The organism is Pseudoalteromonas sp. T1lg23B, from assembly GCF_002964665.1.
Classification (GTDB): domain Bacteria; phylum Pseudomonadota; class Gammaproteobacteria; order Enterobacterales; family Alteromonadaceae; genus Pseudoalteromonas.
Map to the genome: position 1 here is coordinate 173,015 of NZ_PQBZ01000042.1, position 57,671 is coordinate 230,685.

General features: G+C 42.5%; 51 protein-coding genes and 4 pseudogenes (1 of these 55 cut by a window edge). 16 read left to right on the top strand and 39 right to left on the bottom strand.

Going from position 1 to position 57,671, the window contains the following annotated elements:
• Both C2M32_RS17325 and ilvN read left to right on the top strand, forming a co-directional pair.
• Positions 1 to 1,419, top strand: partial view of an acetolactate synthase 3 large subunit gene (locus C2M32_RS17325; protein ID WP_105169575.1) — the 3' portion only. The gene continues 306 nt to the left of window position 1, outside the view; the window shows 1,419 of its 1,725 coding nt (coding positions 307-1,725); its start codon lies off the left edge, out of view; its stop codon occupies positions 1,417 to 1,419.
• Positions 1,419 to 1,916, top strand: coding sequence for an acetolactate synthase small subunit (gene ilvN / locus C2M32_RS17330; protein ID WP_105169576.1), 498 nt, complete (start codon positions 1,419 to 1,421; stop codon positions 1,914 to 1,916). The genes C2M32_RS17325 and ilvN overlap by 1 nt, the downstream gene beginning before the upstream one ends.
• A 57-nt stretch (positions 1,917 to 1,973) precedes the next feature.
• Here ilvN and C2M32_RS17335 read toward each other — a convergent pair whose 3' ends face one another.
• From C2M32_RS17335 to C2M32_RS17400, 14 genes are all read right to left on the bottom strand, one after another.
• Positions 1,974 to 2,249, bottom strand: a complete 276-nt coding sequence (locus tag C2M32_RS17335; protein ID WP_070982961.1) for an HU family DNA-binding protein — start codon at positions 2,247 to 2,249, stop codon at positions 1,974 to 1,976.
• A gap of 211 nt (positions 2,250 to 2,460) precedes the next feature.
• Positions 2,461 to 2,970, bottom strand: a complete 510-nt coding sequence (locus C2M32_RS17340) for a DUF2878 family protein (RefSeq protein WP_105169577.1) — start codon at positions 2,968 to 2,970, stop codon at positions 2,461 to 2,463.
• A complete protein-coding gene (locus C2M32_RS17345; protein ID WP_105169578.1) occupies positions 2,933 to 4,195 on the bottom strand; it encodes an SAM-dependent methyltransferase in 1,263 nt (420 codons plus the stop codon). Before C2M32_RS17345 ends, C2M32_RS17340 begins: the two co-directional genes overlap by 38 nt.
• 1 nt (position 4,196) lies before the next feature.
• On the bottom strand, positions 4,197 to 4,931 hold the full coding sequence (locus C2M32_RS17350) for a DUF1365 domain-containing protein (protein ID WP_105169579.1): 735 nt from the start codon (positions 4,929 to 4,931) through the stop codon (positions 4,197 to 4,199).
• Positions 4,928 to 6,181, bottom strand: coding sequence for an NAD(P)/FAD-dependent oxidoreductase (locus C2M32_RS17355; protein ID WP_105169580.1), 1,254 nt, complete (start codon positions 6,179 to 6,181; stop codon positions 4,928 to 4,930). Before C2M32_RS17355 ends, C2M32_RS17350 begins: the two co-directional genes overlap by 4 nt.
• Positions 6,178 to 6,888: an SDR family NAD(P)-dependent oxidoreductase gene (locus tag C2M32_RS17360; RefSeq protein WP_105169581.1), complete on the bottom strand. Its 711-nt coding sequence runs from the start codon at positions 6,886 to 6,888 to the stop codon at positions 6,178 to 6,180. Before C2M32_RS17360 ends, C2M32_RS17355 begins: the two co-directional genes overlap by 4 nt.
• The gene (locus C2M32_RS17365) at positions 6,888 to 7,313 is read right to left on the bottom strand and encodes a nuclear transport factor 2 family protein (protein WP_105169582.1); all 426 of its coding nucleotides are present in this window, start codon (positions 7,311 to 7,313) and stop codon (positions 6,888 to 6,890) included. The genes C2M32_RS17360 and C2M32_RS17365 overlap by 1 nt, the downstream gene beginning before the upstream one ends.
• A 2-nt stretch (positions 7,314 to 7,315) precedes the next feature.
• Positions 7,316 to 8,698 carry a deoxyribodipyrimidine photo-lyase gene (phrB, locus tag C2M32_RS17370; RefSeq protein WP_105169583.1) on the bottom strand — a complete coding sequence of 461 codons (1,383 nt, stop codon included), beginning with the start codon at positions 8,696 to 8,698 and terminating at the stop codon, positions 7,316 to 7,318.
• Complete coding sequence (locus C2M32_RS17375) at positions 8,698 to 9,654, bottom strand: YbgA family protein (RefSeq protein WP_105169584.1); 957 nt, start codon at positions 9,652 to 9,654, stop codon at positions 8,698 to 8,700. The genes phrB and C2M32_RS17375 overlap by 1 nt, the downstream gene beginning before the upstream one ends.
• An 11-nt stretch (positions 9,655 to 9,665) precedes the next feature.
• The gene (locus tag C2M32_RS17380; protein ID WP_105169585.1) at positions 9,666 to 10,316 is read right to left on the bottom strand and encodes a ChrR family anti-sigma-E factor; all 651 of its coding nucleotides are present in this window, start codon (positions 10,314 to 10,316) and stop codon (positions 9,666 to 9,668) included.
• Positions 10,309 to 10,875, bottom strand: a complete 567-nt coding sequence (locus C2M32_RS17385; protein ID WP_442792728.1) for a sigma-70 family RNA polymerase sigma factor — start codon at positions 10,873 to 10,875, stop codon at positions 10,309 to 10,311. The genes C2M32_RS17380 and C2M32_RS17385 overlap by 8 nt, the downstream gene beginning before the upstream one ends.
• 117 nt (positions 10,876 to 10,992) lie before the next feature.
• Positions 10,993 to 11,568, bottom strand: coding sequence for an LON peptidase substrate-binding domain-containing protein (locus C2M32_RS17390; RefSeq protein ID WP_105169587.1), 576 nt, complete (start codon positions 11,566 to 11,568; stop codon positions 10,993 to 10,995).
• Positions 11,569 to 11,626: 58 nt separating this feature from the next.
• Positions 11,627 to 11,956, bottom strand: coding sequence for an MGMT family protein (locus tag C2M32_RS17395; RefSeq protein ID WP_105169588.1), 330 nt, complete (start codon positions 11,954 to 11,956; stop codon positions 11,627 to 11,629).
• On the bottom strand, positions 11,937 to 12,836 hold the full coding sequence (locus C2M32_RS17400) for a LysR family transcriptional regulator (RefSeq protein WP_105169589.1): 900 nt from the start codon (positions 12,834 to 12,836) through the stop codon (positions 11,937 to 11,939). The genes C2M32_RS17395 and C2M32_RS17400 overlap by 20 nt, the downstream gene beginning before the upstream one ends.
• Positions 12,837 to 12,943: 107 nt before the next feature.
• Here C2M32_RS17400 and C2M32_RS17405 point away from each other — a divergent pair, with 107 nt between their 5' ends.
• Both C2M32_RS17405 and C2M32_RS17410 read left to right on the top strand, forming a co-directional pair.
• Positions 12,944 to 14,023: an efflux RND transporter periplasmic adaptor subunit gene (locus C2M32_RS17405; RefSeq protein ID WP_105169590.1), complete on the top strand. Its 1,080-nt coding sequence runs from the start codon at positions 12,944 to 12,946 to the stop codon at positions 14,021 to 14,023.
• Positions 14,024 to 14,025: 2 nt separating this feature from the next.
• A pseudogene (locus C2M32_RS17410) lies at positions 14,026 to 17,085 on the top strand (efflux RND transporter permease subunit).
• A gap of 95 nt (positions 17,086 to 17,180) precedes the next feature.
• On the opposite strand, the gene C2M32_RS17415 reads toward C2M32_RS17410, so the two are convergent.
• The 13 genes and pseudogenes from C2M32_RS17415 to C2M32_RS17475 all read right to left on the bottom strand — a co-directional run bounded on the left by C2M32_RS17415 (position 17,181) and on the right by C2M32_RS17475 (position 34,659).
• Positions 17,181 to 18,170 carry a fatty acid desaturase gene (locus C2M32_RS17415; RefSeq protein WP_105170131.1) on the bottom strand — a complete coding sequence of 330 codons (990 nt, stop codon included), beginning with the start codon at positions 18,168 to 18,170 and terminating at the stop codon, positions 17,181 to 17,183.
• A gap of 67 nt (positions 18,171 to 18,237) precedes the next feature.
• The gene (locus C2M32_RS17420; RefSeq protein ID WP_105169591.1) at positions 18,238 to 18,711 is read right to left on the bottom strand and encodes a peroxiredoxin; all 474 of its coding nucleotides are present in this window, start codon (positions 18,709 to 18,711) and stop codon (positions 18,238 to 18,240) included.
• An 86-nt stretch (positions 18,712 to 18,797) separates the two neighbouring features.
• The gene (locus tag C2M32_RS17425; protein WP_105169592.1) at positions 18,798 to 19,223 is read right to left on the bottom strand and encodes a VOC family protein; all 426 of its coding nucleotides are present in this window, start codon (positions 19,221 to 19,223) and stop codon (positions 18,798 to 18,800) included.
• 8 nt (positions 19,224 to 19,231) lie between these two features.
• Positions 19,232 to 20,131, bottom strand: a complete 900-nt coding sequence (gene rluF, locus C2M32_RS17430) for a 23S rRNA pseudouridine(2604) synthase RluF (protein ID WP_105169593.1) — start codon at positions 20,129 to 20,131, stop codon at positions 19,232 to 19,234.
• A 77-nt stretch (positions 20,132 to 20,208) separates the two neighbouring features.
• Positions 20,209 to 21,312 (bottom strand): DUF418 domain-containing protein, encoded by a 1,104-nt coding sequence (locus tag C2M32_RS17435; protein WP_105169594.1) that lies wholly within the window; start codon positions 21,310 to 21,312, stop codon positions 20,209 to 20,211.
• Positions 21,313 to 21,314: 2 nt separating this feature from the next.
• Positions 21,315 to 22,532, bottom strand: a complete 1,218-nt coding sequence (locus C2M32_RS17440) for an EAL and HDOD domain-containing protein (RefSeq protein ID WP_105169595.1) — start codon at positions 22,530 to 22,532, stop codon at positions 21,315 to 21,317.
• Positions 22,533 to 22,737: 205 nt separating this feature from the next.
• Positions 22,738 to 24,272: pseudogene (locus C2M32_RS17445) on the bottom strand (glycogen synthase).
• An 11-nt stretch (positions 24,273 to 24,283) separates the two neighbouring features.
• Positions 24,284 to 25,582 carry a glucose-1-phosphate adenylyltransferase gene (glgC, locus tag C2M32_RS17450; protein WP_105169596.1) on the bottom strand — a complete coding sequence of 433 codons (1,299 nt, stop codon included), beginning with the start codon at positions 25,580 to 25,582 and terminating at the stop codon, positions 24,284 to 24,286.
• A gap of 30 nt (positions 25,583 to 25,612) precedes the next feature.
• Complete coding sequence (locus C2M32_RS17455) at positions 25,613 to 28,096, bottom strand: glycogen/starch/alpha-glucan phosphorylase (protein ID WP_105169597.1); 2,484 nt, start codon at positions 28,094 to 28,096, stop codon at positions 25,613 to 25,615.
• Positions 28,089 to 30,134, bottom strand: coding sequence for a glycogen debranching protein GlgX (gene glgX, locus C2M32_RS17460; RefSeq protein ID WP_105169598.1), 2,046 nt, complete (start codon positions 30,132 to 30,134; stop codon positions 28,089 to 28,091). Before glgX ends, C2M32_RS17455 begins: the two co-directional genes overlap by 8 nt.
• A 3-nt stretch (positions 30,135 to 30,137) precedes the next feature.
• Positions 30,138 to 32,366, bottom strand: coding sequence for a 1,4-alpha-glucan branching protein GlgB (gene glgB / locus C2M32_RS17465; protein WP_105169599.1), 2,229 nt, complete (start codon positions 32,364 to 32,366; stop codon positions 30,138 to 30,140).
• Positions 32,363 to 34,348 carry a 4-alpha-glucanotransferase gene (gene malQ / locus C2M32_RS17470; protein ID WP_105169600.1) on the bottom strand — a complete coding sequence of 662 codons (1,986 nt, stop codon included), beginning with the start codon at positions 34,346 to 34,348 and terminating at the stop codon, positions 32,363 to 32,365. The genes glgB and malQ overlap by 4 nt, the downstream gene beginning before the upstream one ends.
• A gap of 8 nt (positions 34,349 to 34,356) precedes the next feature.
• Entirely contained in the window at positions 34,357 to 34,659 is a 303-nt protein-coding gene (locus tag C2M32_RS17475; protein ID WP_105169601.1) for an isoamylase early set domain-containing protein, read from the bottom strand.
• Positions 34,660 to 35,107: 448 nt separating this feature from the next.
• Between C2M32_RS17475 and C2M32_RS17480 the strand changes: the two genes are divergently transcribed.
• Together C2M32_RS17480 and C2M32_RS17485 are read left to right on the top strand one after the other, a co-directional pair.
• Positions 35,108 to 37,042 (top strand): putative bifunctional diguanylate cyclase/phosphodiesterase, encoded by a 1,935-nt coding sequence (locus C2M32_RS17480; RefSeq protein ID WP_105169602.1) that lies wholly within the window; start codon positions 35,108 to 35,110, stop codon positions 37,040 to 37,042.
• A 350-nt stretch (positions 37,043 to 37,392) separates the two neighbouring features.
• Positions 37,393 to 37,965, top strand: a complete 573-nt coding sequence (locus C2M32_RS17485; RefSeq protein ID WP_105169603.1) for a hypothetical protein — start codon at positions 37,393 to 37,395, stop codon at positions 37,963 to 37,965.
• Positions 37,966 to 38,039: 74 nt separating this feature from the next.
• Here C2M32_RS17485 and C2M32_RS17490 read toward each other — a convergent pair whose 3' ends face one another.
• Together C2M32_RS17490 and C2M32_RS20895 are read right to left on the bottom strand one after the other, a co-directional pair.
• Entirely contained in the window at positions 38,040 to 38,582 is a 543-nt protein-coding gene (locus C2M32_RS17490) for a hypothetical protein (protein ID WP_105169604.1), read from the bottom strand.
• A gap of 852 nt (positions 38,583 to 39,434) precedes the next feature.
• Positions 39,435 to 39,524, bottom strand: a pseudogene (locus tag C2M32_RS20895) (AsnC family transcriptional regulator); the annotation flags it as partial.
• Between the two features lie 313 nt (positions 39,525 to 39,837).
• On the opposite strand from C2M32_RS20895, the gene C2M32_RS17500 reads away from it, so the two are divergent.
• Positions 39,838 to 40,077, top strand: a complete 240-nt coding sequence (locus C2M32_RS17500; protein WP_105169605.1) for an RNA recognition motif domain-containing protein — start codon at positions 39,838 to 39,840, stop codon at positions 40,075 to 40,077.
• Between the two features lie 549 nt (positions 40,078 to 40,626).
• Here the strand turns inward: C2M32_RS17500 and C2M32_RS17505 are convergent.
• The 6 genes and pseudogenes from C2M32_RS17505 to C2M32_RS17535 form a co-directional block, all read right to left on the bottom strand.
• Positions 40,627 to 41,574 (bottom strand): annotated as a pseudogene (locus tag C2M32_RS17505) (serine hydrolase domain-containing protein); the annotation flags it as partial.
• An 18-nt stretch (positions 41,575 to 41,592) separates the two neighbouring features.
• Entirely contained in the window at positions 41,593 to 41,835 is a 243-nt protein-coding gene (locus tag C2M32_RS17510) for a hypothetical protein (RefSeq protein ID WP_105169607.1), read from the bottom strand.
• Positions 41,836 to 41,941: 106 nt separating this feature from the next.
• Positions 41,942 to 42,982 (bottom strand): ribosome small subunit-dependent GTPase A, encoded by a 1,041-nt coding sequence (rsgA, locus tag C2M32_RS17515; protein WP_105169608.1) that lies wholly within the window; start codon positions 42,980 to 42,982, stop codon positions 41,942 to 41,944.
• 658 nt (positions 42,983 to 43,640) lie between these two features.
• On the bottom strand, positions 43,641 to 44,243 hold the full coding sequence (locus C2M32_RS17525) for an ankyrin repeat domain-containing protein (protein ID WP_105169609.1): 603 nt from the start codon (positions 44,241 to 44,243) through the stop codon (positions 43,641 to 43,643).
• Positions 44,240 to 44,614 (bottom strand): hypothetical protein, encoded by a 375-nt coding sequence (locus C2M32_RS17530; protein WP_105169610.1) that lies wholly within the window; start codon positions 44,612 to 44,614, stop codon positions 44,240 to 44,242. The genes C2M32_RS17525 and C2M32_RS17530 overlap by 4 nt, the downstream gene beginning before the upstream one ends.
• Before the next feature lie 166 nt (positions 44,615 to 44,780).
• Complete coding sequence (locus C2M32_RS17535; protein ID WP_105169611.1) at positions 44,781 to 45,209, bottom strand: Lrp/AsnC family transcriptional regulator; 429 nt, start codon at positions 45,207 to 45,209, stop codon at positions 44,781 to 44,783.
• A 165-nt stretch (positions 45,210 to 45,374) separates the two neighbouring features.
• Between C2M32_RS17535 and C2M32_RS17540 the strand changes: the two genes are divergently transcribed.
• From C2M32_RS17540 to C2M32_RS17555, 4 genes are all read left to right on the top strand, one after another.
• On the top strand, positions 45,375 to 46,583 hold the full coding sequence (locus C2M32_RS17540) for an aspartate aminotransferase family protein (protein ID WP_105169612.1): 1,209 nt from the start codon (positions 45,375 to 45,377) through the stop codon (positions 46,581 to 46,583).
• A gap of 39 nt (positions 46,584 to 46,622) precedes the next feature.
• Positions 46,623 to 47,642, top strand: a complete 1,020-nt coding sequence (astA, locus tag C2M32_RS17545) for an arginine N-succinyltransferase (protein WP_105169613.1) — start codon at positions 46,623 to 46,625, stop codon at positions 47,640 to 47,642.
• A 66-nt stretch (positions 47,643 to 47,708) separates the two neighbouring features.
• A complete protein-coding gene (locus C2M32_RS17550; protein ID WP_105169614.1) occupies positions 47,709 to 48,512 on the top strand; it encodes a DUF1338 domain-containing protein in 804 nt (267 codons plus the stop codon).
• Between the two features lie 339 nt (positions 48,513 to 48,851).
• Positions 48,852 to 50,177 (top strand): DUF2252 family protein, encoded by a 1,326-nt coding sequence (locus C2M32_RS17555; RefSeq protein WP_105169615.1) that lies wholly within the window; start codon positions 48,852 to 48,854, stop codon positions 50,175 to 50,177.
• Here the strand turns inward: C2M32_RS17555 and C2M32_RS17560 are convergent.
• Positions 50,142 to 51,077, bottom strand: a complete 936-nt coding sequence (locus C2M32_RS17560) for a ribonuclease Z (protein ID WP_199886184.1) — start codon at positions 51,075 to 51,077, stop codon at positions 50,142 to 50,144. The two genes, C2M32_RS17555 and C2M32_RS17560, sit on opposite strands and share 36 nt — an antisense overlap.
• An 80-nt stretch (positions 51,078 to 51,157) precedes the next feature.
• Between C2M32_RS17560 and C2M32_RS17565 the strand changes: the two genes are divergently transcribed.
• The 5 genes from C2M32_RS17565 to C2M32_RS17585 all read left to right on the top strand — a co-directional run bounded on the left by C2M32_RS17565 (position 51,158) and on the right by C2M32_RS17585 (position 55,834).
• Positions 51,158 to 51,424 carry a DUF3081 family protein gene (locus tag C2M32_RS17565; RefSeq protein WP_105169616.1) on the top strand — a complete coding sequence of 89 codons (267 nt, stop codon included), beginning with the start codon at positions 51,158 to 51,160 and terminating at the stop codon, positions 51,422 to 51,424.
• A gap of 15 nt (positions 51,425 to 51,439) precedes the next feature.
• Positions 51,440 to 51,748 carry a hypothetical protein gene (locus C2M32_RS17570; protein ID WP_199886185.1) on the top strand — a complete coding sequence of 103 codons (309 nt, stop codon included), beginning with the start codon at positions 51,440 to 51,442 and terminating at the stop codon, positions 51,746 to 51,748.
• Positions 51,741 to 53,210: an FAD-binding domain-containing protein gene (locus C2M32_RS17575; RefSeq protein WP_105169617.1), complete on the top strand. Its 1,470-nt coding sequence runs from the start codon at positions 51,741 to 51,743 to the stop codon at positions 53,208 to 53,210. The genes C2M32_RS17570 and C2M32_RS17575 overlap by 8 nt, the downstream gene beginning before the upstream one ends.
• A 187-nt stretch (positions 53,211 to 53,397) precedes the next feature.
• Positions 53,398 to 55,002: an AbgT family transporter gene (locus tag C2M32_RS17580; RefSeq protein ID WP_105169618.1), complete on the top strand. Its 1,605-nt coding sequence runs from the start codon at positions 53,398 to 53,400 to the stop codon at positions 55,000 to 55,002.
• Positions 55,003 to 55,198: 196 nt separating this feature from the next.
• The gene (locus C2M32_RS17585; RefSeq protein ID WP_105169619.1) at positions 55,199 to 55,834 is read left to right on the top strand and encodes a glutathione S-transferase family protein; all 636 of its coding nucleotides are present in this window, start codon (positions 55,199 to 55,201) and stop codon (positions 55,832 to 55,834) included.
• 50 nt (positions 55,835 to 55,884) lie between these two features.
• Here the strand turns inward: C2M32_RS17585 and C2M32_RS17590 are convergent, their stop codons facing one another.
• From C2M32_RS17590 to C2M32_RS17600, 3 genes are all read right to left on the bottom strand, one after another.
• Positions 55,885 to 56,334 (bottom strand): DMT family transporter, encoded by a 450-nt coding sequence (locus C2M32_RS17590; RefSeq protein WP_234401332.1) that lies wholly within the window; start codon positions 56,332 to 56,334, stop codon positions 55,885 to 55,887.
• Between the two features lie 4 nt (positions 56,335 to 56,338).
• Positions 56,339 to 56,983, bottom strand: a complete 645-nt coding sequence (locus C2M32_RS17595; protein WP_105169620.1) for an NAD(P)H-dependent oxidoreductase — start codon at positions 56,981 to 56,983, stop codon at positions 56,339 to 56,341.
• Positions 56,984 to 57,052: 69 nt separating this feature from the next.
• Positions 57,053 to 57,655, bottom strand: coding sequence for a Crp/Fnr family transcriptional regulator (locus C2M32_RS17600; protein WP_105169621.1), 603 nt, complete (start codon positions 57,653 to 57,655; stop codon positions 57,053 to 57,055).
• Positions 57,656 to 57,671: the final 16 nt, after the last annotated feature.

The window sequence follows — 57,671 nt, forward strand, 5'->3', positions numbered from 1 at the left end:
GGCCAAGTGCCTTCCAATCTGATCGGTGACGATGCGTTTCAAGAAACCGACATCGTAGGATGCTCAAGACCTATTGTTAAACATAGCTTTAATTGTCGTGATGCCGAGCAGATCCCAACGGTATTGGCCAAAGCGTTTTATCTTGCCAGTACTGGGCGTCCAGGCCCTGTTGTGGTAGAACTACCTAAAGACATCTTAAATCCATTACAAAAATTCAACTATACGATGCCCCAGAGCATTGAGATGAGAACTTATAACCCAAGCGTAAAGGGTCACTCCAAGCAAATCAAAAAAGCCGTAGAAGCCATTTTAAGCGCTAAACGACTCGTGATTTACTCTGGTGGTGGCATCGTATTATCAAATACCTCAGCGCAGCTAACGGAGTTGGTGGAAACGCTTAATGCACCTATCACTAATACTCTGATGGGATTAGGCGGTATTAGTGGTACTCACCCGAATTTCATAGGTATGCTTGGCATGCACGGCAACCTTGAAGCAAACAAAGCGATGGCCAATGCTGATGTCATACTAGCGCTAGGCGCTCGCTTTGACGACCGTGTGACAAATAACGTGAAGAAGTTTTGTCCAGAAGCAACTATAGTACACGTTGATGTTGACCCAACCTCCATTTCTAAGACGATAAAAGCTCATATCCCCGTTGTTGGTTGTCTGGCATCCGTACTAGAGCAGCTACAAGCTGCTATCGATAAGAGCCCAAGCCGTATCGATCGCAGTGCTCAAGAAGAGTGGTGGCAACAGATCACCCAATGGCGTGAACAAAAGTGCTTGTCCTATGACTTAGGTGTTGATGTAATCAAACCACAAACCGTTATAGAAAAAGTCTATGAAATCACTCAAGGCGACGCATATATCAGTTCAGATGTAGGCCAACATCAAATGTTTGCCGCTCAATATTATCCATTCAAAAAGCCTCGCCAATGGATCAATTCAGGTGGACTTGGCACCATGGGATTTGGTCTACCTGCAGCCATGGGGGTTAAGTTAGCTTTTCCAGATCAACACGTTGTTTGCGTAACGGGCGATGGCTCTATACAGATGAATATCCAAGAACTATCCACCTGTTTACAGTACGGCTTAGCAGTAAAAATCGTATCTCTGAACAACCGCTCTTTAGGTATGGTGAGACAATGGCAAGATATGATGTATGGCGGCCGACACTCTAGTTCTTATATGGAGTCATTACCAGACTTTGTGGCACTTGCTCAAAGCTATGGCCACATTGGGATCCGCGTTGACCATCCAAGCGAGTTGGACGAAGCACTAGAAAAAGCTTTTGCTATCACAGATCGATTAGTGTTTTTAGATATTCGTGTAGATGAAAAAGAGCACGTATACCCGATGCAAATTAAACTGGGTGCAGTTGATGAGATGTGGCTTAAAAAAGGAGTAAAAGCGTAATGCGTAGAATACTAAGTATCTTATTAGAAAATGAGCCAGGTTCTTTATCACGCATTGTAGGGCTATTTTCCCAACGTGCCTACAATATCGACAGCTTAACCGTTGGTACGACGGCCGACCATACTTTGTCACGTATCACCATTACAACGCACGGTGATGACAGAGTGGTCGAGCAAATCACTAAACAAGTTAACAAGCTTGTGGATGTACTGAAGATTATTGACCTGACGGAAGTGCCACACATTGAGAGAGAGTTATTGCTGGTCAAAGTATTCGCCAAAGACGAAGCTACCAGAGCGGCTGTTACACGTATTGCAGATGTTTTCCAAGGTTCTATCATAGACATGGGCAAACAGAGCTATACCCTACAACTGTTAAGTAATGCTGAGCGACTAGAGGCGTTTTTAGACATGCTCAGACATGAGAGCGATATTATAGAACTGGTTCGTTCTGGTGCTGTAGGTATTGGCCGTGGCGACAAAGCGCTGAAGGGCTAACTTTAGAGAAAACAAAGGGACCATGTGGTCCCTTTGTTACATTAACTTTTAACCTTATTAAGGGTTAACTTGGTCTTTAAGACCTTTACCCGCTTTAAAGCTTGGAATATTTGCCGCAGCGATTTGGATTTCAGCACCTGTTTGTGGGTTACGGCCAGTACGTGCCGCACGCTCTTTCACTGAGAATGTACCAAAACCAACCAGTGCAACTGAATCACCTTCTTTTAAAGAATTGGTTACGGCACCAGTAAATGCTTCTAACGCACGCGCCGCCGCTGCTTTAGAAATTTCAGCGTCTGCTGCCATCTTTTCAACTAGTTGAGCTTTATTCATTATTAGATTCCTATTCATTGAACATTTTGCCTAAGCAAAACCTATGTTTATGCATTTTAGTCAGATGTGCAACCATTTCCTGAAAAATTTAACTAAAAATTGTTAAAGGCCAGCAATGGCGCGCTTTCATAGCGCATTTAGCACAAATCTCACTAAACTTTTACAAACTAGCAAGCGCAATCAAATTACGCAATACCTTATGCGTGATAAATTAACTTTTCGCAAATAACCAATCATAAATGATGATTATAAATAAGGTACAAACGAGCCAAAGTGCGCCAAATGTCGGGTAGAATCGATATAAGGGCACACCAATCTCAAACACGCCAAAGTTACTTGCAAAAACGTAACTCAAAGGAGCCAAACCGCCCAGAATCACAGCACCAAGTTTCCATGGTAGTGTCAGCAGTGCTTTTAACGAGCTGTCAAACGTTAGAATTAGTGCGCCCCAAAGTACGACCAACCACAGTGGGAGCATCTGATGTGGATGTATTATCAAACCTGAATAAACAGCAACCAGCTCTAACGCAACCCCTAAAGGCAAGCACAGTAACAGCAAATAAATTTGCCTGACTTTATTTGTTAGTGTCAGGAGCAGCAAAAGGCAAACAACCAGCATCATCACCAATGCTTGTCCTTGATAAAAAAATGCCAAGAACCAACACGCCTGAAAAAGTATAAAGTTAGTAATCAAGCGCGCTAAGGCATTGTGACGAAACATAATTTGGCTTCCTCGCAACAAGATGTACCGTACTCGTTGCACGTTGTTTAAAAGCACCTTCACAGTAGCAAAGGTAGAACTCCCACAGCCGATAAAAACGCTGATCAAATTTGCTATGATCTAAAGTTGGCCAAGCATGCTTAAAGCGGCTGTACCAGTCATTTAATGTTCTTGCATAGTGCAAGCCAATATCACTGACACTATGAACCACCATATTAGTATTTGCGCATATTTGCTTGTTCAGTTCTGTTATAGAGACTAGACACCCTCCTGGGAAAATATACTGCTGGATAAAATCTGATTGCTTTAAGTAGTGCTCATATCTCTGGCAGGCAATGGTGATCGCTTGGATCAACATGGCCCCATCTTCCTTGAGCAACGCGTTACACTTCGCAAAGAAGCCTGATAGATAATCATGGCCCACTGCTTCTATCATTTCAATAGACACAAGCTTGTCAAAACAACCCTGCAAATCTCGGTAGTCTTGCTTGAGTAACGTAATATTGTTTTCTAACCCTAACTCACTAATTCTTTGTGAAACATATGCAAATTGTTCCTCAGAGATAGTCGTCGTCGTAACATGACAACCATATTTTTGTGCCGCAAAAATAGCGAAGGCGCCCCACCCTGTGCCTATTTCAATCACTCGTTCTCCTGGTTGCAGGTCAAGCTGCTTGCATATGGTTTCTAGTTTGTGTTGCTGAGCCTGACCAAGAGTGCTGGTCTTACTAGGATAGATAGCGCTCGAATAAAGCATTTCTTCACTTAAAAATGAGCGGTAAAGATCATTGCCAAGGTCATAGTGAGCAACGATATTTTTCTTTGCACCTTGCTTTGAATTTTTATTGCGTAGGTGGCGCAAGTTATTTACAAAGCCAGTGATAAACGCAAATTTTTTCTCAAACGCATCGAGCTGTGATTGGTTTTGCGCGAATATCTCTATCAAAGTCGTTAAATTTGAACAGCGCCAGTATCCTTCAATATAGGCTTCAGCAGCGCCAACGCTGCCCCCCAGCGCAAAAAGCTTAAACATCGCAGGGTCAACGATGGTAACAGTGCATTGAAGGTCGCTGCCTGCGGTTCCAAATTCGTAAGCCCGCTCTCCCATTATTACTGTTAAATGACCAGTTTGAATGCTTTCAAATGCTGAAAAAACCAGCCTACGATAGATTTTATCTATCCAGGAGAGGGAAATTTGTCTTTGAATTACAGTGGTATTTTCCATTTTAACGTCCCGGGTGTCCCACAAAGGGCACTTTTTTTAGAAACAACTTTAAAGCTTGCCAATAAATACTCTTGAAAATCGACAATGTCATCACAGGAAAACGCTTCAACAAAGCAGTTATATTTCTACGAACCAATGCTTGCTTCTTCAACCGCAAGGTTGCTTCGAAAAGTAACTGTTGCTCTCGCTTGTTTTCTATATGGATCAATGCCCTATCATTTTGAATTTTCACATTCCAATGATAGTCCATGTTTAAATCCATAAAAGGAGATACGTGAAAAGCTTTCTTAAAGTTCACTTTTTGGTTTAATTTAACCGCATAACAGTGTCGTTCATTCCAAGGCGTGTTACTCACTTCCGCTACCATGTGTGTGAACTCACCTTGGCTGTTTTGAAAAAAGAAAAAGTTCACTGGACTAAAATACACACCGAGACACCGTAACTGGCACAACAGCATTACCTTCTGGCAATCCCCCCCTTCGCCAAGCAATATGCTTGCTTCAAGCGCGCGTTCTTTAAGTGAGCCCGAGTATCCAGTTAAATAATCTCCTTGATTGAACTTCAACAATTTTCTGCCCGATGTCCCGAGCCACGGGTGGATGTCATTTAGCAGCTCAATTTCATCTAAGTCTATCCACGCCATATATAACGGATAATTAAACTTATGCTCAACAGGCGTGTGTCTGGTGTGCTTAATATCACCGATAAACAGGCCACTGTTTAAAACTTGTTTCAAAATTCAACACCGAGTTGCTTCGCTACATCCACAGCACTACGCACACCATCTTCATGAAAACCATTAAACCAATAGGCTCCGCAAAAATAGCTATGTCGCTTGCCATCAATTTGTGGCTTACGCTTTTGCGCCGCAATGCTCTTTCGATTAAATACCGGATGATGATAAGTAAAACGCCGAAGTACCTTAGACTCGTCGATTCCCTGATCATAATTGAGCGTAACGCAAAACGGTTTTGGGCTTTGTATTGATTGTAGAATATTCATTTGATACGTAACGACAGCGGCCTTGTCCGTCTGTTTATCTAATAAATAGTTCCAACTGGCCCACGCAGCTTTTCTCACAGGTAATAAGCTGTCATCAGTATGTAGCACCACAGAGTTTTCCGTGTAAGGAATTGCACCCAGTACTGCCAACTCATCTTCACTGGCATCTGCTAATAACGCTAATGCTTGGTCTGAATGGCATGCAAAAACAACTTTATCGAAATGGTGGATCTCACCATTTCGCATGTTTATCTCAACCCCTGCTTCGTTTCGTGTCACCGCACTAATGTCAGCTTTTAGATAAATTTTATCCTTAAACTCAGCCACTAATGGTGCAATATACTCACGAGAGCCGCCCGGAATAACGTACCACTGAGGGCGGTTAGCTATATCCAATAATCCATGGTTGTAAAAGAATTTCACAAAGAACTCGACTTCGAACTGAGCCATCTCTTTGATGCTAGTTGACCAAATCGCTGCGCCCATGGGAAGGATGTAATGGCGTTGAAAAAATTCATTAAACCCATGTAATTTCAACAACTCACCCAAAGTGCTAAAGGGAGCATAATCAGCGCTTTTGTGGATGCCTTTACACAGTTTATTGAATCTCACAATGTCATACAGCAAACGCCAAAACTTGGGTCGAAAAACATTGCGTTTTTGCGCGAACAAAGTAGCAAACGTATGACCATTATATTCAAAGCCAGTTTGCGTATTTTTCACACTAAAGCTCATCTGCGTTGGTTGGCGCTCGACGTTCAGTTGCGCAAGCAGCTTTTCGAAGTTGGGATAGGTTCTGTCGTTAAAAACAATGAACCCAGTATCGACTGCATAGTGCTTACCTTCAAGCTCTACATCCACCGTGGCGGTGTGGCCGCCAATATAGTCATTTTTCTCGAATACCGTTACATTGTACTGCTTATTCAGTAAATAAGCCGCTGTCATACCTGAAATGCCAGAACCGATCACTGCTATCTTTTTCAACGTTTTATTCCTTTCGATAAACACAGCCATACGTTACTAGGTAATAGCTGTAACAGTTTGAGAATTAGGGTAAACCTTTTTGGAAAATGGATATCTTTGCGGCGTTTACTAATACCATCGGTAATCGCTTTGGTTGCTTGTTCCACAGAAACGGCCATGGGCATTGGAAAATCGTTTTTAGCTGTCAGTGGCGTTTTGACAAACCCTGGATGCACAACACTGACGTCGACATCTGTTAAATCAACAGCGAGGGACTGTGCTAAATAGGTCGCTGCTGCTTTAGATGCACCGTAAGCTTGCGCCCTAGGCAACGGCAAAAACGCGGCACTAGAACTGACTATCACCAACTGACCACCAGCATTAACTTTGGGTAACAGCACTTCTAGGCAGTAGCCCAATGATAGTAAATTCACCTCTATCACTCGTTTGAACAACGCCCCATCGAAATGTCTGGCATCGTCTATATATTCACAATTACCTGCATTGAGAATAAGTATGTCGAGGCTTTCAACTACCTCACAAGCGGACCGAATAGACTCAGGTTGCGTCACATCGAGTTGAAGTGGATTGATATTGTCGCATTGTCCAAGCTCATCTAACACCTGTTCATTGCGACCACACGCGTATACCAAACCTTGCTTAGCATAATGCTCTGCCAACCCTCTGCCGATACCTGATGTGGCTCCAGTAATAAGCACCCGTTTCATTAGCTTGAGACCCTATTATCGATGATTCTAATCATATGCTTGAGAACGGGGATCTGCCTGTAAAGCATTGCTGCTGCGTCAAAGTAGTCGCGATGATAAATGACTTTATTGTCACAAAACCGCAAATGGCTATGACCTTTAACCCAAATATCTTTACCTTGATTCAGATGTTTATGGGCGAATCTCATGTTCCAATACACAAACCCGTTATCACTCACATCAAACGTCTCTAATATTTGAAACTCTATCGAGCTTACATTTGCGTACATTGCACAGAAATAGTCTTCAAGTTTGTCCAACCCTTGCAACTCATGCAGAGGGTCAACAAAGTGAACTTCGTCATGATATACCTGCTTCAGCTCCGACAAATTGTCTTTATTTAGCTGCTGGTACATGTCAATAAAACGCGCGGTTACCGTATGCATGTCTAAACCTTAAATGCTGCCAGTGCCCTCGCTCTGGCTTCCTTATGATCAACAATGGGTGCAACATAATCAGAGCATTGCTTGAGCGCCAAATAGTCGTGTGGAAAATGAATATACTTATCCGGCACATCGTGCAGCTCTGGTACATACTTACGAATGAAATCCCCTTGTGGATCAAACTTTTCACTCTGTGTTAGTGGGTTAAATATTCTAAAATAAGGTTGCGCATCACACCCTGTACTCGCCGCCCACTGCCAACCGCCATTGTTACTTGCTAGATCACCATCGATCAAATGTGTCATAAAGTACTTTTCACCACGGCGCCAATCAATTAGCAAATGCTTAGTGAGGAAGCTCGCCACTATCATACGTAATCGGTTATGCATCCAACCGGTTTGGTTAAGCTGGCGCATAGCCGCATCAACAATCGGATAACCTGTTTTTCCTTCACACCACGCCTTAAATTGTTGTTCATCCTGACGCCAATTGACCATGTCGTACTTTTCATTAAAGTTCCTATGACGACACAAGCGCGGAAAGCTAATGATCAAATGGCGATAGAACTCACGCCAAATCAGCTCATTCACCCAGCAAAATTCAGCTCGATTAGTTGTATGTAATATATCAGGGTAAAAGAGCTGCAACTGCGCCAACAGTTGTTTGACACTCACCATTCCCAATGCCAGATATGGGCTCAATCCCGATGTGCCTTTCACACTCGGAATATCTCTTTGTGCCTGATACTTCGCACACTTATGTTCAATAAAGTAGTTTGCTATGTGAGCAATACTATCGTCATCCACCGGCCACTTCTCTGAACTGCCATCACTTTGCAAACAGTCAGGCATGGACCATGATACGCTTTCGTTGTTTTTACTTTTCGGCCAACTAGGTATATAAAAGTGTGTCTGTTCATGTTGTTTTAACCACGCTTTTTTGAACGGAGTAAAAACTTTAAACATTTCGCCACCTTGTGTTTTTACACTGTGTGGTGGCGCAACCAAATCACCATCAAACAGCGTCAATTCTATATTTTGAGCCTGACACTGTTTGTCGCGTTCGCGTTCATTAACTTCATATTCAGCATTGGCATAGACCAAAGTAGTGTTTTGCTCATCACAAAACGCCTTCAATTCCTGTGGTATCTGGGCAAAGGTATCGACAGTTTTTACATGTAAGTGTATTCCATACTCACAGAGCCTTTCACCCAACCAAGCCACGCGGCGCTTGAGCAAATCAATCTGAATCGCTGCGCTATCATGCTGTTGCCACTGTTTTTCACAGACAAAAAAAAGTGCCTCGGTGGCACCATTTTCAACCGCGGCTATTAGTGCCTCATTGGCGAAATAGCGTAAGTCTCTTCGAAACCAAAATATCGGTGCCATTAAATTCCAAACCTCAACTTAAGTTCATTTGGGTAGGGATCGAAATACACTTGCTGCGCCAAATAGTCATTAGGATGCACTTTAAGGTGATGCTTAAGTAAGGTGAGCGGTACATACAAAGGCACTAGTCCCTTACGATATTCATCAATCGCGTTACACAATTCCTGTTTTTCAATCTTCGACAAATCGTTTTTAAAATAACCTTGCAAATGAGTCAGTGTGTTTGTCTGGTTTTTCCTTGATGCTGGACTAGATAAGGCCTTCATCAATCCAGAGATATAATTCTCTTTGACCTGTTCGATTGGCTCACTAGCAGCCTGCGCTAAGTAACGGCCAAGCGCTCTATAAGATTCGTAGTTATGACTCATCACCAGATATTTGTGTTTAGCATGAAATTGGGTAAGTTCATGTAAACCCACAGGGGACTCCACCAACTCTTGCCAGCTCTTGAACACATAAACACGCATGACAAAGTTCTCTCGCAAATGGGGATCGTTCAAACGTCCGTTTTCCTCACAGGGCAATAACGGATTGTGCGCCATAATTTGCTGAGCAAAAAAGCCGACCCCCTCTGAAGTATTACCCGTACCCGCTTCGTTATATATTTTTACCCGTTCCATGCCACAGCTCGGACTCTTGGCACAAAATACAAACCCTGACAAATTTTTGGCCTGCTCTGTAGCCACTTTCTTGCCATATTCCGTGAGTTGCGGCCCTACATCACCACTGCCATCTGGACGGCATACTTTGATACTATCCCCTACTTTTACCTGCCTGATTGTAGGCCTAGGAATAGGTAAACCAACCGCAACCTCAGGGCAAAATTTTACATATTCAACATGATGAGCCAACTCATCCATACAAAAATTAGATCGCTTGTGACCCGTATCAAATCTGACTTTTTCACCTGCTAAACAGGCGCTAATTCCTATTTTTATTGACGATGATCTTTCCATTGCTATCTTGCCTAGTATATTAAATTGCCTATTGGATTTAGAAGCTTACTCAGTCCTTTATTGAAATGCAGCGCACTGTTTACGACGGTAAAACACAAGCAGCCCGATTGCGTAGCGGGTGAGTGATGGTGTCTGCCATCTAGCCAGATAAAATCACCGGGCACATAACTGCCACGCTCATCCGAAAATTCACCGTCTAAAAGGAGTGTGAGTTCGAAGCCAGTGTGCGTGTGATGTGGGATCTCTCCACCTGCACCTATTTGTAGTAGACTCGCGCGCAATTCGCCATCATCCAGTTGTAATCGTGAGCGGGAAAGCTTACCCAACTGAACAAAATTACCACGCTTCATGTTTGCAATTGCTCTAGGAAGTGCAACAGTTCTATTCTGATATTCAAGCGTTTTTGGCACATAAGCTTTTGGAATATCAATGTCATCACTAGAGGTGATCTGGGCGAATAAACTGGAAAAGTCGTCTTGCTCAATGTCATCTTCAAGCGTTGTAAACAGCGTATCAGCATTCGCGCTTTCTAGACTCTCCACCTTAGAGCGACAACAATCACACAACTCTATATGTGCAGAAACAGCAATACTTAGTGTGGCTGGCAACGCTCCTTGACTGAATTGGGTTAACAACTCTTCAGTTGGGTGGTATTTAATCATTGCTGTCTCCTATTTCTGCTCGGAGTTTCTGTAATGCTAGTCTTAATCTGGATTTGACGGTTCCAACCGGAATACTCAAATGCTCTGCTAACTGTTCTTGGGACATTTCTTGAAAGTAGACGCCTTTAACCACTTCCTGTTGTGCCAAAGGAAGCTTACTTATATGGTCCTGAATTTGTTTGCTTTGTAGATGGTCCTGAAACTCAGTATCTGTCGCCTGCTGTTCTTGAAACAGTGGCCAGATTTCTTCACTAATATGTTCTTCTTTATTGCTTTTCATTTTTCTCAACGCATCAAATGACGCGTTACGCATTACCGTGTACACCCAGGTTGTTGCAGCCCCTCTGTCTGGATGATACAAATGCGCCTTGCGCCATACTGATGTCAGCGTTTCTTGAACGAGCTCCATAGCCAAAGCTTCGTTACCGAATTGCTTAATGCCGAAGCGTTTTATTTTGGGTGCAAAGTATTGAAATAGTTGAGCAAATGCTCTTTTGTCTCTGTTTTCAGCTACTTTACACAATGCGTCTGTTAGGGCTTGCGTTGGCGCCTGTTCCATGTTGGTTTTATTTCCCGTCACTGCGCGTGTCTCGCATCTGGGTGCATAGTCAACCATAGTTAGAGTTCTCTTCATACTATCGATAACTAGGTTTTACGAAGGTGTGCACTTAATGGATCACTCTGTCTGATACAAAACAGTATGGAGGAAATTAATCACTTGTTCAAAGTTTCCATTAGATCGAAGTTTATGTTTTTCAGATATATTTATCGGCAGTAATTCCAACCAACGACTCGCGACCCAAAGTGGGTCATGAAAATGCTTTTCTCTGTATAACTGGTCTAAATGTGGATGTTGGGCAAATAAGTCAGCTAACATCTCGCTCATTTCACTGACAAAGTGATTGGCTTTCAGATCGCAACTGTTCCATACCCTTTCTTCTATCACTGTCACATCGGCATAGCGCAGTTGCTGTTCATCTTGATAGGGAGCTGACAGTGCTACTCTATGCTTTGCATATACATCAATCAGAAGCTGCCCCCCCTCATCCTGAGAGAAATCTATGATATCAACCAGAACACCTTCTTGGGGTACATTAAGAACAGCCTGCTCGACATACTCACACAACACAAAACCGTGTGCATTTTTAAGCGCTTCACCGACCATGCTAAGGTATCTAGGTTCAAAGATTCTTAATCTGGTATATCCACCCGGAAGTAGAAATATTGGCAAAGGAAAAATGGCTCGTCTCATAATTACCCAGTTGATTGTTCAAACTTGTATTAAGATACGCGACGCTTTGCAATTACGATCAGCTATGTTCCAACCATTGGTATTTTTTCATGTTAACTTTACCGTTTATAAACAGTACTCCTTCTGACTCGAGGAGCTGGCGCTGCTGAATGAATTTATCAGACGCCACAGGAAACGAAATTTTTCCCTGACTGTTGATAACTCGAAACCAAGGTAATGAACTGTGCGCAGGTAAATTCTTTAGCAAACGGCCCACTGCTCTAGATTGGTTAGCCGCGCCAGCGAGCTTTGCTAATTGGCCGTAAGCGGCAACCTTGCCTGCCGGAATCGACCCAATTAAGGTGTAAACTCGTTCTTTGAACGCGTCATCAATATGACTGTTGGGCATACTGTTTTCCTATCGCTTTAAATTTTTGCCAGATCGCTCTTGCCACCGGACCATGATGCCTAGCTAATTTCCTAAATACATGAATTTTTGCAGTAAATGTGCTTTTCCTGTCACTCACAGCAATCTGTTGTAGCAAACCACTTTCAAGTTCAGCACGACAATGGCTTAGGCTTATCATCGCAAACCCTGTTCCGGTTAGCAAAAATGACTTAATCGACGCAATATCATCTAGTTTCATCATACCCGCACCTTTAGCGTATGAGAGTCTATCACTGTCAAAGTTAAACCCACTCTCAAACATAGCCAGACAAGGGTATTGCGCTAACTCCTCGTAACTGACTTTACTAGGTAACAAACCGGTTTTTGCCACTAGCCCTAAACGGATCTCGCCGATTTCTATCGACTCTAAGTCACCTGTAGCATGAAATAAATCAAACCAAGGTCCAATCCCGATGTCGGCAACCCCACTGTTTACCTGTTCAAGGGCAACAAATCGCTTACCACTGGTAATGGCCATTTCAGTATGAGGAAATTGCTTAAATATGTCTCCAATGGCCTCATTGTATTGTTCCTGATAACACAAAGGCTCGTAGCAAATACTAAACTTAGCTTCATTTCCCGCGGAAAATTCGTTTGCTAAAACTTGCAAATCATCTCTCAAAACCAAAAGCTTCGACGATTCTTCACAGAACCTTTTTCCTTTTTCAGTTAACGTAACTCGATAACCACTGCGGTTGATTAGGGTAAAACCTAGCTGCTCTTCGAGCCTTTTGAGTGCTTGCGTCACCGCCGGCTGTGTTTTAAACAATAGTTGAGCCGCTTCACTCAAACTGGAGGTCTTACCAACCGTATACAATATTTCTAAATCCGAAATCTTCATAATAAAACTTTATATAGATTCTAATTTTATATAATTTTTATTTTATATCGTTTTTCTATACTCTGCATCTCAAGTTTGGTTATCACTAGGTTAGATGGAGTTATTACATGTACAGAATCACCGCCTTTGCAATGGCACTGCTATTGCTCACTGGCTGCCAAGACCAAGAAGTAGCTACTACCCAAGATGCCCCCATACGTCCAGTAAAATTAGTGACGGTTTCCACTAACACACAGGGAGATGTTAGAAGCTTTCCCGCTGAAGTTGTTGCAAATCAAGGATCTTATTTGGCGTTTCGAGTCAATGGCGAATTGATGGAGTTTCCCGTACTTGCTGGTCAAGAAGTCATTGAAGGCCAGTTGCTCGCTAAACTCGACCCTGAAGACTTTTTGCTGCAACTTGAACAGCGTAAGGCACAATATGAACTAGCCTCTTCACAACTGTCTCGTATTGATTCGCTTTATAAGAAATCCATAGCTAGCAAATCTGAATATGATCAGGCTCTTGCAAATAAACAGGTGGCCGAGTCTGCGTTGAAAATAGCACAAACGAACCTACAAAATAGTGAGCTGCGCGCACCATTTAGCGGCACCATAGCCAAGGTCTTTGTTAAAAACTATGAAAATGTCGTCGCCAAACAAAATATATTAAGACTAGAAACTCGCGATATGATGGATGTGGTGATCCAAGTACCTGAAAAACTCGTCGCTCGCGTAGACAAAGACTTAGATTATCATCCCACCGTCGTGTTTGACGGCTATCCAGATAAGTCTTATCAACTGACAGTCAAAGAATGGGACACACAGGCAGACCCTGCAACGTTGAGCTATAAGGTTGTGTTTACCTTACCCATTCCCGAGGACTTTAACCTTTTAGCGGGTATGACTGGGCATGTCTACATTGACCGGGCAAAGATCACCCAAATGACTTCTGAACAGGTAACCGTACCTGTAGCCGCTGTATTTTCTGACCAAACCAAGTCACTTAAAGGTAATGCTTATGTGTGGATTTATGATGAAGTTAGTCAAACAATCAGCAAACAAGCCGTAAAAATCGGCAAAATGCGTGAACAAAGCATCGAGATCACCCAAGGCCTATCCAATGGCGATATTATCGTTGCCGCAGGGGTACATCACCTTCAAGAAGGTCTAAAAGTACGACCTTGGACCAAAGAACGAGGGCTATAACTATGAGTCTGGCAAAATGGTCCATAGAAAACAAAGTGATCAGTTGGATGTTTGCTTTACTGCTGCTACTCGCTGGTATTGTTTCATACTTTGGCTTAGGGCAACTTGAAGATCCTGAGTTCACGCTAAAAAAAGCAATGGTAGTTACCGTCTACCCGGGGGCTTCTCCACAGCAAGTGGAAGAAGAAGTCACATTTGTCATTGAAAACGCGATTCAACAACTTCCTTATGTGGATTATGTAACCTCCATTTCATCGGCAGGCAAATCTTAAATCACTGTGGAAATGAAAAGCTCTTACCGTAAAGAGGATCTCAAACAAATTTGGGATGAGTTGCGCAGAAAAATCAACGATCTTAAACCAAACCTTCCACCCGGTGTTTATCCACCCAAAGTGATAGATGATTTTGCAGATGTCTATGGCGTAATGTACGCAGTGACAGGCCAAGGCTATTCTTATGATGAACTTAAAGATTATGTAGACTATCTCAAGCGTGAACTGGTCTTAGTCGATGGTGTCAGCAAGGTAACCGTTGCAGGTGAACAACAAGCCCAAGTTATTGTAGAAATTTCAACTCAAAAACTATCGCAACTGGGGATTGCACCATCTTACATTTTTAGCCTGTTACAGTCGCAAAACAGCGTTTCCAACGCTGGTAAAATCCGTGTCGGTGATGAGTCTATTCGTTTACATCCAACAGGTGAGTTCCAAGATGTTAAAGAGCTCGAACACTTACTTATTTCTAAACCCGGCGCTAAAGAACTCATTTATTTGGGCGATGTAGCCAACGTCAGTAGAGAATATGCTGAGATCCCTTCTCATATCACACGCTTTAATGAACAAAGAGCGCTATTAGTAGGCGTTTCTTTTAGCTCAGGAGTCAATGTGGTTGATATCGGCAACGCTATCAATAAGCATTTGGCATCTTTAGAATACCAGCGCCCACATGGCATCGAGATCAACACGGTTTATCATCAACCAAACGAGGTGGAGAAATCGGTAGATGGGTTTATCGTCAGCCTACTTGAAGCTGTCGCCATTGTCATCGTGGTACTGCTCGTGTTCATGGGAGTTAAGAGCGGCGTACTGATCGGTGCAGTGCTGTTATTAACCGTGCTGGGTACTTTCATATTTATGAAGATATTTGCGATTGATTTACAAAGAATTTCTCTTGGTGCATTAATCATAGCTCTAGGAATGCTGGTCGATAACGCAATTGTTGTCACCGAAGGCATACTCATCAACTTAAAGCGTGGTCAAAGCAAGCTGCAAGCGGCAGTAAACATTGTAGAACAGACAAAATGGCCACTACTTGGCGCAACGGTTATCGGCATTACTGCGTTTGCGCCAATTGGCTTGAGTAGCGATGCCAGTGGTGAATTTGCCGGTTCTCTGTTTTGGGTATTATTGATTTCACTTTTGCTAAGCTGGGTTACCGCCATTACACTTACACCGTTTTTTGCTGATCAGCTGTTTAAGACCAGCGAGAAAAATGAGTCAGATGCTGCCGATGACCCATATAAGGGCATTATTTTTAACGTCTACAAAGCATTGCTATCCTACTCGCTCAAGCACAGAGCCATGACAATCGCCCTTATGGTGATATTACTTGGCATTGCCATTGTTGGATTCAAGTCAGTAAAGCAATCGTTCTTTCCGGCTTCGAATACCCCCATGTTTTATGTGGATTACTGGCACTATCAAGGTGCAGACATACGTAGCACCGCGGATAATCTCGCTACAATTGAATCATTCTTAAAACAAGATCCGCTGGTAACAGAAGTCACAACAACGATAGGCCAAGGTGCACCAAGATTTATGCTGACCTATGCCCCCGAGAAGCAATATGCAGCATATGGACAGCTTATCGTCAGAGTACAAGATAGAGACGCGGTGAGAACCATGATTGCCCGACTTCGAGAGTACGAAAGTCATAGCGCAATATCTGGTGAACTGAAAATTAAGCGTATGGAAATAGGTCCTTCTACCGATGCCAAAATAGAGGCCCGTTTCTCTGGCCCAGATCCTGTTGTACTCAGGCAGTTAGCTGCACAAGCAAAGGCCGTGCTGGCAAAAGATGCTGGTGCATATAACATCAAGGACAACTGGCGACAGCGCACCAAAGTACTGAGGCCCGAGTTTAACGAGCAAAAGGCACGCCGTTTGGGGATCAGTAAAACAGACTTGGATCAACTGCTATTGACCAGCATCAGCGGTAGCAAAGTGGGTCTATATCGCGACGGTACACAACTGCTACCTATTATCGCTCGCTCAACTGATGAAGAACGAAAGACCGTTGATAACCTAAGTGATTTGCAAATTTTCAGTCCTGTATTAGGTGTGTATGTGCCTATCACTCAGGTGGTTGATGAGTTCAACGTAATGTGGGAAGACCCATTGATTATGCGACGAGACCGCAAACGCACCATTACCGTGATGGCTGACCATGACGTAATTGGTGACGAAACACCGGCCAAACTTTTCGCCAGAGTACGCAGTGAGATAGAAACAATAGCACTACCTCATGGATACGAAATGCAATGGGGCGGCGAATTCGAATCATCTTCTAAAGCAAAGAAAGCCATCTTTGGGTCTCTACCAGTTGGTTACTTGGCTATGTTTATGATCACCGTGTTGCTTTTCAATTCAGTTAAGCAACCTCTGGTCATCTGGTCAACCGTGCCATTGGCTGTCATCGGCGTAACTGCGGGCCTTGTTTTACTTAACGCCCCCTTTAGTTTTATGGCTTTACTGGGACTGTTGAGTTTATCCGGAATGCTCATCAAAAATGGTATTGTATTGATGGATCAGATAAACCTAGAACTTGCCCAAGGTAAAGCACCGTACCAAGCCGTCTTTGACTCTGGGGTTAGCCGTGTAAGGCCCGTTTCAATGGCAGCCATCACCACTATTCTAGGCATGATCCCGTTGTTGTTTGACGTATTCTTTCAATCAATGGCCGTGACCATCATGTTTGGTTTAGGGTTTGCTACAATACTAACGCTGATTGTTTTACCCGTTATGTATTGTTTAGTGTTTGGTATTAAACAGCCCAAAGCTTAAATCAAAAAAGGCCCGTAAGGGCCTTCTTAAATTCCGATATAACTTAATTATTGCTCATCTTGGTTTACTGTAAATCCCCTTTACACCTCTACTTTTCAAGCATAGCGATTAGCATTTCTTATACTTTCAAAATCGTTAAATCTAACACCATGTTCTTTTAAGATTGGCAAAATTCTCGGGCTCAGCCACTGGCGAATATAAAAAGGCTGATTTGGCACAAAATGATGAATAGTGTGTGTTGTGCCAAAGTTGAAACAAAACAATTGAAACGGCAAAACAAGCCAGTGGTTAATTACGTGTGTTTGCTCCAGCAGGTTTTTAACACCGCCATAATAATGCATTGATGACGTAACTAAGTTTAGGCTAACAGACCTTAGTAGATTGGGTAGCACCAATACCACCAGCAGTATATTCACCCAATTCATATACTCTTGTAACCACCATGGATAGCTATAAGCTTCACCAATTAGTAGATTAAAACCATGATAAAATACCGCACTATACAATACGATATAGTAGCTAGTCGTAATCGGAAATCCCGCGTTAAATACCTTGAGAAAATGAAAACTAGAAATATCACGAGCTAACGCTTTACGAAAGATCACCAGTCCTAATAAACCATCTACAATGACTATCAGTCTTAAAAACGGATTACGGATCCCATTTCCCACTAGTCGCTCTTCTAAATCTTCTTTAGTACCTGAGGTTTTATGATGATGTATATGAATTTTTCGTCGATACCACGGATTAATGGTATTGGGTCGCATGAACCACACCGTCAGCATCATCACGTTGTGAAGTAAGCTATTTGCACGAAAGTACTGCTTGTGTATTAGGTCATGTTCCAATTCATGTGACAATGAGGCGAAAATAGCTGTGCATAGCACACACACTAACGCGTTGACTTTCCCCGCATAGTACAACCACGCCATAGCCAACATACCTGATAGGGCAAATAGTAATATGCCCAGCCCAATTAGGTTTTGATAACGTAAAAAGCGATATTTTGATCGTAGTTTTTGCTCTTCATTTTTGATTTCACTGACGATGGTGTTAATAGCAGTGCTGACACTGTGATGATGCATAGTCATATTTAAGGTAATGTCTAATTGAGGACAGAGCTACAATGGTAGCTCTGTAAAAAATAGCAGGTTACAGACTTTCTAAAATGGCTTCTGCTTTACTTACTTCAAACTGCTTTGGCGCTTCAACATTCAACTGAGTAACAACACCGTTATCAATGATCATCGCGTAGCGGGTTGAGCGAACACCACCAAAGTTTTGTGTATCCATTTCAAGTCCTAATGACTTGGTAAAACTGGCGTCACCATCGGCCAGCATGCGGATTTCTTCAGCGTTTTGTGCCTCACCCCATGCTTTCATAACGAATGCATCATTAACAGATACACATGCAATCATATCAACGCCTTTCGCTTTGATCTTGTCAGCTAAAGTGACAAAACCTGGAAGATGAGAAGCAGAGCAAGTAGGTGTAAATGCGCCTGGTACCGCAAATAAAACGACCTTCTTGTTGGCGAAAAGCTCTTGTATGTTATGGTTTACCATACCTTCAGTGGTAAGTTCACTTAGTGTTGCACTTGGTAATGCTTGTCCTTGTTCTATCATCTTATTCGTTCCTCTGGAGAGTGTTAAAAACTCAGTGTAGTGTTAAATTAAGTCATAAAAAACTGGTAAATCTAAGGGCTAATATCTTAATCTAGAAATCGTGATGCAACACTATGCCCTTGTTTCAGTTGCAAAAGATCCCATAAATTACCATATAGATCACAGAACACCGCTACTGTGCCATAATCCTGCTCAGTTGGGGGTCTGATGAATTCGATCCCCTCTTTGACCATCTTATCGTGATCACGCCAGAAATCATCGGTACAGAGAAACAAAAATACCCGCCCCCCAGTTTGCTTACCGATACATTCCATTTGCTGCTCAGTTGTCGCTTTTGCCAGTAAAATCGTCGCACCTTTCGAACCTGGCGGCGCAATCACGACCCAACGTTTGTTTTGCTCGCTTTGATAACTATCTTCCAATAGTTCAAAGTTAAGCTTATTGACATAAAAATCAATCGCTTCATCATAATCACGAACAACCAAAGCAATGTGGATCAGTTCCTGCCTCATAGTAATTCCTACGGACGTTTCTTAAGTGATAGGGTTCCCGGTTTGCGTTTGGCTTTTGAAGAGTGACTTCGAGCTGGTTTTGCATCATTGCGCTGAGGTCTTTCTTTAGCTGTGGACGGTTTGTTTGCATACGGCGCTTTTCGTGCTTTTGAACCACTGTCTAAGCGCTTGTTTGGGTCAACTGATCCTTCTTCTGTTTTTGCAGAATCTGAGATTGAATCATTGATTGCACGCATTTCCGCATCAGACAAATGTCGCCATTGCCCCGGCCTTAAACCGTTTAGATTAACATTCATGATACGAACGCGCTTAAGGGTCACTACTTCATAGCCCAAATATTCGCACATGCGACGTATCTGCCTGTTTAACCCTTGAGTCAAAATAATGGTAAAAGTTCTCTCGCCTGTTTGTTCGACAAAACATTTTTTGGTAACTGTGTCCAGAATAGGCAAACCACCCGCCATGCGCTCAATAAAACGTTTGTTGATTGGTCTATCAACGCCCACCACATATTCTTTCTCATGATTGTTTCCAGCTCGTAGGATCTTATTGACGATATCACCTTCGTTGGTCAAAAAGATTAACCCTTCCGATGGTCTATCCAAACGACCGATTGGAAAAATACGCTCTGGATAATTTATAGCACTGACAATATTGCTCTTGATCTTACGTTCAGTTGTACAGGTTATACCAACAGGCTTATTGTATGCGATATAAACCCTTTTTGGCTTAGCTTTGAGTGGTTTATTATCGATTAAAATAACATCATTATCACTGACTTTGAGCCCCATTTCAGGCAAATTACCATTCACCTTAACTCGGCCAGTTTCGATGAGTTTGTCAGCCTCACGACGCGAACAAAACCCCGTTTCGCTGATATATTTATTTAGCCGTGTTAGTTGCGTCACCGATAACCCTTATATACATAGTAAAAAGTGCATTTTAAACGATTGACGCACAAAATGCTTAATTTTCTGCTGCAAAATTAATAGGCTTGTGCCTTATTCGATGTCGAGCGGGAGTACTTTCTGAGGAGCCACTCAAATGGCCCTTGTTTAAAGTATTTTAAATACATTGGCGCCAAAATAAGTTGCAAACCAACACCAACCAACGCTACTTGTAAATAATCAACACGATTAAACGTTAGCCTTGTATCAGGTGCAATCCAAGTAAAATAACTAACCAGCACAAAAGATTGCATTAGATAACAGGTAAGCGCGAGTTTGCCAACAGCACTGAGCCATTGACTTAGCTTTGAAGTAGGCGATATCCATGTATTGATATGGGTAATGAGCAAAGCACCAAACACTGCATTGACCCACACAAGTCCGTCATTGAATGCTAACAGTTGTGCTGGTGCAAAACACAGCAGTATGACACTTGCCAATGACATCATAGACACAGCTAAAATCACTTGAAATAGATGAGGCTTTGCCAGACCATGACTAAAAACCTGTTGTCGATAGCAATACACGCCTATCAGCATCACCCCTAGCGAGTTCCAAACTGTTAGCACAGGTAACATTAAAATCATAATGCCAAACATCGATGCATTGTGCATGATAAGGCTAATCAAGTCAGTGGGGGCACGTGAGATGACGCTATGAAATTCGCTGCTTTGGCGATAAATTGTTTCACTGTCACCAAGTTGCATAAATACAACCAACAACGCACTACTTACCAGCAACATGGCAAAGCCGTGAAATAGCAATGTTGCTTGGCTACGCTGTAAATACCCTAATGCCAGTAACCCTGCGAGGCCATAGCTGAGCAAAATATCACCGGGCCAAATCAAAAAGCCGTGTAATAGTCCAATTACTATTAGACATTTCAGCCTTGGCTTAAGGCTTATAGCATCTTTGCTCTTTTCATACTGTATAACCAGTGCAGCACCAAACAACATGCAAAATAGCGAACGAAACCTGCCGTCTAACAATAATATGTTAATGTATTCAATGATTTTATCGCTTACATTTGCAGGCGATAAGGCAACATAACCAGTTTCAAGCAAAGCAAAATAATATACATTGAGAAACAGCAACCCTAAAACGGCTATGCCTCTGAGCCTATCAAGCTGTATTATCCTCATAATTAGTACAAGGTTTCGTTGTACATATCCGCCCAACGTATCGCATCTGCATGGAACTCAGGTAGGCGTTGATCGTTGATGTTCAGCAAGCTACAGGCTTCTTGCAGTTGCCACCAACTACCACTTTCATAAGCTTTTACAACATTTAATATATAATACAATAAGTTATGCTTACCCATTAATGCATCTTGCAACTCTTCAGGAAAGGGTAAACGTGACACAACCTGATCCATCGGTCGGTCTAAAATCGCATCTAACAATGAAAACAACCCTGTGAGAAAACTCATGCTTTTAATATTGGGATTGAGGCTCTTGGCTATCAGTTCACAAAAGCGTGAACGCACAATGCTTAGACGTGTCAGTTCTGTGGGTTTACCTTCGGCGATATGCGCTGTCATGATTAAGCCAACAAACTTTTTCACACGTTCATCACCAAGATAAACCAGTGCTTGTTTTAAAGACTCTATGCGCTTTTTCAGCGGAAACACACCTGAATTGATCAAACGTAGTAACTTATAGGCCAACGCTGTATCTTGAGCAAATAAGCGTGCAATCTTGTCGATACTCATATGCGGCTTTAACACTTCAGCATAAATGAGTAATACAATGGCGTGGTTGATTTCAATATCGTTCTGTTGAATAACACGTGGCTTAGCAAAGAAATATCCTTGAAAGAAATGAAAACCCATTTCCTTTGCTTGTTCAAACTCGGCTTCTGTTTCTACTTTTTCGGCCAACAGCTTCATGTTTTTTCTTTGTCTGAACTCTCCGACCAATTCTTCTATTTGGTCCAAAGAGTTTTGCTGTATATCGAACTTAACCAAGCGTATGAGTTTTAGAAATGGTTCCCACTGTTTTGTGTATTCAAAGTCATCTAGCGCTAAACGATAATTCTGGTGGAACAGATCTTTGACTTTTTCATAATTCTCCGAGGTGGGAGAAACCGTTTCTAACAATTCTAAAATGACATCCTGACAGGGTAAAAAATGCGCCAACTCCTGATTCAGCGAGTCAGGGCCGATATTAATGAGAGCCTTCTTTCCGGAGGTTAGATAGCGAGTCCCCAAGTTCAATTGGTTATCCATGATTAGTTTTGCAGTCGCTGCGTCGTCAGCAATATTAGGAAAACTATTGCTTGTTCCATCACGAAATAACAACTCGTAAGCCACCACCTGCTTACGGCGGTTGAAAATAGCTTGTCGAGCAACAAAAACCTTCAAATGTTGACTCCTCAGTGTAGCCACTTCCAATGTAGCACTTTACTATCTATCAAAAACTCGATTCTAACCCTAAATAATTATAATTAATATAGAACTAAGCTATTAATACTTGAGAAATTTAGCTTGATAACTATAGCACTTGTACATCAAAAAGCAGACTCTGGGCCTGCTTTGTTCATGAAATGATCAAAAAATATCTAGGCCGCTATTGATAAAGTTGGTCAATATACTCATGTGCAGCTTGCAACCACGTATAACGCGCCGCCGCTGCGTTACTAGCCAATTGCTGGTATTGTGTTTGATTATCAGCGTACATATTAATAGCAAAGTTAAATTTTTCAAGTAGTTGAGATACTTGTTCAGCCAAGTCTTCCCCAGAGAATGAAAAACCGTTTTCAAGGTCTTTGACCGTATCGGCCAAACCACCTACCTGATGAACTAAACATGGTTGTCCCGCTCTCATAGCAAGCATTTGGCTGATCCCACACGGCTCAAAGGAGCTGGGCATCAGAAACAAATCGCCCAAGTGATAAAGCATATCTCCAATATCTTGCCCATAACCGCTTAAATAAAGTAAGTTTTCATTTCGTGCCATCACTTGTGTAAACACGCTTTCGAGATATTTGTCACCCGAACCCAAGATGATGATACGCCCCGAGTTTGCTGCGGCTAATTTGGCAAGTTCATCAAGTACTAAAGCATTTGCAAATGGCTGACGCAGTAATAGCGCTTTTTGATCCGTCAAACGCCCAACACTGGTAATAAGAGGCCCTTGCCATGAAGATTTTGACCAAGCGCGTAACCGTTGATGGGCGATATAATGGCTTGATTGCACTACCGCTTGCTTACTCATCCATTTCAAGAGTTCAGCTTCAACCAAAACAAGGTAATCAGGCAAAGTCGTTTCCTGAATATTCATAGCAGGGTATTCACAGCCATTGAGAATACCCACTAACTTGCCATGACGTTTGGCTATTTGCATATCATGTTCAAGCCCTTCACCGCCAAAAATCCCCTATCAGGCTCACTAGTATGCAACACTTCTTCACTGTAAGTTGGTGATACAACATGCACTTTGTCAGCCAGCGCTATCGCGCTTCTCATCGGGTTAAAGCAATGAGGGTGCTGATGGTCACATAACATCTGACCATCGTAACTCAGTGTAGGAAACCAAGCTTCTAGACTCGACTCATCATGGTTAAACGGTCGGATCCCTTGCAGCGCCAAATTATGGACCGTGTAAACCGTTTTCAGTTGTTTTAAATGCACAAACCTTGGACTGAACTTTTGTAACACCGCAACGCAGGCTGCATGCCAGTCATGAAGATGAAGCACATCTAAATGTGCAAACATCTTATGTTCTATCGCCTCACTTACCGCAGCACAAAAAAAAGCAAATTTAGTTGCGTCTGTGGCAAAAGGGCGGTGTCCCTCATCGTTACAGTAAATTTCACCATGGTGTTGGCTAAACAAGGAATGGGAAATCACATATTGTGTTACCCCATTTTGCTGCTCTACCTGCCACAATGTTGCCGTTTCTAAGTGTTGCCGAAAAGGCACAGCGATATCTGCAACAAAATGTCTATTTAGCTGGCTCTGACCATAATCAGGCACCACCACATTCACCTCAATGCCTTGATTACTCAAGGCATAGGGGATATCACGGATAACATCCGCAACGCCCCCGACTTTACAATTTGGCAGCCGATCATTCTCGGCCGCGACCATTAATACCCGCATGTTACGCCTTATTATGCAGTTTGGAGTTTTTGTTTGGCTTTTTGCTGTTTTTGATTATATGCAAGCAACATTTCTCTTGTAACTAACACTATACCTTTATTTGTAACTCTAAAGCCATTTTCTCTATCTAAATCAGGGTCAAAGCCAATTTCTAATCCCTGAGGAACATGGCATCCTCTGTCTATGATTGCATTGCGAATATTACAGTTACGCTCAATCACAACTCCCGGCAATACCACCGACCCTTCTATTTTACAGTACGAGTGCAAATGCACGTTGGAGAACAGTAGTGACTTTTTCACCGCAGAGCCCGATATAATACACCCGCCAGAAACCGTTGAGTCTACCGCCATGCCACGGCGGTCATCATCATCGAAGATAAACTTCGCAGGTGGTAACTGTTCCTGATAGGTCCAAATTGGCCAACTTGGGTCATATAAATCCAATTGTGGCTCTGGTGATACCAACTCCATATTGGCTTCCCAAAATGAATCCAACGTTCCCACATCACGCCAATATGGCTGGCCATCATAACTCGGGTCACGAAATGGAAATGCAAATACATTATGCTCTTCGATGATGGCTGGAATAATATCATGACCAAAATCTCTACCTGAGCCTTCTCTTTCGGCGTCTTGCTTTAATTGTTCAAACAAAAACTCCGTATTGAACACATAGTTACCCATTGATGCTAAACAAAGTCCATCTTTACCAGGGATTGATGTCGGTTGTGCCGGTTTTTCGTCAAAACGACGCACCCGTTTATCCCCATCAACCGTCATCACCCCGAATGTATTCGCCGCTTCTTCACAGGGTACTTCGATACAACACACCGTCATATCTGCGCCTGTTTCAACATGTTTAGCTAACAATGCACCATAGTCCATACGATAAACGTGGTCGCCAGATAAAATCATCACATATTTTGGCAGCTCATGGCGAATAATATCCATGTTTTGGAACACGGCATCAGCTGTTCCACAATACCATTCATCTCCATATCGTTGTGATGCAGGCAGTATCTCCACTGACTCGCCCAGCTCTTTCTTAAAGTGACCCCACGCGCGGTTTACGTGGCGGATAAGTGAATGGGACTTATATTGAGTGGCAATACCCACTCTTCTGATCCCTGAGTTGATACAATTTGATAAAGGAAAATCGATGATCCTGTGTTTACCACCAAAATATACTGCTGGCTTTGCTCGCCAATTGGTTAATTCATGTAAACGAGACCCTCGACCACCCGCCAAAATTAAAGCGTAAGTTTCTCTGGTTAAGCTACTTATGTAGCGATTTGCGTAACTGGGCATAACTTTCTCCAAATATCCTTGTGAGGTGGTCTATTGCATTGGCGACAAACGCCAAATCTCATCGCAATATTGTTGAATGGTTCGGTCACTGGAAAAACTTCCACTGGCCGCAGTATTTAATATGCTGATCCTCGTCCATGTTGACGGGTCTAGATAGGTATCAGAGGCCTTTTGCTGTGCTTCGACATAGCTTGCAAAATCGTGTGCGACTAGCCACTGATCATTTGGACTCTTAATAGCGTCGATGATGTCATCAAAAATGTTTGGTTCAAGTAAATTGAAGTGGCCACTTTGTAATAAACTCATCACCGCATTTAAATTCGGGTCTTGCGCTATAAGATGCTCTGGATTGTAATGGCTGCGTATAGCATCCGTCTGATCGGCATGTGCACCGAATAAGAAGAAGTTATCAGCACCGACATTGTCACGAATTTCAATGTTGGCACCATCTAGTGTGCCGATGGTAATTGCGCCATTCATCATAAACTTCATATTGCCAGTCCCTGATGCTTCCTTACCAGCAGTTGAAATTTGTTCAGACAAGTCAGTCGCAGGGCAAATCGCCTCCATTGCTGTGACGTTGTAATTAGGGAAAAACGCAACTCTAAGGTAGGGCTTTGCTTTTTCATCACTGTTAATCACACTGGCGACGTTATTAATGAGCTTAATGATCTTTTTCGCCATGTAATAACCTGGTGCAGCTTTGCCACCAATGAGTATGCAACGTGGAGCCATACCTTCAACATCGCCTTTGAGAATGCGATCATAAAGATGAATAACGTGCAATACATTCAACAGCTGACGTTTGTATTCATGGATCCGTTTTACTTGGACGTCAAACATCATGTTGACATCAAAGCCCACACCACAACGCTGCTTGACCAATTCACATAAACGTTGTTTGTTTGCTGTTTTGACTTCTTGCCACTGCTGGTGAAACTCAGCGTCGTCGTAATAACGGCGAAGCTTCTCTATTTGACTAAAGTCCGCGACCCACTGTGAGCCAATTTTCGAACTGATGAGTGCACTTAATTTAGGATTACAATGTGCAAGCCAACGTCTGGGAGTCACGCCATTTGTCTTGTTGTTGAACTTCTGTGGCCACAACTCATAGAAAGTTTTAAATAGACCAGACTTGAGAAGCTCGGTATGTAAAGCGGCAACGCCATTTACCGAGTAACTGCCCACAATCGCCAAATAAGCCATGCGGATCTGCGGAACATCACCTTCTTCTATCAAAGATAATTCTCTTTGCTTACTTACATCACCCGGCCAATGCAGTGCGACTTGAGCGAGAAAGCGTGCATTTATCTCATAAATTATTTCTAATAACCGTGGTAGCAGTTTTTTGAACAAGGGTACTGACCACTTTTCTAATGCTTCTGGCAGTAAAGTGTGATTCGTGTAGGCCATCGTCTGTGTGGTGATCTGCCAAGCCTCATCCCAATCTAGTTCATACACATCAACAAACAAGCGCATCAATTCCGCAACCGCAATACTCGGATGAGTATCGTTGAGCTGAAACACTTGATACTGAGCAAAATCACTAAAATTAGCGCCGTACCTCTCAACCCACTGCAGTAAAATATCTTGCAAACTGGCACTGGAAAGAAAGTATTGCTGGCGTAAACGTAACTCCTTGCCATTTTCACTGGTGTCATTTGGATAAAGCACCATAGTGATTTGTTCAGCAAGATTCTTTCTTGCCACCGCTTCTGAGTAACTACCCGCATTAAATTCGGATAAATCAAATTCATCCGTTGCTTCTGATTTCCACAATCGTAATGTATTTACCACACCATTCTGATACCCAGGAATTGGCACATCATAAGGAACGGCGAGTACGTCATGAGTATCAACCCATTGTCTGTGTTCACGCCCACTTCTATCTCGAAATGTTTCAACATGGCCAAAGAACTTAACTCTTTGCGCCTGCTCTGGCGCACTTAATTCCCACGGGTGCCCTTCACGTAACCAGTTGTCTGGCTGCTCTACCTGATGACCCTGTTCAATCATTTGATTAAACATGCCATATTCATAACGAATACCATAACCGACAACGGGCAACGCTAAACTGGCACAGCTATCCAAGAAACACGCAGCCAGTCGTCCTAAACCACCATTACCCAAACCGGCATCATGCTCTGCCTCACCAACTCGCTCAAGTTCAGTACAGTATTGTTGAAGTGCCTGTTGTGTCCCCTGCTGGAGGTCTAGGTTTAACACCGCGTTACCCAAAGCTCGCCCCATCAAAAACTCCAATGAAAGATAGGCCGCTTTACGGGTTTTCTTTTCTTTCAAATACTGGTTTGTTGCACGGCATCTGGCAATCAAGCGATCTCTTATGGTCAGTGCGAGCGCGTGATATAAGTAAAGCTGAGACTCGCCCACTTTATCCCTACCCAAGGTGTAATAGAAATGACGCATCAAGTCGTCACTTAAAGTGCTTTCATCAAGTTTTGGTGCATCTTGCCAATGTTTTACTACGCACACGTTAGCGCTTTTTTTAGCCATGTGTGATTCCTTCTTTTACTGATGTAAAAACCCAACTGGATTGGGGGGAAATTGCAACTGAATTGGTGGCGGTTTTATCCGCTTTACAGCTAGAAATTGCCAATTGCCAGTGCTGACTAAACGGCGGTTCTGGCAAAGTTAAATGCAAAAGCTCGGTGCTGGCATTAAGAATAATTAACAGCGCCTGTTGTTTTTGGTTATCGAGCAAGGTATAAACCAGCCAGCGCCTTTGCGCCTCATGCCATTGCTCTGGATGCATAGCTTCGCCCAGTTCATTTAACCAACGCACCGAAAATCGGCTGTCGTTAGCATGTATATAAAAAGGATGAGAAAACGCGCTAAATTGCCTACGCAATGCAACGAGCTCTTTTATAAAAAACGTTAAACTATGATTAAATTGAGATGATTTCCAAGCCAGCCAATTACTACGATTATCTTGGCAATACGCATTATTGTTACCACCTTGAGAATGCCCAAACTCACTGCCAGCCGCTATCATAGGCACGCCCTTTGATAAAAATAGCGTCAATAGTGCATTTTTCTGCATTTGCAGACGAAGTGAGGTGATTTTTGGGTCCGTTGAAAAACCTTCTTGCCCGCAATTCATTGAATGATTTGCGCTGTGCCCGTCACGGTTTTGCTCACCGTTCGCTTCATTGTGCTTATATTCATAGCTTACCCAATCGGCTAACGTAAAACCGTCATGACTAGTAACGAAGTTAATCGAACTAAGTGGCCCACGCAGATTATGCTCAAATAAATCGTGAGAACCATGTACACGTTTTGCAAGCTCCGGTAGTACTCCTTGCTCACCACGCCAAAAACGCCTTAGCGTGTCCCTGTATTTATCGTTCCACTCGCGCCACGGCACGGGAAAAGCGCCAAGTTGATAGCCACCAGGGCCAATGTCCCACGGTTCTGCAATCAACTTAACGTCTTGCAGAACTGGGTCTTGCAGCACCGTCTGTAAGAAAGTATGGTAACGGTTAAAGCCATCAGCATTTCTAGCCAAAATAGATGCTAAGTCAAACCTAAAGCCATCTACCCCCATGACTTCAACCCAGTATCGCAAACTGTCTAGCACCAGTTGTAATGTATACGGATCATCAATATTTAAGGTGTTACCACAGCCTGTATCATTTATATAAACATCTGGATGCTGGGCAGCGCTCCGATAATATCCTTGATTATTCAGCCCTTTAAAAGACAATACAGGCCCATCTACCCCAGCCTCAGCAGTGTGGTTGTAAACCACATCCAAGATGACCTCAATGCCAGCTTCATGTAAACGCTTTACCGTCTCTTGAAACTCTCTTACATCACCGCTTTTTAAGTAAGCCTTGTGGGGGGTAAAATAATTTAGCGTGTTGTATCCCCAATAGTTAGTCAATCCTTTGGTCGTCAGAAACTGTTCGCTCACAAAGGCATGCACGGGCAGTAATTCTATGGTCGTCACACCAAGGAATTGCAGATGACTAATGAAGGCAGGTTCCGCAAGTGCCGAAAACTTCCCCCTTTTCGACTCTGGTATTTCAGGGTGTCTGAATGTGGCCCCTTTCACATGACATTCGTAGATTACCGTTCTAGACCAAGGAACCTTGGGTTTACTGCCTTCATACATAGGCACATCAACCACTCTAGATTTTGGCATATCAATCGCGTTATCCAAATGACTGAGTGTTCCCACGGGCATATGGCAAAAGTGTCGCTCACTCCAAGTAAACTCTCCATGGAGATCTTTCGCATAGGGGTCGAGCAGTAGCTTGTTAGCATTAAACAGCTTTCCTTTTTGCGGGTTATACTCGCCATCAGCTCGGTATCCATACAAACACCCACTCGCCAGTGGCGAAACAAATACACTCCATACGCCGCCTTCATGAAGGTACATGCTGATACGCGCTACCTCTGAGTGGCCACTGTTATCAAAAAGACACAAGCTAAGCGACTTGGCGTGTGGGGCGTAGACCGCAAAATTTACGCCTTCGTTAACCAGTGTACTGCCAAGCGGGCGACAGCTACCCCGTCTCGAATGCAACATGATTTACCCAGTTATCCAACGCAAATACAAAGTCGCTAAAGCAGGAATACTGATTTCAATACTTTGTTCAAAACCGTGCGCTGGTTCAGCCACCGTTTGTACAAGCTTTTGTTTGCTACCAACCACCTCAACGCCCGACCCAAATAGCGCTTTTTCGTCGGTGTTGAGCACCACTTCGTACACTCCAGCTCTAGGCACACCGATGCGATACTGATGAAAAACTTGTGGTGTAAGGTGGCAAATGACCACTAATAACTCATTATGATTTTTGCCAAAGCGTGCAAAACTGAATAGACTTTGTGCGGCGTTATTGCAATCTATCCACTGAAAACCCGCCGGAGTATTGTCGCACTCATATAATGCTGGCGTGTTGGTATAGATTTCATTGAGCTTTTTGACGGTTTTCTGAATGCCAGCGTGTGATTCATGGGCTAATAGACTCCAGTCTAAACTCTGGTTATGATCCCATTCACTTCTTGGTGCTAACTCACTCCCCATGAACAACAGCTTTTTACCCGGATGCGCATACATGAACGCAAAATATGCTCGTAAATTAGCAAATTGTTGCCAATCGTCGCCTGGCATTTTACTGAGCAATGAACCTTTACCATGGACAACTTCGTCATGGCTTAACGGCAAAATGTAGTTTTCCGAATAGGCATAGGCCATTGAAAATGTCATTTCATGGTGATGGTGCTGGCGATAAATTGGGTCTCGGCTCATGTATCCTAGACTGTCGTTCATCCAGCCCATATTCCACTTAAAACCAAAGCCAAGTCCATTATTGTCAACGCTGTTGGTTACTCCCGGCCAGGCCGTTGACTCTTCAGCAACCATCATAATGCTCGAATCTTTGCCGTAACAGCGTTTGTTTACTTGTTGCAAACAATCGATAGCACCTAAGTTTTCGCGGCCACCATATTTATTGGCAACCCATTCACCATCTTTACGGCTGTAATCTAAATAAAGCATGGAAGCGACCGCATCAACTCGCAGCCCATCTAGTTTGAATTCATCTAACCAGTACATAGCGTTGGCCAACAAGAAGCTTTTTACTTCGGGCCGGTCATAGTTATATATGTAAGTATTCCAATCCGGATGAAAGCCTTGTCTTGAATCCGCGTGTTCGAATAAATGCGTACCATCGAACTTGTGTAAGCCATGAGGGTCTGATGGGAAATGGCCAGGTACCCAATCGATTAGCAAGCCAAGGTTCGCGTCATGACAGCGCTCTACAAAATAAACAAAATCTTCAAAGCTACCGAAGCGACTAGTGGGCGCAAATAAACCTACTGGCTGATAACCCCATGAGCCGTCAAATGGGTATTCACTAATCGGCATAAGCTGCAAATGCGTAAACCCCATATCACTGACGTAGGGGATCAGATCATCTGCTAACTCTCGGTAGGTAAGATAACGTTCCTGCTCTTCTGGACGACGTTTCCACGACCCTAAGTGCACTTCATAAATACTAATAGGCGCACTAATGTGGTTACGTTTTTCGCGGGAAGCTTGCTGTTTCTGCGTAATGGTCCGACGCTTAACAAGCGGCTGCAATACCGATGCCGTTCCGGGTGCTTGTTGCATTTTAAAGGCAAATGGGTCCGCTTTATCCTGTGTATTACCGTAATTATCAACAATGCTGTATTTGTAGCACTGATCTACTTTCAATTCAGGAATGAAAATTTCCCAAACCCCACTTGCAGGATGCAACCTCATAAAGTGCTCACAACGCTGCCAACAGTTAAAATCACCAATCACAGAAACGCTCTGCGCATTTGGAGCCCACACGGCAAAACGCACACCTTTCACTCCTTCATGTGTTACAAAGTGCGCCCCCAAGTGTTGATAAGCATGTTCCAGCGTTCCTTCATTAAATAGATAAAGTGTCGCTTCATCCAACTGACTGCCAAAACGGTAGACATCATGCTTCACCTGTTTAGATTTACCGTAATGAACACTCAGTTTATTTTGGTGGGAAAGAATCGATTTTGTCGTGGTCAGCAGGTACAAGTCGCTATTTAAGTAGCGTTTTAAAGCATGTTCTTTACCATCAAAGCTAATGCTGACCGATGTCGCGCCCGGTAAATAAACCCTTAACTCGTACTCTTGCTCCGACACGGCGTGTAAGCCTAAGAACGAAAAGGGATCTGAAAAGCAGCCACTTTGTAATGCATTTAGCTGCATTGAATAATCTCTTATGGGCTTACGAGTTGATACTACACTGTTCATATTCCTTTCCTGCTTTGTGTTAGAGTGGTAATAAAATCGCCTTTAAGTTTGAATATCTCACTTGCGCTACGGGACAACCTGCGCCGCCAATTAGGGTATTCCAAATAAGTTCCGGGAATATTTACCGGCAAGGTTTGCTCGTCAAGATCATCGAGCTGTAAACACAACATCTGGGCAGCAGAGCGAGACAGAGACAACATCAAACTCTCATATATGGTTAGCGCATCACTGTGTATCTCTAAGCCGGATACACCTGCATCGACCAGCCAGTTTAGCAATTTACGCTTTTCGCTTTCACGCTTAAGCTGCTCGTTTTCAAGTTCGCGTGCATCAAGTAACTTGTACTCAACGCGCAGTAACAAATCATCACCTTGCCACCATGCGACAAATGGTGGTACATCGTGGTTAGCAACCATCAACAACGCTTGATGTCTCAACTCTGTTTGCGAAACAAACTCACCGTTATGGTCTTTTTCGAAATAAAATAATACGTTGCCTAGCATATTCGCTTCTTGCATCACAGCTTTTATCTCTGGCGGAACGACGCCAAGATCTTCACCAATAACAAGCGTTTGCTGTAACTGAGACTCTATTTTGATCAGTGCTATTAAATGTTCGAATGGATAATAAACATAACAACCCTGTCTTTTGTGCTCCACTTCAAAGCACCACCATAAGCGGCGGATAGCCATTACATGATCAATACGAAGGCCGCCTACTGCTCTCATGTTGCTGCGTAACAACTGCTTGAAAAACTCATATCTACGACGTTTAATTTTGAGTGGATTCAGCGCGGGCAGCCCCCAATCCTGACCGTTTTCGGCCCAAGGGTCCGGCGGAGCACCAACATGGGCATTGTGTGTATATAGCGCTTGGTTCGCCTGATATTCAAGGCTGTCATCAGCGCAACCCACTGCTAAGTCGTTAATAAGTCCAATGCGCATACCCATTTGCACAGCGAGCTGTTGACAGCTCTCTAATTGCAGCCACGCCAACCACTGCCAGTAAATCGCTTGCTCGTCCGTGCCTAAAGCCTCAAGTACTGTGGCAAATTCTTGTTGAAAAGCTAAGAATTGCGCCGCTCTGTGTGTTGATTGATGTTGTTTGAAATGCGCATAAAGCGCTTTGAGCAAGCCATATTTTTGTTCACTTACTTGTGAGTAATCTATATATGTCTGATTCTTTTGGTCGTCTAACTGAGATAACGATTGTTGGTACAACGCAGCTAATTCCTCGCTACCTTTAAAGTCATCACACAAATCAACGGCGATGTATAAAGGGTTGAGAAGACTACGATGGTTCGGACTATAAGGGCTAACCCTGTGTACTTGTTCGCCAAACAGTAGATGCAGAGGATTTAGCAAGATATAATCACACCGCGATTTTGCACTGTGTGAGATTAAATCTTGCAAGTCACCAAAATCACCTATACCTAAGTTTCTATCGCTACGCAAAGTGTATAGTTGTACTGATAAACCAACAACATCCGCATCCAAAGGATTATAACATTCCGAAGGAACCGACCATATTTGGGTGTCAAATCGGCCATATGACAAAGACAATAGCGCGTCGAAGTACCCGGTAGGGATAGGTTTAATCTGATAGGCAACTTCAACATAACGCGTGCCTTCATACCGATATTCACCAACGACCACACCACTTGTCAGGTCAAACTGACACTCATAATCTAATGTGGCGATCTTTAAACTCGCAACACCACCTATTTGGTGATCGGGCAGCTTTAATCTTAGCAGCCTATCATGTTGTTCTATCAAGCAGACTTCGTCGACAACACGCTGCCACGGGGCGATATCCAATTCAAAGTTCAGTTGTTCTATCAAAGCAGAGTCCGCTGTTTCTATCCCACAACAACGTAACGCCTGTTCTCTAACACGTTCTTCAAATACTACATGCTCGCCCGTGTACTTCGTGTAGTCATAGCCAATGCCATGCAAATAATAAAGCTGAGATAACCCCTGCATAGGTTCAGCTACACAAGTCGCTGGGTATTAACTACACTGTTTTCGGTACCAAAACTATTTGGCACATAAGCATCCGCATGGTGGTCATTATCCCATTTGCTTCCATCTATGAGATACTTGAAATGGTATTGTTTATCAACGGGTAACCTTTGTTTCAGTTTGAATGCGCCATCTTTTTTGACAAACTTCATAGCTAATGGCTGCCAATCGGTAAACTCAGCAACAAGCTCGACTTTCTTAGCTTGGGGGTGTGAAAACTCAAAGGTGACTTCGGCTTCATCTTTAGTTTTAAAAAAGCGTTTGGTTAACATAGCAGGCTCCAAATAAACCATTCTGATGGTAATTTTATCCTTGCCACAGTGCCGTGCCTTCAACTGCTTAACAATCGGAAACAGTGGTAGTCATATCAAGAGTAAACCAAATTAGTATTTACGCTTTATGACAGTGCATTTTTGAAACGAATTTGCACCTTTTTTGTGCAAAACATCTCGTATTGGCCTGTGTTTAAGGTTCAAAGTAGATAGAGCAAAACACACACCAACATTTTAAAGACTAAAGTAAGCTGTACTCTATATTCCTGTAAAGTGAATAAAATTAATACTACTCTCAATAAGTTACAAGAAAGCCATACAAATAATTTACATTTTTGCACTGTATTGAACAAAAAAGCACAAAGCCTCAAGTTGTCCATTTCATTTCTATGCACAATACTTATATATTGCCCGGCTTTGAAAGCAGCTATATGGACGTAATTTAGTAATGAGTAACATATTGAAAAAGTTATGTATTAGTATTCTAGTTTTAGTAACTATAGGTTATATTACTAATCTGCTATGTATCAAAGCGCTGCACAACTTACATCACCAAACTGATGTAAAACTTGAGACAGTCGCCTCCAAGTTTGTTCATCCAAGTGAGAACTTCGCATTTCGTGTCTTGTTATTTAATTTGCCAATCGTCAGCGCCAATGACAAAGATTATGTAAAAATCACTGAATCAGCAAAGTTCACCTCACTCATCGAAACACGTTTAGTATTACAAAGAGCACTTACCAGCGTTGAAGCGATTGGTTATTTTATGCTGATAACATTAGCTATAATGTTCATGTTAAATCGACGCCGAAAATCGTCAAAACGAGATGAAGATTTGAGCGTAATTGAGCAGCAAGTCATTAATTTGATCGATGCCATATCATCGTCATCGCAAAACAAAGAAGCTGCTGGTGATACCCAAAAACGAATCGCAACATTACTTGAGCATGCAAAAATATCCTTGGCCGATTCGAAACAAAAAAATGCCAGTTTGGCATTTCAAGATAAGCTCACACTATTAATAGACCGACACGCCTACTTGCAGCATTTAGAAAAGCAACTTAAAGCAGCCGCAGAAACGGGTGAACGTTGCGGACTCCTGTTTATTGACCTCGATGGCTTTAAACAAGTGAATGACGCTTTTGGTCACAGCTTTGGCGATGATATCCTTATTCAGGTAGCGCATCGTTTAAAAGCGATTGTAAAGCAATATCAGCTTGAAGATATCGATCCTTCGCTCGCACTAGAAAGAAATTTGTCCAGACTCGGTGGCGATGAGTTTTCACTGTTTATTCCTCACTTAAAACACCCGAGTGTTTGCAATGACATCGCTCAAACAGTACTCAATGAAATTGAACGTGATTTTCACCTTGGAAATAAGCTTATTAAAATAGGTGCTAGTATCGGTATTGCAATCTATCCAGAGAGTGCAGCCAGGCCAAACGCACTTTTACAAATGGCTGATGTCGCCATGTATCGGGCAAAGTCTGATGGTAGAGGAATATTTCGAGTATATTCTCCTGAAATGGGTAACAAGATGCGCCGCTATCACTATTTACTCGAGGAACTCAGAACAGCAATATCTGAACATAACTTTCACTTGTCGTTTCAACCCATTGTTCACGTAGAAGATTGTGCCATCGATTACTTTGAAGCATTAGTAAGGTGGCACCACCCTGTGGAAGGTATGATAGCCCCCGATGAATTTATCCCCATCGCAGAAGAAACCAATCTGATCCTTGAACTTGGTGACTGGATTTTAACCACTGCCTGTCAACAAATGTACTCATGGTACAAAGCGGGTATGAAACAAGTTCGAATTTCAGTGAATGTTTCAGGTGTGCAACTCAAACACCGAGATGTGCATGAATGGGTGACAGCTACATTACACAACACGCAATTGCCTGCACAGTCGCTTATGTTGGAAATTACAGAATCAACGCTCATTACTGCAAGTGAGAAAATAATCAAACAACTGGAAGCATGCAGAAAAATGGGTGTAACCATCGCTATCGACGACTTTGGTACAGGATTTAGTTCATTAAGTACACTGGCCGATTTACCCATAGATGTACTCAAAGTTGATAAACACTTTATCAATCAAGCCAAGAGTAACGTTAAATATCAGCAAATATTACGCTCTATCAGTGAACTGGGTAATCAACTATCGTTGCGTGTTATCGCAGAGGGGGTAGAAGAACTTGAGCAATTTGAACTGGTAAAAAATATGGGGATCCGTTGTGTGCAAGGCTACCATGTAAGCAAGCCGCAAAGCTCACAAAGTGTTGGCAACAAGGTACTCAGATCTGGTATGAATCAGATGGCCGCCACAGGCACAGGCGTATGGTTGCCCGATGACAGCACTAAGACCTCAACACACTAGGTAACATCATTTATTAGCTCACTATGTTTTTCCATTGCTGTTATTTTTGAGTCGCTGTGAAGTCAAACGAGATAAACGATGAAAATGTACGCGTATTTTTCACTTCAAAATAACTTAATCTGTAAGGTAGAGTCCGATACTGTCTATCCATTCGAATAACAATGCTAACAAGGGTCACTTTGTTAACCGCTTGGTCTTTTTAACCAAATTATCCGCTAACTATGTATATTATAACTTTTCTTACCAACACATCAATTTTAACCGATTGATTTTATTGCATTAAAAACTTGGCTCAGATCCTGCTAATTTCAGCAAACTAGGCATTTTTTAAATAAAATTAAGAGAAAATTATGGATATTCAGAACATTAGGAAACATCAGTACTGGTTAGTGATAATGGTTACAGCTTTTGCAGCTCTTACTCTTGCATGGGAGCATTTTAATGGCGGAGTTTTAAGTCACCACTTATTACACAACCCCAGTTACCCAAGCATCTCTAACTATTGGAGCATGTTGATCCTTCCTAGCCTCGCGTGGTTTACAGCTCACACAGTGATAAAACGAATTAAACTTCAACACCATGAAGGTATGAACGCAAAGGGAACAATACCAACACACACTAAAATGGGTTTTGTTATCATGTTTTGCGTAACAGCGTTGCAGTCAATTGCTTGGGTTGCAGGACAGCAAGATCTAACCATGTATATTGCCGTCGGTATACTCGTAGCAGGTCTGTTTGTGCCAATTTATCGCGCTGAATGTATTCTGGCGCACGTTTTAGCCTCTTCGGTGGTATTTGGTGCGGTTATTCCACTGATCGGAATAGTGGTATTAGCATTGATTTCTGCACTTTCGAACCTCTGTATCAAGCCGCTAATTATAAACATGTTGATACGTACAAGAGTGCTGAAAGTTTCAGAGTAACTGTGTCTGAGACCTTTTTTAAAGGGCTGTGTAGATTCACCGTGCGTGCTAGACACGCACGGCCTTAAGCACGTTTATGCGCCTGTAATTAACTTTGGAAAGTTTTCGTTTGCTACGATTTTTCCAATTAAGTTTTGTACAGCAGGCATTAGCGCTTGAGCAGTTTGGTTACATGCTGTTTCACCATAAAAGCTACTTGTAAATGAATAGCTTTCAGAAACAGATAGTGATTGCCCATTAGAAGACTCCACTGTCATAGCAATGTCCCAGCTACCTGAAGCTGATGAGAAATCAATAGAGTTTAATGTGCCGGTTAATGTTACAGGCGCTGCTGTATCAAAAGCTTCAGCCATTTTAAGCTCATCAATTAGTGCCTTACGAATAAAGCCCTCAAATGTGTCACCATCAGGTGTTTTGATTGGACCGACACCTCTACACATAATGCTGGTTTTGCTCTTTCCTTCAGCATTAAACTCACCTACATTAATTTGCGAGCTCGCAATCTGTTTTAACGAGGATATGTTATCAACCGATACAGCGTAGCGATTAACAGAATAAGTAGAGCATCCTGAAACACTCAAAAGAATTAATGAGGCTAGACCCAACTTTTTTAACATTTGTACTTCTCCTTAGGTTTATATATCCGAATAGTTTCGAATTCATTACTAGATGCCGCGTAAAACGGCCACGAAATGACGGCGGAAGAGCCTCTTTTACTGTTCAAAAACATGCTTCTCTCGCAACCGAAACATTTCCAAAAATGCTCGCTCATAATCTCACCTTCTAAGGCCCAGCCTATGTATTTTATCAACTGAAAGTGAGCTTGGTGCAGTAGACCTGCTATACGTTCGTGTGTCCAAAGTCATGTACTAAAACAGCAAAATAGACTTTTATGGGCTAGCGTTATTTGATGAGACCAACCCTTTGGAATAGCCTAGACTATCGTCAATCATGCTTAATCTTGGTAGAAAAATGAGATAACACTCACAATGGAGGCGCGCATAAACTTCGAATCATACATTTAAGCAGATGTAATTTTCACAATATAGACATTGCGATAATGTCCACAAAAAGAACTCTGGGTTAGCCAAAAAATATGCTATTTAAATCAATTCACTCCGAGAAAAACTCATCTTTCCTTATAAATTAGCAACATAATCAGAACCATTGAAAATACATGTGAGGATTTTACACATCGTCACTTAAAACAACGCAAGGTACTATTATTGCCAGTTTTGGGATTTTGGACCCGAATCTTAAAAACGGCGTAAAACTACCATTTGTTGAATGTATGAACAACTAGTTTTACCTATTTTGTCACATTAATTTAATGCCATCATTCCTATATTTCCATACAGATCAGAAATATCTTTATTAATTTCAGTAATTTAGCTTAGCTCATACACTCAGTACCAAAAAGACATTTAAGCCCGTGTAAAACGTCAACAGATATGAAAATAGCCCCCCACCTAACGCTTAAATTTGGTTTCTAATATTACCGATGAATTGGTCCGCTCTACCCCTTCCAAATTTCCCATATCACCCAAAATCGTGCTCAACAAGTTTGAGTGACTGTCCTTTTTAGGTAATAGGTAATGAGTCTGCCCGTTGCGTAAAACTGTAAATGGCCAGATTGCGCTTCGTTTATGCCGCCCTACCGCGCTATACCTTTTTGTGTTCTAGCAGATCATTGGATGGCGCCTTCAGCTTACTCAACCTACGTTTCCTATCGAAGTAGATACAGCAGCAAGAAGTGATTACTTTTGGGTGCAAACGCTTGTTAGGTACAATTTTCAAGGTAGACGATCAATAACTTGGTTTGTTACCCGTAACCTGCCACACTTAGCTCGCATTTTATATTAGGTAACCACTATGAAACTTTTAGTTCGCAATTTAGAGCGTACAACATCTGAACATGAAATTCGTGTTCTGTTTTCTTCTCACGGCACTGTAAGTGAGTGCAACCTAGTTTTAGACCAAGAAACTAGCCAATCAAAAGGCTTCGCATTTGTTGAAATGCCTAACGAAAACGAAGCAAAAACAGCCATTGAGAAATTACACCTTTCAACTGTGGATAAGAGCAAAATCAGAGTTAAATTAGCTCAAAACTAAAAACCAAAAACGTCTATAACCCATAGATATTCATGGTTTGGTATCAGATTAATATAGTGGTCAGTACTTTTTGGCCACCTCGTTATAAGCTTCCCAACACTGCCTTTCTTTCATAATTGGCGAGTAACCATTATTATGTTTGTGAGGTCAACACCGATTGTCATAACCAACGATATTTGATGAGATTGCTCCCGATGCCTCAGTCATATTTTGATAGCCCACTCTAGGCATTCATTCTGTTTTAAAACTTCTAAAAAAGCGCTCTATTGGCGCATTATCTCAACAGTTTCACTCTGTATGAGAAGCTTTGATTCACGCCATGATAAGCCAGATAATAAGCAAGACAAGCGCAGTCACTTAAAAGTGCTGCGCATACATAGGAATTGATGTTAACGCTTTCTAAAAGTGCACAAATTTACGTGTCTGTGTTTCATCACTGACACGTTTTTCCACCCTGACTGAAACATGATTCAAGTAACTTGCCTACGCGCTTATTCCCATCAAACTCACTATTGCTTCTTTAGTTAACCCAATGATCCGCACTCTATATCACTTCAAAAGCGTGATGCCATATCGCTGTAAATAGTCATAAAAATCGTCTCTTATCTCATAGCCAAGCCCTGCTCGCACTGAGCCACCATTACTAAACATAATGGCGCCCCATTTCTCTTGTGTTGAGAGCATCACAAGCGCTTTCACACCCGGATCTGTGCCACTGTGCATATGTTTACCTTTCACATTGGCCCAAGCTAAACCGGGTATTGGGCTTATGTCTGGCAGTTGAATTCGCAGCATGTCATCTACGGTTTTTTTGCTTAAAACGGTTGTGCCATTTTGCGCTTTACCGACATTAATAAACACATATAAAAAGCGCATAAACTCTGATGTTGATGTGACTAAGCCACCATCAGGGTAAGTCGTTACATCGTAAAAACCAATGGCTTCATAGCGATTAGTGAACATGTTGTAGTCGTAAGGCATTGCCATCTTGGCGCGCTCTGCTTGGTAAGTGAACCACGCTGAGTGAGTCATGCCCAGCGGTAGAAAAATATATTCGCGACAAAACTCTGCAAACGGCTGCGCCGAGATTTGTTCTACCAAATAGCCAATTAAACCAAAGGCCACATTACTATATTCAACACCAGTACCGGGCTTTGAGTCATTAAAGTTCACGTCAGCATCATAATGACGGCCATCAACCGCAAAATAGTTTTGCATAAACTCACCCAGTGGCTCAGCAGTTTTATCTGGTCGCCCAATAACATCATAAGTATCCCAGTAGGCGCCTTTTATAAAGAACAAGCCATCAGAAATACTCGATGTGTGCGTTAATAGCATTCTAAATGTGATGGGAGTGTTAGGAAAACTGGGGTTGCGAACCTTGAATGGCAAAAACTGACTAATATCATCATCTAGTTTGAATTTACCTTGCTCATAAAGCACCATTAATGCCGTTGCGCTAACAAGTTTAGAAACCGATGCCACGCGATATAAAGTCTCAGGCGTAGCTTCACGCTACTGTTCGATATTGGCATATCCATACCCTTTAGAAAACAGCACTTTATCTTTTTCAAAAATCAACACTGTCGCACTGGGCTGTTTTGCGGCTTCTAACTGCTGGCTGATCAATGTATCTAACTCTTTTGCTGTGGGACGTAAATAAAGATGTAAATCAACGTAGACCATCCACGCGAGTATTAATCCTACTGTGATAAGCAGTGAAATACCCAGCTTTTTAAGCAAGTTCTTTATTATCATTGTTTTTCCATCACATGATATATATTTCAAAAGATTATATAAGTAAATAGGCTTTCTTAGACTCTATAATAAAGCCGGATAGCTGACTATCCGGCTTTATTATCAACTACCAACCTTTATGTAGTTTTCTTTCTTTGAGTGCTTGCTTCACGAATTTGCCAAATTGTTTGTCTTTATCACGTTGCTGCTTCAAACTCGCGTTATTATGCGCTTGCTCTTTTAGCAACTTTTGATAATTAACAAGGCGACGCGCGTCCAATTCACCTTGCTCTAGAGCTTTGAGTACCGCACAACTTGGTTCATTTTGGTGATGGCAATCTTTAAACCGGCAATGCTGTGCAAATTCTTCAATATCTGCAAACGTGGTTTGCAAGCTTTGCTCACTCCCCGCTAATTGCAGCTCGCGCATTCCTGGGGTATCCATAACCGCACCATTTTGCTCACTAATATATAAACAGCGTGCCGTTGTGGTGTGCTTACCTTTGTCATCGTCTTCACGTATGCCATTGGTTTGACTGACTTCTTCTCCTAGCAAGCGATTGATAAGGGTTGATTTACCCACACCAGATGAACCAACGAACGACACCGTTTTGCCATTACCACACCAAGGTGCCAATAATTCAGCAGCTTGAGTTAGCAAACCGTTTAACGCCACCACCATCAATAATGGGTTTAACGCTTGTACTTGTGCGACTTTGCTTTCTACATCATCGCAAAGGTCACGTTTGCTCAGTACCACTACTGGTTCAACATCCGCATCGTGCGCTAATGCCAAATATCGCTCCAAACGGTTTAAGTTAAAATCTTGATTTAAAGACATCACAATAAACAGCGTATCGACATTGGCCGCAATCATTTGTTGCTTTAATGCAGCACCGGCGCTTTTTCTCGAGAACAAAGATTTTCGCTGCAAAAGCCGCACAAATTGCAAATTTTGATCGAGTAAAACCCAATCTCCTACCACCATATTCGGTAGATTTTGGCTAATAGCAAGCGCCTTACTTTGCGTTTCAAGCTGAACTATATATTCACTGCGATGATGCTCAGTAATACGCCCACATACAGTGTGTTCATACTCGTCTAAAGAAAGTTGTTGTTGAAAAAATGGTTGCCAACCTAGTTGGCGTAATGAATAACTCTGATTCATTGCTATATCCCTTCGTCTGTGTGACGCGCACACAAGTGAGGATCAATAGGGATAATGGGGCACATTAACCCTGTGTTTAGACAACACCGGGCAGAATTGAGAAAATCAGGTTGTGAAGTTTATTAAAACCTAGCGTTGACTCACTGCCGGGTGGGTTGGTAATACAATCATCAAATTCTCCTATTCGTTTTTGTTAACAGCTAGATACTACACAGCATGGCCTCACGCCACAAGCTCGTTCAACGCACAAAATGATATTTATTGACCTATTTACGCCATCTATAAAAAATTATATCTGACAAACTGATTTGCCTCTTCCTTGTTAATCCCATCATTCACTCCTTGGACTTAGAATTTGATTCGATTTTTAGAACTAAAAATGTAGATTAGCCACTCAAAGGTTAAAATTTGAGTGACTGTCCTTGAATGTTCTTCTCGCCGAGCAGACCTTTAAACCATCGACTCCTGAATATTGAAACGATAAGTAACAGGGGTATGATGTAGCAAACTTGAACTAAAGTACCTGATAGTAACCCTAAAATATCCACGAAACTTCTTTATTTAACTAACGCCCTGTTAATGGACAAAATATAGTTGACTAAAATTATGCGACGAAGGAGAAAAAGCCAACTGCATTTTGTCCTTGTTAAACAAATTATTAGGTATTATTTTCATCTACCAGTGCAACAAACTTAAGATACCACTCGTAATAATTACTACCTTTTTTAACTCCTGCATCTCCGAATTTTTTAAGTTGATCAACTGGAGTGTAACCCCATTTATTCTCGACTTTTAATGATGCACCACTTAAAACCAGAAAATGCGCAATGTTATAGTTTTTAACGGATATAGCCAAATGAAGTGGAGTATTGCCACTCTTATTCTGAGCATTCAAGTTAGCGCCATGCTTCACAAGTAATTTAACGTTTGCGAGCCGCGAATATTTTGCAGCTTCAAGAATTACAGGTGAACTTTTGTAGCCATCAAGAATATCGGGGTTAGCACCATGCTCTAAACATAACTGCAAAAACATTGGGTTCTCATGAACTGCGGCTTGCTCCATAACCACGGGTCGATTTTGAGGATCTCCTTTTTCATCCCTATAATTCGGATCTGCGCCATCTGATAAAAGCTGCTGAAACTGTTTTAAATTGCCGCCTTTAATGGATAGCAAAAGATCATTATTAATATTCGAGTCTAATGATTCACGACTAAAAATTAAGATTGTTATAACTACACAGAAATATGGCGCAAATCTCATTGAACACCTAAAAACTTGATAATTAGTGAATTTTTCTGGGTTGATTTATACGCACCTACTCTTAGGTGCTCTGTAAAAGCTGAATTTTTTGAGAAAATTATACAATTAATACCAAGGCCAAATGCTACGAAGTAAAACAACCAATTGAATATATCAAAGAGTAATGGATCTTCATCATCTAAAGCCAATTCATTAGCACCTATATGATAAATAATCATGCAATACCCCAAAGCAATTAACAAAAACAAGACCTTTAGGTATTTATAGGAGGTAAAATTGTCCTTAAACGAAAGTTCTTGTTCTTCCTTACTTTGACCAGCACCGACTAGAAACATAAATAAAAGCAATCCAATAGCAGCCACTGAATCCAAATTTTTCTCCGTTTATCTGACAGTTTATTCTCTCACAAAGTGTCGGAATAAAAACGAACAAAACGGGCTATATTACCTGCGCTAATTTTCACACATAGAAAAACCAATATAAACAATCCATAACAGTGCTCAAAAAACAGCCCTTGTTACCAATAAAAGCTCCCACCTAACGCTTAAATTTGGTTTCTAATATTACCGATGAATTGGTCCGCTCTACCCCTTCCAAATTTCCTATATCATCCAAAATCGTGCTCAACTGTTGCAGATTTTGCGCTTCAACAACCGCTATCATGTCGTACTCGCCACTGATGGCATAAAGTGCGCTAATATGGCTTATATGCTTTAAGGCAATATTGGTTTTGGTCGTCAGCTTTTGTTTTACCTTAATCGACACATGTGCTTCTACCAGCTCTGACAAGTAGGCTTCACCAAACTCTACGCTATAACCTTGGATCACCCCTGATTGCTCAAGCTTTTGTAGTCGGCTTTGCACGGTAGATCGAGATAAATCTAAACTTCTGGCTAGGTCGGAAATACTTGCACGAGCATTACTGCGCAGCAGCGCAATCAGCTTTTCATCTTGTGAACTTATCATTTTGCTAAATCACTTCATTAATTTGACTTTTATTTTAATCATTTTGCACATTTTTGCACTGCAAATTTACTTTAATCATCGTAATAATGAGGAATATTAAGCACCTTCTAGATTGTTTAAAAAAGGTGCACACAAGTTGAAGTAAAATATTAAGAGGAAGTCGTCATGCAAACTAACCGTGAATTATTCGATCAGGTTATGGTACCAAACTACAATCCATCAGATGTGATCCCTGTAAAAGGTAAGGGTTCACGAGTATGGGATCAAAAAGGCGACGAATATATTGATTTTGCTGGCGGTATTGCCGTTAACTGCCTTGGCCACTGTCACCCAGCTTTGGTAAACGCATTAACAGAGCAAGGCCAAAAGTTATGGCATCTGTCAAACGTCATGACCAATGAGCCTGCACTTCGTTTAGCGAAAAAAATCACTGACGCGACATTTGCAGACAAAGTCTACTTCGCAAACTCAGGCGCAGAAGCGAATGAAGCAGCGCTAAAACTAGCTCGTCGTTTTGCCTTGGACAACTACGGTGAAGATAAAACACAGATCATCGCGTTCAATAAAGGCTTCCATGGTCGTACATTCTTTACCGTAACAGTGGGTGGTCAAGCAGCCTACTCTGACGGCTTCGGCCCGAAACCGGCTGATATCGTACACTGCGACTATAACGACTTAGCAGCATTTGAAGCTTTGATCAGCGACAAGACCTGTGCCGTGATGATGGAGCCGCTACAAGGTGAAGGCGGGATCATCACTCCAACAAAAGAATTTGTTGAAGGCGTTCGCGCTCTGTGTGATAAGCACAATGCACTACTAATTTTTGATGAAGTACAATCGGGTGTTGGTCGTACAGGTGAACTATATGCGTACCAAGGTCTAGGTGTAACGCCTGATATTTTAAGTACTGCAAAAGCGTTAGGTGGTGGTTTCCCTATCGGTGCGATGATCACCACAGATAATATCGCTAAGCATTTAAAAGTGGGTACTCACGGTTCTACTTATGGTGGCAACCCGTTAGCTTGCGCGGTGGCAGAAGCTGCGTTCGATACAGTAAACAACCCAGAGTTACTGGCTCAAGTAAAGCATAAAGAGCAACTTTTCCGTGACGCGCTAAATGCTATCAACGAAAAATACAAAGTTTTCGCCGAAGTGCGTGGTAAAGGTTTGCTGCTTGGTGCAGTGTTAAATGACGATTATAAAGATCGCGCACGTGACTTCTTACTAGCCAGCACTAAACACGGTCTAATGACATTAGTGGCGGGTACAAACGTGATTCGTTTCACACCTTCATTGGTTATCCCTGATGAAGATATTGCAGCGGGTATGGCTAGATTTGAACTCGCGGTTGCCGACGTGGTAGCGGCCGGTTAATCGGACTGGGAGGCCCCGTGCCTCCCATAGGTTGCAATTATGCAGATACTAAGACCAATAACCAGCAATGACTTTGCTGCTTTTAAGCAAATCGCTATCGAGTCGGGCCATGGCTTTACCTCATTGCCTGTCGATGACCAACTGCTACAAGATAAAATTTCTCGCTCTGAGCGCAGTTTTACCAAGCAATTAGCCAAGCCTTTTGATGAAGGCTATGTGTTTGTACTTGAAGACAGTGAAACCGGTGAAATCATGGGCACCACGGCAATAGAAGCCGCTGTGGGTATGCAAGTGCCATTGTACCACTATCATATGGGTAAAACCGTACATCATTCTCGTACTTTAGACGTCTACAATACGGTCGAAATTCTAAGTATGTGTAATGACTACACTGGAAGCAGTGAGATCTGTACGCTGTTCTTACGAGAACCATTTAGAAAGGGTCTAGCAGGTAGATTCTTAAGCCGTTCACGCTTTGTTTTTATGGCGGACCATGCGGAGCGTTTTAGCGAAACCGTGATCGCAGAAATGCGGGGTGTAAGTGACAGTCAAGGTAACTCACCGTTTTGGAAATGGCTACAAGAGCACTTCTTCAGTATCGAGTTTCCACAAGCTGATCACTTAGTTGGTCTGGGTGATAAAGTATTTATCAGCGAACTCATGCCAAAGTACCCTATTTATGCCAACTTGCTCAGTCAAGAAGCGCAAGCGGTAATAGGTCAAGTGCACGAAAAGACCAAACCAGCGCTCAAGCTATTGGAAAAAGAAGGCTTTGAACACCGTGGTTACATCGACTTATTTGATGCCGGTCCAACGGTAGAAGCCAAATTAAAAAATATACGTACTGTACAGCGCTCCGTTGTCGCGACCATAAACATCGCAAACGACGTGTCTGGTAAAGCACGCGCAATCTCCAATCAGGGATTAGCAAACTTTAGAGCAACATTTACAGATAAGTGTTCATACGACAGCACCTCAAATACGCTCAACATTGAGCCATGCGTCGCGCAGGCACTTGAGCTGAGTAACGGTGACTCAGTCAGAACATTTACGTTATAAACTTGCTGCGTCGAGCTTAATCGCACCAAGTTAACGCGGACAATCCGCACAATTAAGGAATCCATTATGCACAACAATGTTGATCAATTATTTGACGAACTTTGGAATAACTACCTATCTGTTACTCCTTCAGCGGTAAAAGTTCACGAGCTGCTAGGCTCTACTCAGCAGGACGATGTGATCAATGACCATATTGCGCTTCGTACCTTTAACCACGAAAAAGTAGGCCTAGAGAAACTCGCGGCACACTTTAAAGCGGTTGGTTACAAAGAATGTGGTGAATACCACTTTGAAGCCAAAAAACTTTATGCAAAGCACTATGAGCACTCAGACCCAACTAAACCTAAAGTGTTTATCTCTGAATTGTTAGTTGAGAAATGTTCTGCTGAACTACAAGCCATCGTTAACGACATGGTTTCTCAAATTGATGAGAATGCAGTGACAGCTGATAACTTCCTATATTCAGGTACTCACTGGCAAGTTAGCCATGACACCTACCAGCAGCTATTAAAAGAAAGCGAATACGCTGCATGGATGTCAGCATGGGGATATAGAGCAAACCACTTCACGGTAAGCATTAACTACTTGTCAAACTTCACCACGATTGAAGCTGTTAACCAAGCGCTTAAAGACGCTGGGTTTGAGCTAAATACATCGGGTGGTGAAATTAAGGGTTCACCTGAGGTATTACTTGAGCAATCTTCAACGCTTGCGGATCATCAACCAGTGGTATTCAGTGATGGTGAGTTTAGCATTCCTAGCTGTTTCTATGAGTTTGCGCTTCGTTACAACAAGCCTGACGGTGAGATTTACACAGGCTTTGTAGCAGCATCAGCTGACAAGATTTTTGAAAGTACTAATGCGCGTTAAGCAACTAGTATGATTAAAAAGGCTGGACATCGTTCCGGCCTTTTTTATGAACAACATGCTTAGCGCTTACATAGCTTTAAAAATAAAGTCCCCAATTATCCTACCGTTTTGCAATATGAACTTTTACTACACTACTGGCAGTAGGTTAGGTAAGGTATCTATCATCAGCGTAATACAACGACACTGACGGACAGCTCTTGAGCCAGTCATAATTCTGCAACTAATATGTCATCTTAGTTAGTTAGCGTGATTAGCAATGCGCTAGATGCGCGTAATGCAAAGCAGCCACACTTTTAGAGCTAAAACGAATACAATTTGGTCAAAATAAGGAAAGTAACAATGAATAGACAAGCTCAAATAGAGACCATAATGACCGAAATTGACTGCGTACAGTTTTTGGGCGCTCTGCCAAAACACCAAAAAATGGCAAGTAGTCCCTTTCTATTTCTGCGCGGTAGCGCAGCACTGATGTATCATGACTTTGCCAATCAACATATCACTCTGCCCGACGAGCTTTTTACCATACCATTAACCCATATTATCGGCGATTGTCATACTGGCAACTTTGGCTTTATCAGTGAAGAAGGCTCCCATGGCGACACCATTATATTTACCCCCAACGACTTTGACGATGCCTGCGTCGGCCATGCCTCGTGGGATTTATTTAGATTTATAACCAGCTTATTTGTGGCTCGCCATCACGCCGCGGCTTTGCAAATGAATACGGATGATCTAAATATCAGACAAAGGCCACTGGTTTCAAATGAGCAATTACACCACGGGAGTAAAGAGTTTATTCACGCCTATTTGCATGCGTGCCAAGGCTCGGTTCAAGATACATTGACCATACAATCCGCCTTAACCGACTTTGATAAAGAACACATTTTGTATAAACGTTGGCAAAAAGCGATACAAAGAAAAGCTGGAGGCGCTGCATTTACCACCAGCAGTACCTTAGCAAAAGAGCTTGATTTTACGCTGCCAATACTAGCATTTAAGAACGACCAAGAGCGCTTTAGACGTCTGCCGCAAGCACTGTATGATGAAGTCCAAGCTACTTTTGCTCCATACGTGGATGATGAGATTTTAGATATTGTGGAACGTTTGAGCGCGGGTACTGGCTCGCACAATCTAACTCGTTACTACCTACTTGTAGGTCCAGAATCAGCCAAAACGCAAGGGCAAGATTTTCACCTATGTCATATCGTTGAAGTCAAACAACAGCGTATGGCAGCTCCTTTACACTACTTCGCAAATCTAAGCCCAATAAATCAACTCAACCCTGCACATTTAACAGTGAACTGTCAGCGCAAGATGCAACGTCGTCCAGATCTGGTGCTCGATGATGTTGTTTGGCAAGGCAAACATTGGCTGGTACGCTCGCGTCATCATGCCAGAGTAGGATGCGACCCTGAAGACTTTATGCTGGGTAAACGTGCAGCGCTCAAAGACGGTTTTAGTCAATATGCGGCCAGCTGCGGCCACAGCTTAGCGCTGGCACACATGCGTGGTGACAGACGCTCGGTACGCTTTCAACAAGCGTGTTTAGACACGATCCCTGCCCATGCTGAAGCCCTCATTAGCGCAGCTCAAGAGTATGCTCAACAAGTTCACGCCGACCAAGAACTGTTAGTTTCGTTGCTTAGGGATCGGCAAACTGAGTAAATCTTCTGCAAAATATAACTGCCCTTGATAGTGTTCATGGGCTTCACTTTTAAGCGGCTCCAACATACCAGGACCGTGATAACGTACGCTAAAATGCGTTAACGCAAGCATAGGGATGTGATACTGCTGGGCAAACTCCGCGATTCGTTTAGCGTCAGAATGCCCTGTATGCAGGCCTACACGGTGTAAATCTCCATGCGTAAAGGTTGCCTCATGGACCAATAAGTCAATACCATCAACATGGTTTTTCAGCTTTGCTGGTTTTTCATTGTCACCACAAATGATCACTTTTCGAGCACGCCAACTATCAAAAGCATACTCTGTTGAACATAGCGTTTTTCCGTTATAAACCACGTCTTGACCTTTTTGCAACGCATTAAAATGTGGCCCACTGGCAATGCCATCTGCTTTGAGTTTATCGACTTTTAACTTCTTGGGAATACCGCATTCGGTAATTTGATAGGCAAAACTTGGCACCCTGTGCTGTAACTCAATAGGCTTTACGCGACAAAATGTAAGATCTAACTCCTGTGTTAGCGACTCAACCGCATGACACTGCAAATCGAAACCAAGTTTTACGTCAGTAAGCCCAAGGCCGATATGAATAAATTGTATCAGTTTTTGTGGAGCTATTAAGGTGACAGAGTCGGTACGTCCATGCAAAGACATGCTCGAAAGCATACCCAGTAGACCGTAACAATGGTCGCCGTGAACATGAGTAATGCAGATCACTGCCACCTTCGCAGGTGATAGAGATGTTGCTAACAATTGATGTTGCGTACCTTCTGCACAATCAACTAATAACCATTGCTTGGTTGTTTCAAAACTCACTGCGGTCGCAGCCATATTTCGATAGCGGCTCGGACTGCCCGATGATGTGCCTAAAAATTGTACATCCATAATTTCACGTCAATTAAACTTGTGTTCTGATGATCCTACCCTAATTCTAATACGTAACGGTATAACAAAGGGATACAGCAATGAAAAATGAACTAGATAGCAAAACTATACTCAGTGTGTACGAATACATCCAAAAACACGGAGAAGCCACAGAGGAAGGTAAGTTGTATGGCGGAATCACCGCGTTTTCAGATATTGATGGATACACCGTGTATTTTAAAGGCAGCGGGGTGCTAATGCGTTTTGGTTTTCACAACACCTATCACCTTGATTATGAACACGAAAAGCACAAAGATGACTTTATTCGCAAGATTGAGTCAATCAAGAAACAGTTAGATGACCAGTAGTTCTACTATGTACTTATGAAGCAAACCAGATCACGTCAACAAAGTAAACGCGATGATAACCGGCATAGGGCATTTATCATCGCCGCCCTTAACGAGCTAAAGGCACATCCCAATAAGCTCGCGATCCTTAAACAGAACTGTCAACTTTACAAGCAGCAAGCCCATTTAAAAAGAGGGTTATTAAAGGCGATAGAACGCTTTGAGTGGGTATTTGAAGTTGACGATGATATCGATAGAATCATCGAGCAAATCCTCGCGCAAGATTACATTGGCAACAGAATCCGTCGCTACCCGTTGTTATTCAAGGGTATTGTTGATGATTAACCTCGTCTGGCTAAAACGAGACTTGCGTGTAGAGGATCACGCTCCGCTTTATTACAGCCAACAAAATGACCGCCCTACACTGTTTATTTATGTGATTGAGCCAGATTACTGGCAACTACCCGATAGCAGTGCGCGACAGTTTGAATTTATTGCACAAAGCTTGCGTTCGTATGCTCAAACACTCGAAAAACTGGGTGGATATTTGTGTATCAGATCAGGCGATGTGGTGGAACTATTTACCAAAATACATGCTAAATACCCCATAGATACACTCTATTGCCATCAAGAAACAGGCAATGACTGGACCTTTGCTCGTGATACTCGGGTATTCAACTGGTGTCGAAGCCACCAGATCTCGGTGAATCAGTATCCACAGCAAGCTGTTTTTAGGGGTAAACTCAATCGTGATCATTGGCAACGCAAAGTCTCCCACTGGCTCGACAGCCCATCCCTTTGTGCACCCAGCAAAGTAAACTCATTAATTAACTTTCACAGTGGCTTAAGCTTACTAGATAATTATCCTGGTGATGATACTTTTACAGCGCAAAAAATGCAGCTAGGTGGCATTCATGCTGCTAACAAAACCCTGAATAGTTTTTTCGATCATCGCATCAATCAGTATTTATTTGGTATTTCTAGCCCTTTAACCTCGGTTACCAGTAGTTCAAGGCTCAGCCCTTATCTATGTTATGGAGTGTTAAGCCTTAGGCAGGTGCTCAAACAAGCCGCTTCGTTACAAGTGAATAAACGCCAAAAATCGGGGTTCATCGCACGCTTACATTGGCATAGCCACTTTGTGCAGAAGTTAGAGTCTGAGCCGCGATATGCCCTTCAATCTGTACATAAATCTTTGATAAATATGCGCGCCGATGAATTTGACAGCCAGTTATTTGAACGCTGGAAAGCGGGTTGCACTGGTGTACCCTTTGTCGATGCGTGTATGCGTATGCTCAACGAAATCGGTTGGATCAACTTTAGAATGCGCGCCATGCTGATCTCATATGCGAGCTATCATTTGTGGCTAGATTGGCCACAAACAGCTGCCTATTTAGCCAGCACTTTTGTCGATTACGAACCTGGGATCCACTACCCTCAGGTACAAATGCAATCAGGAACCACTGGAATAAACCCGTTTCGTATCTATAACCCAGTTACGCAAGGACAAAAGTATGATGCGATGGGATTATTTATTAGAAAACATATACCGGAACTCGATCATGTTCCAAACTGCTATATTCATATGCCTTGGCTGTATAACGGCTTAAAAACCGACCGATACGACAAACCAAATAGACTTCCGGATGATGCGGCAAGACGTGCAAAGCAAAAAATCTCAGAGTATTATAAGAAAAATATCGATGAGACCGAAACACAAAGGATCATCAAAACCCATGCATCAAGACTTAAAAACAGGCGTAAAAAAGCAGCTCAAACGACCGTAGCACAACTGAGTTTGCTTTAAAAAGTATCCAGCTCAGGCCGAGGTTATTCTTGCCTGAAAATTAAGCCCTACGAATAATAAACACACAAAATAGCATTAAACTAGGTTACTTCATCCCGAGATTAGGTTTAATTAACGAATCTCTGTGATCAAAAAGATAAAAAATGTTAAATTACGGCAATTTTTTGAATATTAGAGATTGTTTGCTATGTCAAATGCTGTAGAGACACAAGCGCAGGAGCAGCCTGATAACCAACAAGGCAAAGGCTGGTTTAACCGCTTTTTAGCCACGGTTGAGTTTCTGGGTAATATGCTTCCCCACCCGATTACTTTATTCGCAATGTTCTGTGTAGCCATTGTCGTGTTCAGTGGTATCGCTGACTGGATGGGCTTGAGTGCCATCGACCCGCGCCCTGAAGGCGCTAAGGGACGTGACCCCGATGGTATTATCGAAGTGGTCAGCCTACTCAGTGCCGAAGGTCTGCAAAAGATTGTAACGGGACTGGTGACAAACTTTACCGGCTTTGCACCATTAGGTACTGTACTCGTTGCGCTACTGGGGGTGAGTGTTGCCGAGCATTCAGGTTTATTATCAGCTGCAATGCGTGGCATGGTGATGGGCGCATCAAAGCGCTTGGTGACATTTATGGTGGTATTTGCAGCCATCTTGTCCAATACCGCCTCAGAACTTGGCTACGTAGTGTTAATACCACTCGCAGCAATGATTTTCCACAGCTTGGGACGCCACCCATTGGCTGGTTTGGCAGCGGCGTTTGCTGGTGTATCTGGTGGTTACAGCGCTAACTTATTACTGGGCACAATTGACCCACTGTTAGCGGGTATTACCACACCTGCGGCACAGATGATTGACCCTAGTTATCAGGTCGGTCCTGAAGCCAACTGGTATTTCATGATGGTTTCTGTGTTCTTGATTGCCATTGTTGGTACTTTGGTGACAGAGAAAATCGTCGAGCCGCGCTTAGGTAAGTACAATCCAGACGAAGCCAGTATTGACTTAGGCGAAAATAACATTGAACACCTAAATGCAAAAGAAAAGTCTGGTCTAAAATGGGCTGGACTCACGCTACTTGCAGTATCAGTATTACTTGCCCTGACCATAGTTCCAGAGAATGGTATTTTACGTCACCCTGAAACAGGAGAGGTAGCGGGTTCACCGTTCCTGAAGGGCATCGTCGTCTTCATTTTTGTTACTTTCGCTATTCCAGGCTTTGTATACGGCCGTGTAGTTGGCACCATGAGAAATGATAGAGACATCATTGATGCGATGAGTAAATCGATGAGTTCAATGGGTATGTATATTGTGCTGGTATTTTTTGCAGCGCAGTTTGTGGCGTTCTTTAAATGGACCAATCTAGGCACCATTTTAGCGATTAACGGTGCCGCCTTACTACAAGCGCTCAACTTAACGGGCCCAGAAGTGTTTGTTCTATTTATTTTTATGTGTGCTTTGGTGAATCTAAGTCTCGGTTCTTCATCGGCTCAATGGGCGGTGACAGCACCTATCTTCGTTCCTATGCTAATGTTGGTTGGCTATGCACCAGAAACTATTCAGGCCGCTTACCGTATCGGTGATTCAGTAACCAATTTGATCACGCCAATGATGAGCTATTTTGGTCTAATCCTTGCCGTAGCAACCAAATACAAAAAAGACATGGGAATTGGCACCTTAGTTGCGACCATGCTGCCTTACAGTATGTTCTTTTTTATTGGATGGGTTGCTCTGTTCTACGTTTGGGTGTTTGGTTTTGGTTTACCTGTAGGACCAAACTCACCCATTTACTATACGCCATAGTACCTTATACAACGCCAGCACTCGCTGGCGTTGTCATTTTAAGAGCCCTATTTTGGAGCAAAAATAATTATAAAATAATGAGATATTAATAAAATTAGAGTTGTTAAATAGCCATCGCTCTCCTACAGTTCAAAAGAACCAACCGAAAAAGGAGCTTAGGTTTCTCACGAGACATTTATCATTGAAAAGGTCGTTTATGTATACACTCTTTTACTATCCACGTAATGCGAGCCTTGCACCGCACTTCGTGTTGAAGGCGCTTAACGTGCCATACCAGCTAGAGTTGGTTGACCGCAAGAAGGTAGTACAGAAATCTGCTCAGTATTTGAAGTTAAACCCCACAGGCCGCATTCCCACTCTGGTCGATGACGACTTTACCCTGTTTGAAAGTGCTGCGATTTGTTTGTATTTATGTGAAAAACACCCTGATGGCCATTTACTCCCAACAGAACCCAAGGCCAAAGCTGAGTTCTATCAATGGCTAATGTACTTAACAACCACTTTGCAAAATGAACTTATGGTGTATTACTACCCTGAGCGCCACACCCAAAGTGCAATTATGTACGATGACATCGTCAATACCCAACAATCTCGGATCAGTGAATGCTTAGAGCTGTTAAACAAACAGATTGGTGACAAAACCTACATGGTTAATGATCAATTCACCGTGTGTGACTGTTACATGTTTATGTTGTGTATTTGGGCTGACGAACTTAAAAAACCCCCGTTAAGTTTTCCAAATTTAAGTCGGTACTTAAAAACACTCGCTCAGCACCCCGCAATTAAAGCGGTTTGTGAGCTGGAAGAAACAGACCTCAGTGCTTATAAATAATATCATTGACGTTACCATGGGGCTGGCAGTTCATACCCCATGGTCAGACTTTAACTGCCAGCAAAGTCACGATTGACCAACATAAGTCCCAAAACCATTGCACCAATACCTACAACCTTTTGCATTGAGATACTGGCTTGAGGCACATCAAACCAGCCGAAATGACCAATAATCATCGCCATTAGCAACTGACCACTTAGCACCAAAGACATCAAGTTACCGACTCCCATTTTTGGGATCAGGAAGTAGCACAATCCAACACCTGTAGCACTCAAAATACCTCCAAGGCCCCATAAATACCAAGGAACATTGGATGCCAGTTGTGCGTTAGGTAGTCTTCCGCCCTTCGCCCCAAAAGCCACCAATGCATATAATGCACTGAAAATAAAAGCACATACAGTTGCCAATATTGGACTTTTTAATAAACTACCCAACTGAGCATTCATGCTTGCTTGTACAGCAATACAGCTCCGGCGCAAAAAGCGAGTATCGTCAACCACATGCTCAATCTACCTCCACTACCAATTCTTCCAATGGCTTACGCACTTTGTTTGCATTGGCGCTGCTATCAAGTGGGTGCCTGTAACCAATGGGGCATATCGCGACTGTTTTTAGATTCTGTGGGCACAGTCGTAATATCTCATCATAGCGTTGGGTATCTATACCTGACATCGGACAGGCATCTATTTTCAATGATGCAGCGGAAACGAGCAACGTACCCAATGCGATATACGCTTGCTTAGAGGCCCACTGGTATTGCTGCTCCTCATTCATGCCAGACAACGCTGCCAACATGCTCTGCTTCATTGCCGTTTGCTTTTTACAACACCAGTCGTTGTACAACCACATACGCTTTGTATATTGATTGATCATTTCCTCCACACAACTCATATCAGCCACAAATACAAGTAAGTGGCTATTTTCTAGCACCTTTTGCTGGTTGTAACTTGCTTCTAGCAGCCGACCTTTAAGCTGATGATTTTGGATCACGAGTATTTTATATGGCTGTAAGCCAAATGCTGAGGCACTTAAGCGTGTGTCATTGAGTAGCTGTTTAATTAGTCCGTCACTAACTAACTGATTTGAAAACTTGCGTACGGCATAGCGCCAGTACAATGCTTCGTGTAAATTTTGCGCAGCTTCATTCATTGCGGTTCCCCTAAATTAAACAAGATGTTTTATCAAAGGTTACCGCCCGCGGTTTGGAAACTCATTTACCTATGTAAATGCGCAAGAAGATTTTAGTAATTTACGTATTCGACTGAGCTGAGTGGCACTGACACCCAAGTGAGAAGCCAAGTGATATTGAGGGATTTGTGCAGCGAGCGTCTGATTTTGCTCTAAAAAAAGTAGGTAACGCTGAGTCGTATCTTGTTGAATTAAGCAGATTTCGCGCTGATCTTTTTCCAGCAACCAATTTTTCTCCAAATATTTAATTTGAAATCTCATAAGCTCAATATTATCAAACAGAATGTCGCGAAATCCTTTGAAGTCGATTAGAAGCACTTGTGTGTCTTGCAAGCATTGAATTCCCTGCTCTTGCGCTTTTTGCTGATGTAATGCGCTCATGATCCCCGGAAACTCTCCGGTCGCAAAGAAGCGTTTATTGTATTCTTGACCTTTATGATCTGATGCGAACAGTCGTACTAACCCGCTGTGAATGAAGGCAAAGGTTTTAGGCAGCTGACCATATGGATAAATATACTGCTCTTTCTGGTACTCAGCAGGCTTACACAGTCTTTTTATCTGTTGCCAAGTGTTTTCAGACAACGGAGAATAAGCCTCAAGCACCTCACGAAGATGGTTAAATTGTTCTGACATTGTAAAATCCCCGCCT

Excerpts from the sequence above, each read along its gene's own strand:
- ilvN (WP_105169576.1), top strand. The coding sequence starts at position 1,419 with ATGCGTAGAATACTAAGTATCTTATTAGAAAATGAGCCAGGTTCTTTA.
- C2M32_RS17335 (WP_070982961.1), bottom strand. The coding sequence starts at position 2,249 with ATGAATAAAGCTCAACTAGTTGAAAAGATGGCAGCAGACGCTGAAATT.
- C2M32_RS17340 (WP_105169577.1), bottom strand. The coding sequence starts at position 2,970 with ATGTTTCGTCACAATGCCTTAGCGCGCTTGATTACTAACTTTATACTT.
- C2M32_RS17345 (WP_105169578.1), bottom strand. The coding sequence starts at position 4,195 with ATGGAAAATACCACTGTAATTCAAAGACAAATTTCCCTCTCCTGGATA.
- C2M32_RS17360 (WP_105169581.1), bottom strand. The coding sequence starts at position 6,888 with ATGAAACGGGTGCTTATTACTGGAGCCACATCAGGTATCGGCAGAGGG.
- C2M32_RS17365 (WP_105169582.1), bottom strand. The coding sequence starts at position 7,313 with ATGCATACGGTAACCGCGCGTTTTATTGACATGTACCAGCAGCTAAAT.
- phrB (WP_105169583.1), bottom strand. The coding sequence starts at position 8,698 with ATGGCACCGATATTTTGGTTTCGAAGAGACTTACGCTATTTCGCCAAT.
- C2M32_RS17375 (WP_105169584.1), bottom strand. The coding sequence starts at position 9,654 with ATGGAAAGATCATCGTCAATAAAAATAGGAATTAGCGCCTGTTTAGCA.
- C2M32_RS17380 (WP_105169585.1), bottom strand. The coding sequence starts at position 10,316 with ATGATTAAATACCACCCAACTGAAGAGTTGTTAACCCAATTCAGTCAA.
- C2M32_RS17385 (WP_442792728.1), bottom strand. The coding sequence starts at position 10,875 with ATGGAACAGGCGCCAACGCAAGCCCTAACAGACGCATTGTGTAAAGTA.
- C2M32_RS17390 (WP_105169587.1), bottom strand. The coding sequence starts at position 11,568 with ATGAGACGAGCCATTTTTCCTTTGCCAATATTTCTACTTCCGGGTGGA.
- C2M32_RS17395 (WP_105169588.1), bottom strand. The coding sequence starts at position 11,956 with ATGCCCAACAGTCATATTGATGACGCGTTCAAAGAACGAGTTTACACC.
- C2M32_RS17400 (WP_105169589.1), bottom strand. The coding sequence starts at position 12,836 with ATGAAGATTTCGGATTTAGAAATATTGTATACGGTTGGTAAGACCTCC.
- C2M32_RS17405 (WP_105169590.1), top strand. The coding sequence starts at position 12,944 with ATGTACAGAATCACCGCCTTTGCAATGGCACTGCTATTGCTCACTGGC.
- C2M32_RS17415 (WP_105170131.1), bottom strand. The coding sequence starts at position 18,170 with ATGCATCATCACAGTGTCAGCACTGCTATTAACACCATCGTCAGTGAA.
- C2M32_RS17420 (WP_105169591.1), bottom strand. The coding sequence starts at position 18,711 with ATGATAGAACAAGGACAAGCATTACCAAGTGCAACACTAAGTGAACTT.
- C2M32_RS17425 (WP_105169592.1), bottom strand. The coding sequence starts at position 19,223 with ATGAGGCAGGAACTGATCCACATTGCTTTGGTTGTTCGTGATTATGAT.
- C2M32_RS17435 (WP_105169594.1), bottom strand. The coding sequence starts at position 21,312 with ATGAGGATAATACAGCTTGATAGGCTCAGAGGCATAGCCGTTTTAGGG.
- glgC (WP_105169596.1), bottom strand. The coding sequence starts at position 25,582 with ATGCCCAGTTACGCAAATCGCTACATAAGTAGCTTAACCAGAGAAACT.
- C2M32_RS17455 (WP_105169597.1), bottom strand. The coding sequence starts at position 28,096 with ATGGCTAAAAAAAGCGCTAACGTGTGCGTAGTAAAACATTGGCAAGAT.
- glgX (WP_105169598.1), bottom strand. The coding sequence starts at position 30,134 with ATGTTGCATTCGAGACGGGGTAGCTGTCGCCCGCTTGGCAGTACACTG.
- glgB (WP_105169599.1), bottom strand. The coding sequence starts at position 32,366 with ATGAACAGTGTAGTATCAACTCGTAAGCCCATAAGAGATTATTCAATG.
- malQ (WP_105169600.1), bottom strand. The coding sequence starts at position 34,348 with ATGCAGGGGTTATCTCAGCTTTATTATTTGCATGGCATTGGCTATGAC.
- C2M32_RS17475 (WP_105169601.1), bottom strand. The coding sequence starts at position 34,659 with ATGTTAACCAAACGCTTTTTTAAAACTAAAGATGAAGCCGAAGTCACC.
- C2M32_RS17480 (WP_105169602.1), top strand. The coding sequence starts at position 35,108 with ATGAGTAACATATTGAAAAAGTTATGTATTAGTATTCTAGTTTTAGTA.
- C2M32_RS17485 (WP_105169603.1), top strand. The coding sequence starts at position 37,393 with ATGGATATTCAGAACATTAGGAAACATCAGTACTGGTTAGTGATAATG.
- C2M32_RS17490 (WP_105169604.1), bottom strand. The coding sequence starts at position 38,582 with ATGTTAAAAAAGTTGGGTCTAGCCTCATTAATTCTTTTGAGTGTTTCA.
- C2M32_RS17500 (WP_105169605.1), top strand. The coding sequence starts at position 39,838 with ATGAAACTTTTAGTTCGCAATTTAGAGCGTACAACATCTGAACATGAA.
- C2M32_RS17510 (WP_105169607.1), bottom strand. The coding sequence starts at position 41,835 with ATGATAATAAAGAACTTGCTTAAAAAGCTGGGTATTTCACTGCTTATC.
- rsgA (WP_105169608.1), bottom strand. The coding sequence starts at position 42,982 with ATGAATCAGAGTTATTCATTACGCCAACTAGGTTGGCAACCATTTTTT.
- C2M32_RS17525 (WP_105169609.1), bottom strand. The coding sequence starts at position 44,243 with ATGAGATTTGCGCCATATTTCTGTGTAGTTATAACAATCTTAATTTTT.
- C2M32_RS17535 (WP_105169611.1), bottom strand. The coding sequence starts at position 45,209 with ATGATAAGTTCACAAGATGAAAAGCTGATTGCGCTGCTGCGCAGTAAT.
- C2M32_RS17540 (WP_105169612.1), top strand. The coding sequence starts at position 45,375 with ATGCAAACTAACCGTGAATTATTCGATCAGGTTATGGTACCAAACTAC.
- astA (WP_105169613.1), top strand. The coding sequence starts at position 46,623 with ATGCAGATACTAAGACCAATAACCAGCAATGACTTTGCTGCTTTTAAG.
- C2M32_RS17550 (WP_105169614.1), top strand. The coding sequence starts at position 47,709 with ATGCACAACAATGTTGATCAATTATTTGACGAACTTTGGAATAACTAC.
- C2M32_RS17555 (WP_105169615.1), top strand. The coding sequence starts at position 48,852 with ATGAATAGACAAGCTCAAATAGAGACCATAATGACCGAAATTGACTGC.
- C2M32_RS17560 (WP_199886184.1), bottom strand. The coding sequence starts at position 51,077 with ATGGATGTACAATTTTTAGGCACATCATCGGGCAGTCCGAGCCGCTAT.
- C2M32_RS17565 (WP_105169616.1), top strand. The coding sequence starts at position 51,158 with ATGAAAAATGAACTAGATAGCAAAACTATACTCAGTGTGTACGAATAC.
- C2M32_RS17570 (WP_199886185.1), top strand. The coding sequence starts at position 51,440 with ATGAAGCAAACCAGATCACGTCAACAAAGTAAACGCGATGATAACCGG.
- C2M32_RS17575 (WP_105169617.1), top strand. The coding sequence starts at position 51,741 with ATGATTAACCTCGTCTGGCTAAAACGAGACTTGCGTGTAGAGGATCAC.
- C2M32_RS17580 (WP_105169618.1), top strand. The coding sequence starts at position 53,398 with ATGTCAAATGCTGTAGAGACACAAGCGCAGGAGCAGCCTGATAACCAA.
- C2M32_RS17585 (WP_105169619.1), top strand. The coding sequence starts at position 55,199 with ATGTATACACTCTTTTACTATCCACGTAATGCGAGCCTTGCACCGCAC.
- C2M32_RS17595 (WP_105169620.1), bottom strand. The coding sequence starts at position 56,983 with ATGAATGAAGCTGCGCAAAATTTACACGAAGCATTGTACTGGCGCTAT.
- C2M32_RS17600 (WP_105169621.1), bottom strand. The coding sequence starts at position 57,655 with ATGTCAGAACAATTTAACCATCTTCGTGAGGTGCTTGAGGCTTATTCT.